Raw genomic sequence first — 57245 nt, forward strand, 5'->3', positions numbered from 1 at the left:
ATTCCGATTGCCGGAAATCATCGAAGGGGTTGAATTTAAGGACGGGATCAAGCAGGAAAAACATGCCGCCTGATTACTGCGTCACCAACTTTTGGGCATAGCTCGAAATCGACCAGCCGCATGTCGTCGATACAGGCCTGATACGGCCCCATGTCCTTGGCCAGCGCCTTGGCCAGCGCGTTGACCGGCCCGCGGTCGTGGCCTTCGGCATCCATGCTTTCGGAAACAGACAGTTTCTTGTCGTCACCGATTTTCACCACCACCACGGCTTCGGACAGGCTAACCATCTTGTCATATTTGTTCTTGCGCCGCTCGACCGTCACCTTGTAGCGTTTGACCTCGAAAAACTCCGGCAGTTGCCCCAGCTCTCGCCGCGCCAGCAGTTCGAAACTGGCCTGCGCCGTGTCATAGGAATAGCCCTCTTCCTCGCGCTGTTTGATCACCTCTAGGATACGGCCAAGCGCGGGGTCACCCTTTTCCACCGCCAGTCCCGCATCGGCCAGACGTTTGCGCAGGTTTGATTGCCCCGCCTGATTGGACATCGGAATAATCCGCGCATTGCCCACTGTTTCGGGGTCGATATGTTCATAGGTGGACGGATCTTTCAGGATGGCGCTGGCGTGCAGCCCCGCCTTGTGCGCGAATGCGCTGGCCCCGACATAGGCGGCCTGATTTTTCGGCACGCGGTTCAGGATGTCGTCCAGTTGACGGCTGATTTTCACCAGCCCGTGCAGCGCGTCTGGCGTGATGCCGGTTTCAAAGCGCTCGGCCAGTTGCGGCTTTAACAGCAATGTGGGGATCAGCGTGGTCAGATTGGCGTTGCCACAGCGTTCACCCAGCCCGTTCAGCGTGCCCTGCACCTGCCGCGCGCCGGCCTCGATCGCGGCCAGCGATCCGGCCACGGCGTTTTCGGTGTCATTGTGGGTGTGGATACCCAGATGCGTGCCCGGCACGCCCGCGTCGATCACCGCCCTGGTGATGTCCGCAATTTCACCCGGTAAAGTGCCGCCGTTGGTGTCGCATAGAACCACCCAGCGGCAACCGGATTCATATGCGGCGAGTGCGCATTGCAGGGCGTAATCGGGGTTGGCCCTGTAGCCGTCAAAGAAATGTTCGGCATCAAACAGCGCTTCGCGGCCCTGCGCGGTGATATGTTTGAAACTGGCGGTCAGGTTTTCGAGGTTTTCCGCAAGAGTGATGCCAAGCGCGGTTTCCACATGGAAGGGGTGCGATTTGCCAACCAGACAAACGGCGCTTGTGCCCGCGTTCATCACGGCCGCCAGCACATCGTCATTTTCCGCCGACCGCCCGCTGCGTTTGGTCATGCCGAAAGCGGCCATGGTGGCGCGGGTTTTCGGGGCGGTGTCGAAAAAGGCACTGTCGGTGGGGTTGGCACCGGGCCAGCCGCCTTCGATGTAATCAACGCCAAGACTATCCAGCATTTCGGCAATCTGGATTTTCTCGGGGGTCGAGAATTGCACCCCCTGGGTTTGTTGCCCGTCCCGCAGGGTGGTGTCGTAAATATAAAGCCGTTCCCTCGTCATAATGCACCACCGGACGGCACCGCCGGACAGCGCCCGACCCTCCCCACGGGAGGGCGCTTTTGCAACGTTGGGGTTGGATAATAGGTTGTGGTTCCTGCGCCGTGGCTCACCCCCGAACCCTCACAATCGCCCACCCAGGGTCGGGCGCTGTCCTCTGTTGCTATGTTGGTCATAAAAGGGTCTCCAGTTTTTTGGGATCCAGCAGCCCATAATCTCGAACTGTTGCTTGCGGTCCTTGCCCAGTTGCTTTCAATTCAACCTGCATTCCTTCAAGCACCTTTTTTATATTGTCCGCTTCTTGATAGTTCTTTTTGTCTCGCATTGATTGCCAACGCCGTAAAATTGGGTTCAACAGTTCTTGCGCGTGCGAAAGGTTTCCCTCGCCTATCATTGCAACACCAACCAAGTCTGATCCTTGAACCCGAAACCAATCTACATCTTCGGCATCGGGAAAACCCAACAACCGCATCGCAGATTTCAACGCCGGGCCACTCATCCTCTGCATCTCGGAAAGTGCCATCGATATGTTCAAGTCATCACACAACGCATCGACAATTCTTGACGGAATGGTTGGAGCGGCTTCTACATCATCAGTTTTGAGAAACCACTTCCGCAAAGTCGCCTCGGCCTCTTGCCGTTTCTTCTCGGTCCAATCCATCGGCTTCCTGTAATGTGTGCTCAAAAACACAAACCGGATCACCTCGCCCGGCACCCCTTGGTCCAGCAGATCGCGCACGGTAAAGAAATTGCCCAAAGACTTGGACATCTTCTTACCCTCGACCTGCAACATCTCGTTATGCATCCAGACCCGCGCGAAATCGCCGTGCGGGTGGGCGCAGCAGCTTTGCGCAATCTCGTTTTCATGGTGCGGGAACATCAAATCATTGCCGCCGCCGTGAATATCGAAGCTTTCGCCCAGCAATTCGTAAGCCATCGCCGAACATTCGATATGCCAGCCCGGACGGCCATAGCCCCAAGGCGACTCCCACCCCGGCTGATCACCGCTTGACGGTTTCCACAGCACAAAATCCATCGGGTTGCGTTTGTAGGGGGCAACCTCGACACGGCTGCCAGCGATCATGTCCTTGATCGTGCGGCCCGACAGCGCGCCGTATTTCTCACAGCTTTCGACCGCAAACAGCACATGCCCCTCGGCCTCATACGCATGACCGCCTGCGATCAGTTCTTCGATCATCGTCACCATCTGCGGAATATATTGCGTGGCCCGTGGCATATGGTCCGGCTCGCGCGCACCCAGTGCCGCCATATCCTCCAGAAACCACTGCGTCGTTTCCGATGTGATATCGCCAATCTTGCGATTATCCTGCTCGGCTCGCGCAATGATCTTGTCATCCACATCGGTGAAGTTGCGCACATAGGTGACGTGATCTTCGCCGTAAACATGGCGCAACAACCGGTTCAGCACGTCGAACACCACCACGGGGCGCGCGTTGCCCAGATGGGCGCGGTCATAAACCGTGGGGCCGCAGACATACATGCGCACATTGCTGGCATCTATCGGTGTAAAGACCTCTTTCTTGCGGGTCTTGGTGTTGTGCAGTTTGATTTCGACCATGATATCCTCGTCAGGCGGCATTCCCCTGCGGGCATATCAACTTCGGTTTGTGATGGAAAACGAAAAGAACAGCCCGCGTGACCTATGTCAGCAGATAATGCAAATACAGCAAATTACGGCGTTCTGTTTCATGGGCCAATTGCTAGCAGAGTATCGTAGCCCTGACAAGAAGCCGATTTGGATGGATCAGATGTGCTCTTATCGCCGGATTTTCCCTAAACTATTGTTTAAAGGGAACCTCTGTAAATTCCCGTTTTCGCCTTCTTCGCGGCGGGGTGGACGGTTTTTCGCCTGTCCCGCCTGATTGCTTCGGATCATAAACCCATTTTCACCGGTTTCAAGCCGGTTTTGGGTATTTCAGGCACACCTCACCCCATGAACCCTTATCCCGGCGCCGCCAGGCCGCATTCGAACTGGACGAAGCGCTTCATGTTGTAGACCAGGTTCATCATCCCGATGCGAAATCGCGCCCGCTTCAGGCCGATGGAGCGGATCAGCTTGCCGCCCATGGAGCGCTCCTGAAAAGCGAATACATGCTCGACCCGGACCCGCACTTTCGAGCGCCTCCGGTTGGCCTTTTGCTGGCGCTCGCCAAGCGGCTTGCCGCGCCTGCCCTTGTGATGGATATGGCTGTGAAGCCCCCGCTCTTCCAGCTCGCTTTCGATCTTTTGCGAGCGATAGGCGCTGTCGGCCCACAGGTCCGATGAGGTGTTGCTCGCATCAATCAGACCGGCAAGCGCCTGGCTGTCATGCACGGCGGCATCGGTGACATCATAAGCGCGGATGAATTTGTGCCGCCGGTCGACATTGATGTGGTTCTTGTAGCCGTAATAGCTCTTGCCGTGCTTCTTCGTCCAGCGCGCATCCACGTCCTTCTGGCGCTTCTTGTGGGGTTTTTCCTCCCACTCTTCAGGCGTTTCGCCCGCCTTGATTTTCTCGTTCTCGTCCCTTTTGTTGTGCTGGCGCGGCGCCGGAACGATGCTCGCATCAACAATCTGCCCGCCCATCGCCAGATAGCCCTTTTCGCGCAGAAAGGCATCGAACTTGTCAAACAGCTCCTTCATCTTCCCGGCCCCGGCCAGCCTTTCACGGTAGGCCCAGATGGTCTTGGCGTCAGGTACGCTGTCTTCAATGCCAAGGCCGAGAAACCGCATGAACGACAGGCGGTCGCGGATCTGATACTCGATCTGATCGTCAGAGAGGTTGTAGAGCTGCTGCAAAACCATCGTCTTGAATATCAGCACCTCATCCCAAGGCGGGCGGCCAGCGTTGGATTTGCGCTGTTCGGGCGGCGTGCGCCATATGGCCTTCAGCTCGTCCCGGTAATCCTCGAACGGCACCATGTCGTTGAGCAACACCAGCGGATCACCAGATTTGTCCAGTCCCGCGTATCGGCTGGAAAGATCAAAAAATCCCATCTGACCCATGACAAAACCCCGTCGGTCGAATCATTTTCATCCTGATGACGATTCTACCCCGTCAGGCCGGATTTTGGGGGATTTTTAGAGGTTCCCTAAACGCTTCTTGCAAAGGATGGATCGGCCGCGAAATTGGCTTGGATAAATAATTTCTTTCTGTCGGGAATAATAATATTTCGTTTTATATCGGCACGTTGAACCTAAACTTTTGTTTGACAACCGGCATAAATGGCCAGTTGTCGCGCAATAAACCTCTGGCCAATACACACAACCGGCAATTGCAGCAATAGTGCCATATCAAAACGGCAAAGCCACTCACGGCCTGCTTCACACGTCCATCACGGACAAATCCAAACGCTCGGTTCTGGGCAAATACAGCTACAGGGAAATGCACGATGAAAAAACGAGCTATGCCCAAAAGTTGGTGACGCAGTAATCAGGCGGCATGTTTTTCCTGCTTGATCCCGTCCTTAAATTCAACCCCTTCGATGATTTCCGGCAATCGGAATGCGCCGTCGAGTTTACGCCATTTCTTCTTTGCCGACATCATCAGGCGGAAGGTCATTGCCAAGGCGGTCTTGCGCCCGAGGCAGCCTTTGGTCTTCTTCGTTCGGTGCCGCACGGTGGCAAATATGCTTTCGATGGGGTTGGATGTGCGGATGTGTTTCCAGTGCTCGGCAGGGAAGTCGTAGAAGGTCAGCAGCACGTCCCGGTCCTTGGTCAGCTTCCCCACGGCACGCTCGTATTTCACGCCATAGGCTTCGATGAAGAAATTGAACGCGGCCTCGGCGTCCCGTTTGTTCTCGGCCATCCAGATGTCCTGTAGATGGCCCTTGGCTTTGGCTTGCAGCGACTTCGGCATGGCATTCAGGACGTTGCCGGTTTTATGCACCCAGCAGCGCTGCTCCCGGGTCTCACCGAACACCTCCCGCAAGGCGTTCCAGAAGCCGAGCGCGCCATCACCAACGGCCAGATCAGGGGCTTTTCTGAGGCCACGACGTTGCAAGTCCAGCAGCAGTTCACGCCAGCTCTGGCTGCTTTCTCGATACCCGTCCACGAGGCCCAGAACATCCTTGTTACCCCACTCGTCCGCGCCGATGATCACCAGCATGCATTGCTTGTCAGCATCCGTGCGCGGCTTGAAATAAACCCCGTCGGCCCAGAAATACACATAGCGTTTGGCCGACAGGTCACGCCGGTTCCAACGCTCGTATTCTGCCCACCACTCCGCCTTCAGGCGCGAAATCGTGCTCGATGTCAAACCACCCGCATCAGGCCCCAGAAGGGCCGCCAGTGCTTCGCCGAAATCACCCGTGGAAATACCTTTGAGATAGAGCCAGGGCAACAACTCCTCGACCGACTTTGCCCGGCGCAGATACGGCGGCAGAAGCGTCGAGGTGAACCTGATCTTCTCCGCCCCCGTGCCACGATCACGCACCCGAGGCACATTCACCGGGACAGGGCCGATCCCCGTCATCACCTCGCGCTCCGGCAGGTATCCGTGGCGAACAAGGCGCTGGCGACCGGCCGAATCCCTCAAATGCGCGTGTTGCGCCATCAGATCACAAACCTCGGCCTCGACCGCCTGTGCCAACAGATCCCGCGCGCCTTTGCGCAAGATATCCGTCAGCGGATCAGGTGAAATTCCGGCTGGATCGGTAAACTCCAAAATAGTATCGTCTTCCATGTGGCATATCCTTTTCTCTCTGAGAATCGCGGCGCGTCAACACCGCCATGATATGCCACCCAATCACCCCATCACCAACTTTCGGGCATTACTCTGAAAAAACTACTTACAAGCACAGCAGCAATTGCGCTTTTGAGCATTACATTTGGAACATCCACAGCCTATGCACAGGCTGCGATCACCGACCCCGATCCGACCATGGCAACATCTACCCCAAAAAAGACAGGCACGGGTGCTACCGACACAGGCACAGGCACAGGCACAGGAACGACTGACACAGGCACCACTGGCACGGGCACCACTGGCAGCGGTTCAGACGACGATGACGAAAGTGATGACGACCATGGTGACGGCGGTGAAGGTGGTGATGGCCACGGTGGTGACGGTGACGGTGGCGAAGGTGACGGCGGCGAAGGTGGTGAAGGTGGAGATGGTGACGATTAATACCCTTCAAACCCGGCAGGCCCTATAACGGGTAACCTGGCCCCTCTGGTGTACTCTCCGCACCAGAGGGGTTTTTTATGTTTCGGCAATAAACCCGCCGCAAGTATAAACCTTGGTGGAAATCATTGTTCAGACTGTTTAAGTAGATCGTAAGTGACAGGATAACGAACAGGCCCCCAAGTATGAAAATCGAAAATCAAGCCGATCAACGCGGTATATCCCCCGTTCTTCTGAGCATAATCGTCGCGGCCTTTATCATGGCCGCATACAACAACACCTTCTGGGGCAAGGCCCAACGGATATTCGAGGGCAACACGCTGCATGTCGCCTTGTTCGGGCTGGCGGTTTTCGGACTGATCCTGTTTGTGATCGCACTGTTTTCCGGCAAATGGTTGCAAAAACCGTTCCTGATCTTTCTGCTGATGGTCGGCGGGGTGTCGTACTATTATATGGACACGCTGGGCGTGATGATTGACCGCGACATGATCCAGAACGTCATGACCACCACGATGCAAGAGGGCAAGCACCTGATCACCTTCGGTTTTATCACCCATGTGGTGATTTACGCGATCATTCCCTCGATTATCGTCTGGATGATCCCTGTAAAACGCCCGCGTTTCCTGCGCGCGCTGGTTAGTCAGGGGTTTTTGGCCATTGCCGGTATCGGGCTGTGTGCCGCATTGCTGTTTGCCAACTACAAGAATTTCTCTGGTGCAATCCACGACAACAAGGATCTGATGGGCAGTTTTCAACCCGGAGCACCAATTACCAGCACCATCCGCTATGCTAATCTGGTGCTGAACACCCGTGATATTGTGTTGCAACCCCGCGGCGAGGATGCCGTGAAAGGCCCGCTGATCACAACCGCGCAAAAGCCGGTTCTGACGGTGATCATGGTGGGCGAAACCGCCCGCGCACAGGATTTCAGCCTGCTGGGATACGAGCGCGACACCAACCCCGAACTGGAAGCAATGCGCGATGACATCACCGTGTTTGAAGACGTGCGCAGTTGTGGCACCGCCACCGCTACCTCTCTGCCCTGCATGTTCTCGCGGTTCGGGCGTGGCGATTACTCCTACGAGGCCGGTTTGGCCAATGAAAACCTGCTGGATATTCTGGCTCATGCCGGCGTCAATGTTGAATGGTTTGACAATAACACCGGCGACAAGGGGATTGCCGAACGGATTGGCGGTTTTCAGGCCCTGACCTATCAAAAAGATCCCGAATTCTGTGCTGTTGGTGAATGCAATGACGGGATCATTTTGAAAACCCTAAAAGAAAAATCCGCCACCATAACCGAGGATACGGTTCTGGTGCTCCACCAGATTGGTAGCCATGGTCCATCCTACTATCTTCGCTACCCCAAAGAATACGAGCGTTTCACCCCCGCTTGCAATGATTCCGAATTGAAAAATTGTTCCAGCGGGGAAATCAAAAATGCCTATGACAACACCATCGCCTATACCGATCATATTCTCGCGGAATCTATCAAATTCCTACAGGCGCAGGACAATGTGATCCCGGCAATGTTCTATATGTCAGATCATGGGGAATCACTGGGAGAAAACGGGATTTATCTGCATGGCACCCCCTATTTCATGGCCCCCGACACCCAGACCCGCGTGCCAATGATCCTGTGGTTTTCGGATGCGTATAAAAAGGCTTTCGGACTTGATCAGGCCTGTATGGACAGCCGCGCCAAACAGCCGGCAACCCATGAAAACATGTTCCACACGATCCTTGGCATGATGGACATCACCACCAGCGAACGGCTCCCTAAGCTGGATGTTACGTCCAACTGCCGGACAGCGGCGGAGTAACCCATGATCCAGCCGCAAAAACCCGAACGCACCACAGGCATCAAACATGTCTTTGCCGCGGCCAGCTATTCCCTTGGCGGGATCAAATGCCTTTGGAAAGAAGCCGCATTCCGGCAAGAGGTATTGTTATATCTTCTGGTCATCGCGGGGTTTGCCCTGATCGGCGCCACACCTGCGGAATATCTGATCGCAACCACCCTTGCCCTGTTGCTGGTTGCCGTCGAGGCCCTGAACACGGCCATCGAGGCCGTGGTGGACCATGTTTCCCCCGACTGGAGCGAATTTGCCCGCGATGCCAAAGACCTCGGATCATTGGCCGTCATGTGTTTGTTGATTGCAAACGGGCTGTTTCTGGCTTACGTGCTGTGGCAACATCTGATCCTTGCCTAGATAACGGAATGTCATGTCGAACCCGCTGAAAATCGTCGCCGTCCCGATGCACCCCGAAGGGGTTAAATTTGTTGCCATCTTTGCCGCGATCTCGATCGGGCTGGGCCTGTTGTGGGAACCGCTGTTCTGGGTCGGCATGGTGATGACCGTCTGGTGTTACTACTTTTTCCGTAACCCTGTGCGCTCGGTGCCACAAAAAGAGGGGCTGATCCTGTCGCCCGCCGACGGTGTGGTCAGCCTGATTTCCACCGTTGTCCCGCCCGAGGATATGGGGCTGGGACCGGACGAACGTGTGCGGGTTTCGGTATTCATGAACGTATTCAACTGCCATGTGAACCGCGCGCCAATGGCCGGTGAATTCACCCATATCAATTACCACAAAGGCAAATTCGTCAATGCCTCACTGGACAAAGCCAGCGAGCATAACGAGCGCAATTCCCTGACCATCACCAATGACGACGGCATCTCTATCGGCGTGATCCAGATTGCGGGCCTTGTGGCACGGCGCATCGTCTGTTTCGTCAAGGTCGGTGACAAGATCGAGGCGGGCCACCGCTTTGGCCTGATCCGCTTTGGCAGCCGTCTGGATGTGTTCCTGCCCGTCGGTGTGCAGCCCAAAATCGTGTTGGGACAAAATGCTGTTGCCGGTGAAACCGTGCTGGCCGATCTGTCCGACCCGCCCCCGAACTACGAGGGTGTGCGGATATGAATGTCCCCGAGGCCAAAAAAGTCCCGTTCAGAAGGTTCATTCCGAACTTTGTAACGATCTTTGGTCTGATTGCCGGACTGACAGCGGTGCGTTCGGGGATATCGGGGCATTTCACCTCGGCGCTGTATCTGTTGCTGCTGGCAATGCTGCTGGATGCGGTGGATGGCAAACTGGCGCGGATGCTGGAATCCACCAGCCAGTTCGGCGCCGAACTGGACACGCTGGCCGATTTTTTCAATTTCGGCGTGGCCCCGACCATTATCCTTTATGCGATGTTCTTTGCCGGCACGCCCTATGCCAATTTCGGCTGGCTGGCGCTGATCATCTATACCATCGCCTGTATGATGCGGCTGGCCCGTTTCAACGTCGCCCTGCTGGAAGATGACGACGAACCTGTTGATCAGCGTTTCTTTGTCGGCGTGCCCGCGCCCGCGCTGGCCTGTCTGGGGTTCCTGCCCGCGTTCCTGCTGTTGATGGGCTGGGACGGGGTCGCCACCCATCCGGTGATCGTTGCCCTCTATATCATCTTTGCAGGCGGTCTGGCCGTCAGCCGGATCCCGACCTATTCAATCAAAAAGCTGACCATCCCGCAGGAAAGACAGTTCATCCTGTTTGCCGGTGTGGTTCTGTTCCTGATCGTGCTGACGGTGTTCCCGTGGCATGTTCTGGCGCTGGTCGATCTGGCCTACCTCGTGTCGCTCCCCCTGTCCTATCGGGCCGCAAAACGCGGGTGAAATATAGAGTGTACAATATGACAACTGCATCGCTACGATTTACCCAAGCTGTGATAACGATCATTCTGGCAGGGGCGCTAGGGTTGTGTCTCGAAAGTGGTGGAAATTGATTTCAGGCACCTCCGAGCGGGTTGAGTTATGCGCCGGTCAGGCGGCTTGGTCAAGGGTTGCGTCGGCGACGGGCTGAGCGAGCGTTTCCCAGCCATCGACCTTTCGCATGACGATCTGCCCCGAGGCCATCAGAGCCCAAAGCAGCATCGGCACGGTCTCGGCGCATGGCAGCACGGTCTGGGTCTTGATGCGGCGGCGGAATTCCTCGTTCAGGCGTTCGATCGCATTTGTCGTTCTGGCCGATTTCCACTGGCCTTGTGGCAGACGCGTGAAGGTGAAAAGCTTATCTCCTGCTTCTTCCAAGCTGTCAGCGACGGCCTTGCATTTCAGCCGCCATTTTCGCAGAAATGCCTTGCGGCGGGTGGCGATTTCCTCGGGTGTTTTGGCGTAGATCATGTCGCGGTAATCTTCTGTCAACTCATCATGCATACGCTTGGGTGCCTTGGCCAGAAGGTTGCGGTGCTTGTGCACCGTGCACCTCTGGATCGGCAGATCTTCACCCCAGAGGGCAATGAGAGCGACCTCAAGTCCCGGTGCCCCGTCCACGATGACAAATTCGGGCCGTTTCAACCCGCGCGCATCCAGATCGTTGATGAACTGACGCCAGGCGGAGGTGCTTTCGCCGCCCATGTTCATCAGTGATAACAAGACCTTCTGCCCATCCCGGCGCACGCCAATCGCGGCCAGAACCGAGATATTGGTGGCCTTCCTGTCAATCCGCGTTTTGATCACGGTGCCGTCCAGGATCAGCCGCACGATGTCTTCATCCGCAAGGCTGCGGGCGCACCACGCCTGCCAGTCCACCTTCACCTTGCGCCAGGCGCGGCTCACCACATCCTTGCTGACCGCCCCCTGAAACAGGCCGAACAGGGCGCGTTTTACCCGCCGTGTGTTGGTGCCCGAAAGGTAGACAGCAGCGATCAGCGCCTCGGCCTTCTTCGTCAGCCGCTGGTAGCGGGGCAATGCCTTCGAGCGCCATTCTCTGGCCTTGCCGGCCTCGCCTGTGATCCGCGCACGCGGCACGCGCACCGTTTCGGTTCCAAATGTTCCGACCAGTTGCCGCTCGCGATGCCCGTGGCGGTATCCGGCCTTTGCCCCGCCGCTGCGGCCATACCGGCAACGGCCCAGAAACTGCTCCAGCTCCTCTTCGAAAACCGCCTCGATCGTCGCGCGGATGTTCTGGCGCAGCCGGTCTTCAATCGGGTCATAGCCTGCTTCATTGGCCAGTAGCGCGGATGTCGATGTTGCTGTATTCTTTGTCATGGCGTGATCTCCTTGGCGGTTCCAGCCGCCGGTTGGGTGGCTTCGATGCACCCGGAGATTACGCCGTCCTCGAATTTCCACCAAACTCGCGACACTACCCAGAAGGTTTTTGGGGGCATTAGGTTTTGTTCCTTATTGTGAGGGCAGATCGTAATTTGCAATCAGAACCTCGCCGCGTTCACCGCGTGCTTCATTCTTCAATCCGATTGTGTAGGTGGTTTTGATCTGCGCGATATTGAACTGCCCAAAGGTTTCACGCACCCCTTCAACATCATTTATAGGGAACCTCTAAAAATCCCCCAAAATCCGGCCTGACGGGGTAGAATCGTCATCAGGATGAAAATGATTCGACCGACGGGGTTTTGTCATGGGTCAGATGGGATTTTTTGATCTTTCCAGCCGATACGCGGGACTGGACAAATCTGGTGATCCGCTGGTGTTGCTCAACGACATGGTGCCGTTCGAGGATTACCGGGACGAGCTGAAGGCCATATGGCGCACGCCGCCCGAACAGCGCAAATCCAACGCTGGCCGCCCGCCTTGGGATGAGGTGCTGATATTCAAGACGATGGTTTTGCAGCAGCTCTACAACCTCTCTGACGATCAGATCGAGTATCAGATCCGCGACCGCCTGTCGTTCATGCGGTTTCTCGGCCTTGGCATTGAAGACAGCGTACCTGACGCCAAGACCATCTGGGCCTACCGTGAAAGGCTGGCCGGGGCCGGGAAGATGAAGGAGCTGTTTGACAAGTTCGATGCCTTTCTGCGCGAAAAGGGCTATCTGGCGATGGGCGGGCAGATTGTTGATGCGAGCATCGTTCCGGCGCCGCGCCAGCACAACAAAAGGGACGAGAACGAGAAAATCAAGGCGGGCGAAACGCCTGAAGAGTGGGAGGAAAAACCCCACAAGAAGCGCCAGAAGGACGTGGATGCGCGCTGGACGAAGAAGCACGGCAAGAGCTATTACGGCTACAAGAACCACATCAATGTCGACCGGCGGCACAAATTCATCCGCGCTTATGATGTCACCGATGCCGCCGTGCATGACAGCCAGGCGCTTGCCGGTCTGATTGATGCGAGCAACACCTCATCGGACCTGTGGGCCGACAGCGCCTATCGCTCGCAAAAGATCGAAAGCGAGCTGGAAGAGCGGGGGCTTCACAGCCATATCCATCACAAGGGCAGGCGCGGCAAGCCGCTTGGCGAGCGCCAGCAAAAGGCCAACCGGAGGCGCTCGAAAGTGCGGGTCCGGGTCGAGCATGTATTCGCTTTTCAGGAGCGCTCCATGGGCGGCAAGCTGATCCGCTCCATCGGCCTGAAGCGGGCGCGATTTCGCATCGGGATGATGAACCTGGTCTACAACATGAAGCGCTTCGTCCAGTTCGAATGCGGCCTGGCGGCGCCGGGATAAGGGTTCATGGGGTGAGGTGTGCCTGAAATACCCAAAACCGGCTTGAAACCGGTGAAAATGGGTTTATGATCCGAAGCAATCAGGCGGGACAGGCGAAAAACCGTCCACCCCGCCGCGAAGAAGGCGAAAACGGGAATTTACAGAGGTTCCCTATATATTGAAAAGAAACAGCGCCCTGACAGCTCAGAAAAGAACCTCAAGCGAGCAACCGTTTTGCGGAAATTCAGTATAGGGAACCTCTAAAAATCCCCCAAAATCCGGCCTGACGGGGTAGAATCGTCATCAGGATGAAAATGATTCGACCGACGGGGTTTTGTCATGGGTCAGATGGGATTTTTTGATCTTTCCAGCCGATACGCGGGACTGGACAAATCTGGTGATCCGCTGGTGTTGCTCAACGACATGGTGCCGTTCGAGGATTACCGGGACGAGCTGAAGGCCATATGGCGCACGCCGCCCGAACAGCGCAAATCCAACGCTGGCCGCCCGCCTTGGGATGAGGTGCTGATATTCAAGACGATGGTTTTGCAGCAGCTCTACAACCTCTCTGACGATCAGATCGAGTATCAGATCCGCGACCGCCTGTCGTTCATGCGGTTTCTCGGCCTTGGCATTGAAGACAGCGTACCTGACGCCAAGACCATCTGGGCCTACCGTGAAAGGCTGGCCGGGGCCGGGAAGATGAAGGAGCTGTTTGACAAGTTCGATGCCTTTCTGCGCGAAAAGGGCTATCTGGCGATGGGCGGGCAGATTGTTGATGCGAGCATCGTTCCGGCGCCGCGCCAGCACAACAAAAGGGACGAGAACGAGAAAATCAAGGCGGGCGAAACGCCTGAAGAGTGGGAGGAAAAACCCCACAAGAAGCGCCAGAAGGACGTGGATGCGCGCTGGACGAAGAAGCACGGCAAGAGCTATTACGGCTACAAGAACCACATCAATGTCGACCGGCGGCACAAATTCATCCGCGCTTATGATGTCACCGATGCCGCCGTGCATGACAGCCAGGCGCTTGCCGGTCTGATTGATGCGAGCAACACCTCATCGGACCTGTGGGCCGACAGCGCCTATCGCTCGCAAAAGATCGAAAGCGAGCTGGAAGAGCGGGGGCTTCACAGCCATATCCATCACAAGGGCAGGCGCGGCAAGCCGCTTGGCGAGCGCCAGCAAAAGGCCAACCGGAGGCGCTCGAAAGTGCGGGTCCGGGTCGAGCATGTATTCGCTTTTCAGGAGCGCTCCATGGGCGGCAAGCTGATCCGCTCCATCGGCCTGAAGCGGGCGCGATTTCGCATCGGGATGATGAACCTGGTCTACAACATGAAGCGCTTCGTCCAGTTCGAATGCGGCCTGGCGGCGCCGGGATAAGGGTTCATGGGGTGAGGTGTGCCTGAAATACCCAAAACCGGCTTGAAACCGGTGAAAATGGGTTTATGATCCGAAGCAATCAGGCGGGACAGGCGAAAAACCGTCCACCCCGCCGCGAAGAAGGCGAAAACGGGAATTTACAGAGGTTCCCTATAGTTCTGTTATTTGCAGCCATAGCTTATTTCATATTCGAATTCTATTCCTAGAACCGTAGGGCGGGGTTCACCCCTCCACACAAATTCCCCGTTTGACAAACACCCCTCTGCCGTGGTCGCGTGGCGCAAAGCAACGCAAGGCCCGAGTCACCATGCAATTATCAAACCGTATCACCACCCTTCTGGATAACGGCCATGACGGCTGGGGCCTCTATCTGAAATCCATCGAAATGATCGAGTCCGGCATCCCTGTCACCGAACTGACCATCGGTGAACACGATATCCGCACCCACCCCGATATCCTGAACGCGATGCATAAATCGGCGCTGGGCGGCCACACCGGATATGCCGCGGTGCCGGGCACGGATGAATTGCGACAGGCCGTGGCCAAACGGGTGCAGGATCGCACCGGCGTGCCCACCACGATCGACAATGTGCTGATCACCCCGGGTGGGCAATCAGCGCTGTTTTCCAGCCATCACGCGGTTTGCGACGAAGGCGACACCGCCCTGTTTATTGATCCCTATTACGCCACCTACCCCGCCACCCTGCGCGCGGTCGGCGCTATTGCCACCCCCGTTGCCGCCCACGCGCAGGACAATTTCGAGCCACAGGCCGAAGCGATTGCGAAGCATGCCAAGGGGGCCAAATCCCTGCTGATCAACACCCCGAACAACCCCACCGGCGTGGTCTATTCCCGCGCCACGCTTAACGGTATCGCCGATGTCTGCCGTGAAAATGACCTATGGCTGATCTCGGACGAGGTATATGACACCCAGATCTGGCAGGGCGAACATCTCAGCCCCCGCGCCTTGCCCGATATGGCAGAACGCACGCTGGTGGTCGGCTCCATGTCCAAAAGCCACGCGATGACCGGCAGCCGGATCGGCTGGATTGTCGCGCCCGAGGACGCGATCAAACACCTGTCCAATCTGGCCACCCACACCACTTATGGCGTACCCGGTTACATTCAGGACGCAGCCCTGTTTGCCCTGGAACAAGGCCCCCCGCTCGAGGCCGAAATCGCCGCCCCCTTTGCCCGCCGCCGCGAAATCGCCATGCGGGTGCTGGACGGGCAAAACGTGGTCAAACACCTGCCTGCAATGGGGGCGATGTATCTGATGCTAGACCTGCGCGCCACTGGGTTGAGCGGCGAGGATTTCGCCCATGCCCTGCTGCAAAGCGAACATATCGCGGTGATGCCGGGCAACAGTTTCGGCCAGTCAGCCGCCGGCCATATCCGCGTGGCAATGACGGTTGAGGACGGGGTTTTCGGGCAGGCGCTGGAACGGCTGGTCGGATTTGCTAAGGGGCTGGTCGGGTAAGCCATTGCTTTGAACCTCGCTCCCCTTGTTCGGGCGCGATTATACGGTAAGCTGGTCAAATTCGCCCTGTCCCAGATCAATGAGGCCTGCCATGACCACCTTCCGCGACTTGCACCAACCCGGTAACCCTTTCATCCTTGCCAACGCATGGGATGCGGGCAGCGCCAAGATGCTGGCCGCTTTGGGGGCACAGGCGATAGCCACCTCTTCCGCTGCGCACGCCTTTACACTGGGTCGGCCCGATCTGGGCCATGTGACGCGGGACGAGGCGCTGGCCCATGCCCAAGATCTGGTCGCCGCCGCGGACGTGCCGGTATCGGGCGATTTTGAAAACGGCTTTGGCGATGATCCTGACACCTGCGCCCAAACCGTGCGACTGGCGGGGGAAATCGGACTGGCAGGGATTTCAATCGAGGATATGACCCTGCCTGCCGCCACTCCCTATGATTTTGATCTGGCGGTGGAGCGCATCCGTGCTGCGGCTGCTGCCGCCCGTGCCTTGCCCAATGATTTCGTGCTGGTGGCCCGCGCCGACGGGGTGATGCACGGGGCCTATGACATTGACGAGGCCCTGCGCCGACTGAAAGCCTATGAAGAGGTCGGGGCTGATTGCCTCTATGTGCCGATGACGGCCAGTTTTGACGATCTGGCGCGAGTTTGCGCGGCAACAAAACTGCCGGTGAACGGCTTGGCCGCCGGCCCCTATGCCAAAGTATCCCGCGCGGAATTCGCCAAAATCGGCGTGGCGCGCATTTCTCAGGGGTCCGCCCTGGCACGGGCCACCCACAGGGTTATCTTTGACGCGGCAAAAGCGATGTTTGACCAAGGGGATTTCACCCCCCTGACCCATTCAATTTCCGGTGATGTGGTAGACGATCTGCTTAAGGCATAGACCTAGTTAACCCGCGGCGCATCATCCTGTTTTTCCATGCGCAGGAAGGTGAACATGCCCAGCGGCGGCAATTTGCTTTTGCTCTGCACGACCAATTCGTCCTCGCCCAGAATACGGTGGATGGAAAAATCCGAATGCCAGCCGATTTTATTGGCAAAAGGCGCCATTACTTTTTCCACCCGTGCCAATGCCCCTTTTTCGCGGGCAAAGTGGTTTACGATCAGCACCTGACCACCGGGTTTGCAGACCCGCGCCATTTCCGCAATCACCAGTTCTGGGTCAGGCACAACCGACACCAGATACATCGCAACGACCGTATCAAAATGGTTGTCCGGCAGCTCCATCGCGCGGGCGTCCATCTCGTGAATACCTTCAACGTGGGTCATGCTGCACTTGGCAACCTTCTTGCGCGCCTTGGCCAGCATATGGCTGGAAACATCAATACCTGTAACCTGCAAATGCGGTTTGTAATGCTTTAGAGATAGGCCGGTACCTACGCCCACTTCCAGCACTTTACCCTGCCGGCTATTGATGTACCGAATTGCCCTTTTACGCCCTACGGTTGTAATTGCGCCAAAGGTTTTGTCGTAAACAGGCGCCCATACCTTGTATGAGCTTTTAACTGCATCAATATCCAATTTCCCACCCTTCACTGATTTACCCGCCTTGTTTTCCAAGGGGAATAACGACGGTTTATGTTTTATTTACGACATATCTGCAAGCAGAAAGCCGGATAAAAAACCATATAATGTGAATGAGGGGCAAAACCGGCGATCTATTGCCAAATTCTGGAAATGCGAATACAAAAGCACATAGTTTTCCGGCTAAATCTGCCAAATAATATAGAAAATCCCCGGCAGCGTTGTTATAGCCTTATGCAATGAAACAGATATTTCAAATATTCCTGCTGGCATACTCGATCCTTTTCACAGGACTCCTGCTCGAATCCCGTAAATTACATGCAGATACCCCGGCCGCCACGGGCCTTGTTGTGCAGGATGATGCAGGCGTATTACCACCGGATACAGTCCAGACCTTGCGTGAAATACTGTCAGAGCGCCCCGCCCCGCCGATCTGGATTGCAACCGCAAATAAAGCACAAGGGGCTGACCCAGATAACTACTTCAAGGGAACCTCTGTAAATTCCCGTTTTCGCCTTCTTCGCGGCGGGGTGGACGGTTTTTCGCCTGTCCCGCCTGATTGCTTCGGATCATAAACCCATTTTCACCGGTTTCAAGCCGGTTTTGGGTATTTCAGGCACACCTCACCCCATGAACCCTTATCCCGGCGCCGCCAGGCCGCATTCGAACTGGACGAAGCGCTTCATGTTGTAGACCAGGTTCATCATCCCGATGCGAAATCGCGCCCGCTTCAGGCCGATGGAGCGGATCAGCTTGCCGCCCATGGAGCGCTCCTGAAAAGCGAATACATGCTCGACCCGGACCCGCACTTTCGAGCGCCTCCGGTTGGCCTTTTGCTGGCGCTCGCCAAGCGGCTTGCCGCGCCTGCCCTTGTGATGGATATGGCTGTGAAGCCCCCGCTCTTCCAGCTCGCTTTCGATCTTTTGCGAGCGATAGGCGCTGTCGGCCCACAGGTCCGATGAGGTGTTGCTCGCATCAATCAGACCGGCAAGCGCCTGGCTGTCATGCACGGCGGCATCGGTGACATCATAAGCGCGGATGAATTTGTGCCGCCGGTCGACATTGATGTGGTTCTTGTAGCCGTAATAGCTCTTGCCGTGCTTCTTCGTCCAGCGCGCATCCACGTCCTTCTGGCGCTTCTTGTGGGGTTTTTCCTCCCACTCTTCAGGCGTTTCGCCCGCCTTGATTTTCTCGTTCTCGTCCCTTTTGTTGTGCTGGCGCGGCGCCGGAACGATGCTCGCATCAACAATCTGCCCGCCCATCGCCAGATAGCCCTTTTCGCGCAGAAAGGCATCGAACTTGTCAAACAGCTCCTTCATCTTCCCGGCCCCGGCCAGCCTTTCACGGTAGGCCCAGATGGTCTTGGCGTCAGGTACGCTGTCTTCAATGCCAAGGCCGAGAAACCGCATGAACGACAGGCGGTCGCGGATCTGATACTCGATCTGATCGTCAGAGAGGTTGTAGAGCTGCTGCAAAACCATCGTCTTGAATATCAGCACCTCATCCCAAGGCGGGCGGCCAGCGTTGGATTTGCGCTGTTCGGGCGGCGTGCGCCATATGGCCTTCAGCTCGTCCCGGTAATCCTCGAACGGCACCATGTCGTTGAGCAACACCAGCGGATCACCAGATTTGTCCAGTCCCGCGTATCGGCTGGAAAGATCAAAAAATCCCATCTGACCCATGACAAAACCCCGTCGGTCGAATCATTTTCATCCTGATGACGATTCTACCCCGTCAGGCCGGATTTTGGGGGATTTTTAGAGGTTCCCTCAAGTGGGTAGTGTCGCGAGTTTGGTGGAAATTCGAGGACGGCGTAATCTCCGGGTGCATCGAAGCCACCCAACCGGCGGCTGGAACCGCCAAGGAGATCACGCCATGACAAAGAATACAGCAACATCGACATCCGCGCTACTGGCCAATGAAGCAGGCTATGACCCGATTGAAGACCGGCTGCGCCAGAACATCCGCGCGACGATCGAGGCGGTTTTCGAAGAGGAGCTGGAGCAGTTTCTGGGCCGTTGCCGGTATGGCCGCAGCGGCGGGGCAAAGGCCGGATACCGCCACGGGCATCGCGAGCGGCAACTGGTCGGAACATTTGGAACCGAAACGGTGCGCGTGCCGCGTGCGCGGATCACAGGCGAGGCCGGCAAGGCCAGAGAATGGCGCTCGAAGGCATTGCCCCGCTACCAGCGGCTGACGAAGAAGGCCGAGGCGCTGATCGCTGCTGTCTACCTTTCGGGCACCAACACACGGCGGGTAAAACGCGCCCTGTTCGGCCTGTTTCAGGGGGCGGTCAGCAAGGATGTGGTGAGCCGCGCCTGGCGCAAGGTGAAGGTGGACTGGCAGGCGTGGTGCGCCCGCAGCCTTGCGGATGAAGACATCGTGCGGCTGATCCTGGACGGCACCGTGATCAAAACGCGGATTGACAGGAAGGCCACCAATATCTCGGTTCTGGCCGCGATTGGCGTGCGCCGGGATGGGCAGAAGGTCTTGTTATCACTGATGAACATGGGCGGCGAAAGCACCTCCGCCTGGCGTCAGTTCATCAACGATCTGGATGCGCGCGGGTTGAAACGGCCCGAATTTGTCATCGTGGACGGGGCACCGGGACTTGAGGTCGCTCTCATTGCCCTCTGGGGTGAAGATCTGCCGATCCAGAGGTGCACGGTGCACAAGCACCGCAACCTTCTGGCCAAGGCACCCAAGCGTATGCATGATGAGTTGACAGAAGATTACCGCGACATGATCTACGCCAAAACACCCGAGGAAATCGCCACCCGCCGCAAGGCATTTCTGCGAAAATGGCGGCTGAAATGCAAGGCCGTCGCTGACAGCTTGGAAGAAGCAGGAGATAAGCTTTTCACCTTCACGCGTCTGCCACAAGGCCAGTGGAAATCGGCCAGAACGACAAATGCGATCGAACGCCTGAACGAGGAATTCCGCCGCCGCATCAAGACCCAGACCGTGCTGCCATGCGCCGAGACCGTGCCGATGCTGCTTTGGGCTCTGATGGCCTCGGGGCAGATCGTCATGCGAAAGGTCGATGGCTGGGAAACGCTCGCTCAGCCCGTCGCCGACGCAACCCTTGACCAAGCCGCCTGACCGGCGCATAACTCAACCCGCTCGGAGGTGCCTGAAATCAATTTCCACCACTTTCGAGACACAACCATTTTTTAACCAATTCATACGACCTGGCAATACTGGCCTAGAGTAACCCGTAGGGTGGGTTATTAACTCACAACCTTATCCTTGCCCCAATGGCGGGTTGAAACCCGCCCTACAGATAATTGCAGCCGTGGCGTGTCCATGCCCTGCCTTCGCCGGTCAGCAAATAAAATCCTTAAAACCACCCTTGCCACTCCCCCCTGCTTTCTGCCTATATCACTGCAACGATAAATCAGGGGGAGGATGCACATGGCGGGGAGTTCCGCAGTGCTGGAAGATGGCTCGTTTCTCAGCCGTCTGGACAGGCAGTTATTCAAACTCGAAAGTCTGATGGCGCTTATCAGCGGTCTGGCAATTTTCTCGCTGATGGTCCTGGCTGTGGTATCGGTCGGCGGGCGTAATACGATGAACATGCCGCTGCCCGGCTATGTCGACTGGATCGAACAGGTGATGCCGCTGATTGCCTTTATGGGGGTGGCTTACACCCAGCGCGATGGCGGGCATATCCGCATGGACATTCTGGTCGGCAAACTGCGGGGCCGCGCCCTGTGGGGGGCCGAGTTTATCACCACGCTGGCCATGCTGGTGCTGGTCCTGTTGCTGATCTGGGGATCCTATTCGCATTTCCTGCGCTCGTTCGATTTCAACGCGCCCTACTGGAGCCGCGATTCCTCCATCGACATATCCATCCCGCTGTGGCCCGCAAAACTGATCGTGCCTGTCGCCTTTACTGTGCTGGCGATGCGGTTGGTGGTGCAGCTTTGGGGCTATGGCCGCGCTGTGGTTCTGGGGCTAAGCGAACCCGTGGCGGTGCCCTTGGTGATGAGTGCCGCGGCACAGGCCGCAGAAGAGGCTGAACTGATGCTGGACACAAACGACGAGGATACCGCGTAATGGAACCGATTGATATTGGCATTGCCGTGACCGGCGGTATGTTCCTGCTGGTGGTGCTGGGGATGCGGGTGGCCTTTGCTGCCGGTATGGCGGGCCTTACCGGACTGGTCTGGATTTTCTGGGCCAAATTCGGCTATGAGCCGGACAAATTTATCAAGGCGCTGACGGTTTCGGTGAAAATCGCAGGTCAGGTGCCCCATTCCAAGATTTCACATCAGGCGTTATCACTGATCCCCACCTTTATCCTGATCGGATACCTTGCTTATTACGCCGGCCTGACCAAGGCGCTGTTCGAGGCCGCCAAACGCTGGGTCGGCTGGCTGCCCGGCGGTATGGCTGTGGCAACCATCTTTGCAACGGCAGGCTTTGCCGCTGTGTCGGGGGCGTCAGTGGCCACCGCTGCCGTATTCGCCCGCATCGCCATCCCCGAAATGCTTCAGGTCGGCTATGACAAACGGTTTGCAGCCGGTGTGGTGGCTGCAGGCGGCACGCTGGCTTCGATGATCCCGCCCTCGGCCATTCTGGTGATCTATGCGATTATCGTTGAGCAGGACGTGGGCAAACTGTTGCTGGCCGGATTTATCCCCGGCGCGGTATCGGCCCTGACCTATGGCGTGCTAATCGTCATCCTCGCCCTGCTGATCCCGAATTTCGGCCCGCCAGTCCGGGGGTTTACATGGGGCGAGCGGTTCAAATCCCTGCCTGCCGCGGCCCCGATTGCCTTTGTGGTTCTGATCATCATCCTGTTCATCTATAACCCCTTTGGCGGCGATGCCTGGGGCACCCCGACCGAAGGCGGCGCATTGGGGGCTTTTGTAATCTTCCTGATGGCCATTTTCAAAGGGATGCGCTGGGGCCAGCTAAGGGATTCCCTGTTGGAAAGTGCCAAGCTGGCGGTGATGATATTCACCATCATCTGGGGCGTGCTGATCTATGTGCGCTTCCTGGGCTTTGCCCATTTGCCTGACGCATTTGCCCAATGGATCGCGGGGCTGGACCAGTCACCAATGCTGACCCTGATCTATATCCTGCTGGCCTATGCTGTGTTGGGCATGTTCATGGATGCCATCGGCATGCTGCTGCTGACCCTGCCGGTGGTTTACCCCGCCGTCATGGCCCTGAACGGCGGTGATATGGTTTCCGCAGCCGACAGTGCCTTTGGCATGAGCGGTCCAATGTGCGCCATCTGGTTCGGTATTCTGGTGGTGAAAATGGCCGAATTCTGCCTGATCACCCCGCCGATCGGGTTGAACTGCTTTGTGGTGGCGGGGGTGCGCGATGATCTAAGCGTGCAGGACGTGTTCATCGGCGTAACCCCGTTCTTTATTGCGGATGCGGTGGCCATTGCCACGTTCCTCAGCTTCCCGTCAATCGTGCTTTGGTTGCCAGGTCTGGCCTCTTAGCACCGATAAATGCACATCAAAGGCCCTGCAAATGCGGGGCCTTTTTCATTTTCTGGGGCAAACTTAAAAAATTCCGCAAACCGTAAGCCTATCTTAACCCCCCGAACGCTAAATCATTCCATCGAATAACAAAGAGGGGATTCCCTGGTGTTGATGTTGAATACCAAAGGAACAGGATGCGGCCGATGACAGCGGTTATTACGTTACAGGAGCGGCTCGATTTTAGTGCGGTCACCCCGCTGAAAACCACCATTCTGGGCTATGCGGGCCAGAATCTGGAAATCAACGCCAGCCAGGTTGTTCATATGGGCACCCTGTGCCTGCAAGTGCTGATCGCGGCCGCCAATGACTGGAAGCAGGCAGGTAAAGTATTTCGCATCACCTCACCCAGCGACATTTGCGAATCCCAACTCGCCCTGCACGGATTTTCCCCCGATACATTAACCGGAGTATCCCCGACATGAGCCTGCAAATCCTTGCTGTCGATGACAGCCGCACAATCCGCGACATGCTGAACCTGACGCTGAATCAGGCGGGTTTCACCCCGCATCTGGCCGATGACGGCGTGCACGGGATCGAGGTGCTAGAAGAAATGTCGCCACCACCGGACGCGATTATCACCGACATCAATATGCCGCGAATGGACGGTTTCGGCTTTATCGAAGCGGTGCGCAAAATCGAAAAATTCCGCGCCGTTCCGTGCTGACCACCGAAAGCGCGGCCGAGTTGAAACAACGGGCGCGCACTGCCGGCGCAACGGGCTGGATCGTCAAACCGTTCGAGCCGAAAAAACTGGTCCGCGCCCTGCAAATGGTAACAGGATAGGACGCTGCCATGATGGATGAAGATGACCCAATGGCCGAAATCCGGGCGTCGTTTTTTGTCGAATGCGAAGAACTGCTCGAAGCCTTGCAGGATGGCCTGCAAATCATGGATGATGGCGAAGCGGATGATGAAACCATCAACGTCGTATTTCGCGCCGTGCATTCGATCAAGGGGGGCGCCGGGGCCTTCGGGCTGGAAGAGCTTGTGCGCTTTGCCCATCAGTTTGAATCGGTACTGGATGGTGTGCGTTCAGGCACAATCGAGGCTGATCGCAACGCGATTTCTGTCTTTTTCCAGTCCGGTGACATATTGGGCGATCTGGTTCGCGCAGCCCGTGATGACGATGTTGCAGACGAGAGCCGCATTCAGGGGGTAATGAGCAGCCTGACGTCCATGCTGGGCGCAGACGCACAGAAAAACGAGACCGAAGAAGATGTCAGTGACTTTCAGCCAATGGGTCTTTCACTGGATCTGGGTCTGGATATAGGGGGCAATGGTGCCCCTGCCCTGCCCGATTTACCTGATTTGCCTGATTTGCCTGATTTTGGCACCACACCGCCACCCGCTTCCACGGCTGTCTTTGAAGACGGCTATACCATCCATTTCCTACCCGACAGCTCGCTCTATGCGTCTGGCAATGAGCCGCTGCATCTATTGCGTTTGCTGCGTGAAATGGGTGATCTTGATGTCACTTGCGATACCACTGCGCTCCCGTCGCTTTCGGGTCTGGATGAAGAAAAATCATACCTGTCCTGGACAATCCACCTAACCACCGACGAAGACGAAGACGCCGTGCGTGACGTATTCGACTTTGTTGCGGATCTTTGCACGCTGAGCATCACCGGCCCGGGAAAACCTGGCCCTGGGTCGCCACCAACCGATACCCCCACCTCACCATTAACAATAAATGACACAACACCTGATACCTCGGTTAAGCCACCACAGAATTCGGACTCATCCCCCGAAGCCACGGCCGCTCCCAAGTCAGGCGACGTATCGGATCCCAAAACGGCTTCCTCCCCTGTGGCGCCCTCTGCCCCCGCAAAAAAATCGGCACCATCTACTTCCAAATCGAACAAACCCCGCCACACTGTGCGCGTTGATCTGGAACGGATCGACCGGTTGGTGAACCTTGTTGGCGAATTGGTTATCAATCAGGCAATGATTTCGCAAAGTGTGACAGAAGCAGGCCTGCAGACCAACTCGGCCGTATCCGAAGGTCTGGATGAATTCATGCAACTGACCCGCGATATTCAGGACAGTGTGATGATGATCCGCGCCCAACCGGTGAAATCCCTTTTCCAGCGGATGAGCCGGATTGTGCGCGAAGCATCCTCGATGGTCGGAAAATCCGTGCGCCTGAAAACCGAGGGCGACGCCACTGAAATTGATAAAACCGTGATCGAACGTCTGGCCGATCCGTTAACCCATATGATCCGAAATGCGGTAGATCACGGCATTGAATCACCACAAGACCGCCTGGCCGCAGGGAAACCGGAAGAAGGCATTGTAACCCTTTCTGCCGGCCATCGCTCCGGTCGCGTTATCGTTGAGGTCGTAGATGACGGTGCCGGAATCAATCGGGAACGCGTCCTGCAAATCGCCATGGAAAAAGGGCTGGTCCCGCAAAATGCGGAACTCACAGATAGCGAAATCGATAATCTGTTGTTTATGCCTGGGTTTTCCACCGCTAGTGAAGTGTCGGATTTATCCGGGCGTGGTGTCGGTATGGATGTTGTCAAAAGTGCCATCTTGTCACTTGGCGGGCGCGTAACGATTCAATCCAATCCGGGCTCGGGTACCATTTTCACAATCAGCCTGCCTCTGACCCTTGCAGTGCTGGACGGGATGGTGATCAATGTAGCAAACCAAACTCTCGTTGTGCCGTTAAGCACAATCACCGAAACCCTGACTTTGATGGGGCCCGATATTCGTGCATTGGGCCCTCAGACCAATGTCATTAAAGTTCGTGACAGTTTCGTCCCTCTGCTTGATCTGGGTTTCGAACTCGGCTTCAGGGCACCACTGGATAGTTACGTCGGATCGATTGCTCTGCTGATTGCCCAGGAGGACGGGGATCATGCAGCCTTGATAGTTGATTCAATTCAGGATCAGCGGCAGGTCGTAATCAAAGGTCTTCAAGACACATTTGGTCAAGTGCCGGGTGTTGCGGCTGCAACGATCTTGGGGGACGGGAAAATCGCCTTAATCCTGGATCCGGTTGACGTTGTTGCCAATGCCGATGGGCGAACACAGCCCATTCAATCCAACCTTCAACTCGCTGGATAGACAGATGTCAGAGACACAAAATCAAATTGACTCCACAGAAATTGAACTCAGAGGTGGTCGCGGAAATTCGGACCAGTTGTTAAGGTGGATCGACTTATGAGAAAGACGATTCAAAATGACGAAACGAAAGAACCATTCTCCCGAATTCAAAGCCCGCGTTGCGCTTGAAGCAATCCGCGAGGAAATGACGATGGCGGAGCTGTCGAAGAAGTATGGTGTGCATCCAACCCAGATTGGCACATGGAAACGAGCAGCGATTGAAAACATGGCCACGGCATTTTCCAGACGGGGCCGTGATCCTGATCGGGTTGATGAAGCCCAGATTGAGAAGCTGCACTCCAAGATTGGTCAGCTGGTCGTGGAACGGGATTTTTTAGCCAACGCCTCGCAACAGTTGCTCGGGAAGCGAGGCAAAAAATGGTGAGCCGTGAGCATGATCTGAGTGTGCGACGACAATGCGGGCTACTTTCTCTGGCGCGCTCGAACCTGTATTACCAGCCAAAAGGCGAAAGTGCTGAAAATTTGCGGTTCATGACAATAATCGACAAGCAATTCTTGCAGACGCCGTGGTATGGATCACGGCAAATGGCCCGGCACATGCAGCGCCAAGGTTACAAGTGTGGTCGCCACAGGGTCCGCCGTTTGATGCGGCTGATGCGGTTGGTTCCGATCTACCAGACGCCCAACACGAGCAAGAAACATCCGCAGCATAAGATCTACCCGTATCTGCTGCGAGACCTGACGATTGATCGTCCAAACCATGTGTGGTGCGTAGATATCACCTACATTCCGATGCAGCGCGGGTTCCTCTATTTGGTCGCGATCATGGACTGGCACAGCCGCAAGGTTTTGAGCTGGAGATTGTCAAACAGCATGGAGGCAGATTTTTGCGTTGAAGCCCTGAAAGAGGCTATGGCCAAATACGGCAAGCCCGATATCATGAACAGCGACCAGGGCAGCCAGTTCACCGGGTTTGAATGGACGCAGGCGCTGAAAGAAGCCGACGTGAAAATCTCGATGGATGGCAAAGGTCGCTGGGTCGATAACCGGATGATCGAGCGGCTTTGGCGATCCTTGAAATACGAATGCATTTACCTCAACGCATTTGAAACGGGTTCGCAGACCCGCGCCGGGATCGGGAAATGGTTGGCTTACTACAACACCGAGCGCCCGCATTCCACCCACGGAATATTGACCCCGGATGAAGCCTATGACAGAAAAACAAAACCAATGAGTTTGGCAGCCTAAATGAAACCCTGATCCATCTTAAACTGGCTGCTGACTGGTCAAAAAAGTGGGACCACCTCTTCATTTTTGCGCCACCAAAAAGCTTTGCACGAAGTCGCGATTTTTCTCCGCCGATTTTTAGGATTGCGTTAATCAGTAGTTCCATTTCATTAATGCTTTTCCCCCTAACACTTTCCTCTTCCCAGACACGGCCCGGGAGCAGAATGTGGTTCATGCCCCCAACACAGGCAACAGGAACCCACATACACGCTGAAACACAGGAGCCAAGAATAGTTGTTATCATTTCTCCATTCATAGCAGATGTTGCATATTCCCCTTGGATGATAGGTAGTGTCGCGAGTTTGGTGGAAATTCGAGGACGGCGTAATCTCCGGGTGCATCGAAGCCACCCAACCGGCGGCTGGAACCGCCAAGGAGATCACGCCATGACAAAGAATACAGCAACATCGACATCCGCGCTACTGGCCAATGAAGCAGGCTATGACCCGATTGAAGACCGGCTGCGCCAGAACATCCGCGCGACGATCGAGGCGGTTTTCGAAGAGGAGCTGGAGCAGTTTCTGGGCCGTTGCCGGTATGGCCGCAGCGGCGGGGCAAAGGCCGGATACCGCCACGGGCATCGCGAGCGGCAACTGGTCGGAACATTTGGAACCGAAACGGTGCGCGTGCCGCGTGCGCGGATCACAGGCGAGGCCGGCAAGGCCAGAGAATGGCGCTCGAAGGCATTGCCCCGCTACCAGCGGCTGACGAAGAAGGCCGAGGCGCTGATCGCTGCTGTCTACCTTTCGGGCACCAACACACGGCGGGTAAAACGCGCCCTGTTCGGCCTGTTTCAGGGGGCGGTCAGCAAGGATGTGGTGAGCCGCGCCTGGCGCAAGGTGAAGGTGGACTGGCAGGCGTGGTGCGCCCGCAGCCTTGCGGATGAAGACATCGTGCGGCTGATCCTGGACGGCACCGTGATCAAAACGCGGATTGACAGGAAGGCCACCAATATCTCGGTTCTGGCCGCGATTGGCGTGCGCCGGGATGGGCAGAAGGTCTTGTTATCACTGATGAACATGGGCGGCGAAAGCACCTCCGCCTGGCGTCAGTTCATCAACGATCTGGATGCGCGCGGGTTGAAACGGCCCGAATTTGTCATCGTGGACGGGGCACCGGGACTTGAGGTCGCTCTCATTGCCCTCTGGGGTGAAGATCTGCCGATCCAGAGGTGCACGGTGCACAAGCACCGCAACCTTCTGGCCAAGGCACCCAAGCGTATGCATGATGAGTTGACAGAAGATTACCGCGACATGATCTACGCCAAAACACCCGAGGAAATCGCCACCCGCCGCAAGGCATTTCTGCGAAAATGGCGGCTGAAATGCAAGGCCGTCGCTGACAGCTTGGAAGAAGCAGGAGATAAGCTTTTCACCTTCACGCGTCTGCCACAAGGCCAGTGGAAATCGGCCAGAACGACAAATGCGATCGAACGCCTGAACGAGGAATTCCGCCGCCGCATCAAGACCCAGACCGTGCTGCCATGCGCCGAGACCGTGCCGATGCTGCTTTGGGCTCTGATGGCCTCGGGGCAGATCGTCATGCGAAAGGTCGATGGCTGGGAAACGCTCGCTCAGCCCGTCGCCGACGCAACCCTTGACCAAGCCGCCTGACCGGCGCATAACTCAACCCGCTCGGAGGTGCCTGAAATCAATTTCCACCACTTTCGAGACACAACCAACGGTTGTTTCCTCAAACATTGCAGCATTCTGTTGCGTTACCTGATCCAGCTGGTTTACTGCCGTGTTTATTTCGGCCAGTCCTGATGATTGCTCATTTGCAGACACAGCAATTTCCGAAACATGTACTGCAATATTCGAAACAGATTCAACAATCTGCTGCAATGCAGAACCTGCTTGCCCGACAAGATCAACCCCGCGGCCAACATGCTGGCTGCTTGTGGAGATAAGATCATTTATTTCACGCGCCGCATCTGATGTTCTCTGGGCAAGGGCCCTTACTTCTGATGCCACAACGGCAAAACCACGGCCGGCTTCACCAGCGCGGGCGGCCTCTACCCCCGCGTTCAACGCAAGCAGATTTGTCTGGAACGCGATATCGTCAATCACATTGATAATGCGTGAAATCTTGCTTGATGATGTCTGGATCTCTTCCATCGCATCGACAGCTTCCTGAACCACAACTCCACTTGCTTGGGCACTGGATTTGGCGTCGGAAACAACCTGGTTTGCCAGGCCTGCCCCTTCGGCGGCGGAGCGCACACTTGCGGTTAATTCATCCAACGCAGCGGCTGTTTCTTCAAGTGTTGCTGCCTGCCGTTCGGTACGGCGGGACAAATCATCTGCCGCATTGCTGATTTCCGTAGCCTCGCCACGGATTGAACCGGCATTGTCGATGACGCGCAGCATCGCTTTACGCAATGTTGCCACCGCACTATTAAAATCTGCACGCAAGGTTTCATAATCCGGTTTGAATTTCTTGGTAATTTCGGCTGTAAGGTCCCCCTCGGAAAGCTGGCGCATTCCAATACTCAAAGCCTCTACGACTTCCGACTGCGCTTGCTCCAGTTCGATGCGAATGGCTTCGGCTTCTTCCATCTGCAACTGGGCCTGCGTGACATCATTCCCCACGAGAAGGACGCGGATCACATCGCCAGATTTGCCCAACACCGGAGTGAATGCACCTTCCAGAGTTCCCTCGGTACCACCACCTGCATTCATAATAAACTTGCCGACAATCGTTTTACCTGCCGCGAGCCTACCCCAAACGTCACCATATTTCTCGGCCATGTCGGGATCAAATTTTACCAGATCATGAACAGCTTTTTCAAACTGATCATTTTCCGGCCCGCCGGTAAGATTAAGAAAATTTTCATTCGCAACCAGCAAGGCGTCGTCCGGTGCAAATTCTGCTTTGGCCTGATTTTCCTCGATTGCATTCAGAACGGCCTCGTTCATGCGGGTGGTTGTGACATCATTCCATTCAACTACGCATCCAAGCTGCACCCATTCAGAATCTGTAACCGCGTTGATATCCAGCGAGAACCGTGCGTTTCCAACAGGGATCTCCGCGTGGAAAGGCAGGTTTTCCGGATCACTAAGAAGTTCGCGGATCCGGCCCGGCATGTTATGGAAAATATCCATATTATAGCCGATGACATCCTCCGCCGAGAAAGCATCATTCACCTTCTGGAATTGCGACTCGTATTTTTGGAACAGGCCCATGACCGAAGAATTAACAAACCGTATGGTGAAATCCTGATCAACAATCATCAATCCCGCCGACGTTCCCTCAAAGGCCGTCCCTTTGAACAGGGTTTCCCTGGTTTTTTCTTTTGCTTGCCGCAATGCCTTGCGGAAATCATCAAGAATCGCCGCGATGTGCCCAATTTCGTCCCCGCGGTTTGTTGCCGGAATATCCACATCATATTCTTCGCGTGCAACCCGCTGCATGGCCCCGCCCACACCGGTCAGTGGTCGGGAAATATTTCGTGCCAGAAATATCGAAATAAGGGCTGAAATGGCAGCCAGTATCCCGCCCTGCACAAACATCCGGTTGCGCACATCAACAACCGGTGAAAACAGCTCATCAGTGTCTTGTTCGGCAATTAATGCCCATGTTAGGTTACCAATATGAAGTGGAGAATAGGCCGCCAGAACGGGATCGCCATCTATTCCAACACTCTGTGCCAAACCGGATTCACCCTCCAACGCACGGTCCACTAGAGCCGGATCAACCTTGACCCGCATCAACCCTTCACCATCACCGGCAAGAGAGCTGATCCGCGGGTGATAATCCGCCCCGACTGTCATTGTTACGCCGGTTTTCCCCAACCCGTCATTCGAACGAAACGCCGAACTGATTGAATCTGTGGTGATCTGCACAATATAGACCCCCATCAAAGCCCCGTTTACAGATAGAATAGGAGCAGAGACAAAGCCCGAGTATTTTCCGTTGCCGGGTTCATAAGGTGCAAGATCCACAAAAGCTGTTTTGTCCACCCCCAAAGGCAGGGCTGCGCGGAACGCATTGCCCAATCCCGTGCTTTTCCAGGGACCATTCAGGATGTTGGTGGCATAATCCGGATTTTTCAAAACCGAGTAAAGAACATTCCCTTCCGGATCGACAATATATATATCGGAAAACCCGTCGCGTTTTAATATTGCCTCAAAATACGGATGATGCCGACGGTGTTTGCGGGAATAGTCTGTCTGAACACCCGCGAAATCAATCGCCTGACCTGTAGATTCGGCGCTTTCATCCTGCGATGCATAATGCTGTTGCAAAAAGGTGCCCTTGTCCCCCGGCAGCGCTGTCCATGCGCCGATGAAATCGGTGATTGCGCGGCGGGTGGCCGGGCTGCTGGAATGGGTCACCACGTCATTGGATATGCCCTCATACCATTTTTCAATATCCGAAGCCCGCGTATCCAGAACCATTTGCAAGCGAGATCTTGCGGTTTGATCCAGCGATTCTTTCGCGCTGAAATAGGCCAGAACGCCCATCCCGAGCAGGGCAATGGTACTAAGGGCCAACATTATCAAAGGCAATTTCACCGATAGCTTCAGGTTATTCCACAGCGACATATCTCAGATCTCCACAAAAAGGCGGGTGGAACAGGCGATTTGGCCATCAACAACCAAACAGCCGTATCCACAACCATTCCACGCACTATCGAACGCAGGAGTGAAGATTCTTTAAACAGTATCCGCTTTTAGGATTTCACGGTTAATTCCAACGGAGAAGAGCCGCCAACATAAAGTGATGTCGGTAACCTATTGATTGAACCATGTTATTAGAACCGGGGATCAGTCCCGCCGCCGATAAGGCGACCCGGTGTCAGGTTGCCAATGTTGCCCAGCAGTTGCCGCAAGAAGCCGATTCCCTTGACATTGCTTTCTGTCACACGGCGCGACAAGGCGATGACTCGGCCATCCTCGAGTGTGAATCGTTCGATATTTTCGACCACGCCGTCTTTGTCAAAGGTGATGGCAACAACCTGCCGGTCAATGACCTGCGGGGCTTTATACGCAAAATAGCGCCAGCGGCTTTGGGCGTAATACCACCCGCCCTCTTGCAACACACCAAAGGATGTCGGGCGACCAATGCTGTCGGCAACTGTATCGCGGGTATCTACTCCGACTGTGATCAGGTCCAGATCTTCTTGCGGAGGAATATAACCATGATTTTCAAATGTTGCAGAGCAAGCCGCAAGCGTAAGGAGCAATACGGCAATAATGCCGGATTTTATTGTTTGAAATAGAATTGACATAATAGCCTTTGTGCTCCGCCCTTGCCTTCATGCCGATCACCTCGTAATCGGATTGTATATCCGACTTACAGAAGGATTGGCTGCTGTTCAAGAATGGAAAGCCCTACCGATGGCGAACAAGGCACAAAACAAACACCGTTTGCGGGTTTCTACGCTGGATACCCGGAAACCGACGGCATTCGAACTGACCCCGGCCGCAACGGCCCGCAAGGCGATTGCGGAGCAACTGGGGTTGCTGGACCTGCGTAAATTGCGGTTTGCAGGAGATATCCGGGCAACCGGCGAATCCGACTGGACTCTGGAAGGTTTATTGGGCGCAACAGTTGTTCAGCCCTGCGTGGTAACGCTGGAGCCCGTGATCACACGGCTGGATGTGCCGGTCCTTCGCGAATTTATCGACGGGTTGGAACAGCCCGCAGAAGATGAAGAAGAAATCGAGATTTTGCCGGATGACAACAGCGAACCATTGGCCAGCCATATTGATCTGGAAACAGTGATGATCGAGGCTCTATCGCTTGCCTTGCCGCTATATCCGCGTGCAGAGGGGGCCGAATTGGCCAAAAGCAACTATGCCCCCGAAGGAATCCAGCCAATGAGTGATGAAGACACCAAACCTTTTGCCGGGCTTGCTTCCCTGCGTGACAAGCTGGAAAAAGACAAGTAAACAAAGGGGAATCGGCGCATATCCCCCCCCTAAAGAAAAGGCTTGCGCCGCGCTAAAATCCAAGTATGTTCCCGGCCTCGCGTAAAGATGCGTTGGACACTGCGCCAAACATCGCGTAAGAGACCCGAGAACTGATGAATAACAGGGGCATTGCCCCCCAAAACCCGAGGTTGTGACATGGCTGTCCCCAAGAGTAAAATTACGCGGTCACGCCGCGGTCAACGTCGTTCGCATGATGCGCTGGTTGCTGGCAACCCCGCTGAATGCCCGAACTGCGGCGAACTGAAGCGTCCCCACCACGTCTGTTCCGACTGTGGCCATTATGACGAACGCGAAGTTGTCGCGATGGTGGACGAAGCCTAGCGGCACGCGGCTTTGGCACCCAGAGTATGACATCGGACACAAATACCCCGAACGCTCAGGGTGCAGGTCGCACCATCATATCTGTTGACGCCATGGGTGGCGATCTGGGGCCGGCAGCTGTTGTTGCCGGCATTTCCCTGTCTGCGCGCAAAAACCCGGATATCGGGTTTATTGTCAGCGGTGACGAAGCCGCTCTGAAATCCCTGTTTGCCAAAAATCCCGATCTGGCCAAGCGTTGCGAGATTCGCCACGCCGAAGAAGTCGTTACAATGAACGACAAGCCCAGTCAGGTGATGCGCTATGGCAAGAAAACCTCGATGTGGGCCGCTGTGGATGCGGTGCGCTCGGGCGATGCTTCGGTCTGTGTATCTTGCGGCAACACCGGTGCCTTGATGGCGGTTTCGATGATCCGCCTGCGCAAACTGCCCAGCGTGAACCGCCCTGCCATCGCCTGTTTGTGGCCCTCGCGAAACAAGGGCGGCTTCAACATCATGCTGGACGTGGGCGCCGATATCCGCGCCGATCAGGAAGATTTGCTGCAATATGCGTTGATGGGCGCGTCCTATGCCCGAAATGGTTTGGGGGTGTCACGCCCGCGCGTTGGCTTGTTGAACGTCGGAACAGAAGAGCACAAAGGCCGCGCGGAACTGAAAGTGGCACATGAGCTGATCGCAGAAGCTGCAGATGCTGCCAATTTCGATTTTGTTGGCTTTGTCGAAGGGGGCGATATCCCCTCGAATCGTGTTGATGTGATCGTCACCGACGGGTTTACCGGCAATGTTGCGCTGAAAACCGGCGAAGGCACTGCCAGCCTGATCAGCGAATTTCTGCGCCAGGCCTTCAAGGCAACACCATTTGCCCGCATTGCATCGCTTTTGGCGTTAACCTCGCTAAAACGCCTGAAACGCCGGATTGATCCGCGCCGTGTGAATGGCGGCGTGTTTCTGGGACTGAACGGCACGGTGATCAAATCACACGGCTCTGCCGATGAAACCGGCATCGCAGCGGCAATCCAGCTGGCCATCACCCTGTCGCAATCCGATTTCAATCACAAACTGGCCGCACGGGTTGCATCCGGTGCCGCCGCCAGACAAGATGCCCGGACAGATCAGGGTGAATAAGGGATAAGAATGACAACTCGCGCCGTAGCCATTGGTGTTGGGCACTATCTGCCCGAACGTATCGTCCCGAACAGCGAATTTGAAAAAACGCTGGATACATCCGACGAATGGATTCGCACCCGATCCGGCATTGAACGGCGTCATTTCGCTGCCGAAGGGGAAACCACATCGCAAATGGCCATTGCCGCCGCCCGCGCCGCCCTTGAGGATGCAGGGATAAAGGCCGATGATCTGGATGCTGTTATTTTGGCCACTTCGACCCCTGATCACACTTTCCCGTCTGTTGCCACCATGGTTCAGGCCGGTCTGGGTATGACACGCGGCTTTGCCTTTGACGTGCAGGCTGTTTGCGCCGGTTTTGTTTTTGCCCTGTCCAACGCCAACGCGCTGATCATTTCTGGCCAGGCCAAGCGTGTGTTGGTGATCGGCGCGGAAACCTTCAGCCGGATCATGGACTGGACCGACCGGTCCACCTGCGTTTTGTTCGGGGATGGTGCCGGTGCGCTGGTTCTCGAGGCACAGGAGGGGCAAGGCACCCCAAAGGATCGCGGCATCCTTGCCACCGACCTGAATTCGGACGGGCGCTATAAGGACATGCTCTATGTCGACGGCGGGGTTTCCACCACGCAAACATCCGGATATTTGCGGATGCAAGGCAATGCGCTGTTTCGCCAAGCCGTTGAAAAACTGACAGAAACCGCCGAATCCGCCTTGCACAAAGCAGGGCTGGAAGACAGCGATGTCGACTGGATCGTGCCGCATCAGGCCAATATCCGCATCATTGCCGGCACCGCCAAAAAGATGGGCATCCCGATGGATCGCGTGATTCTGACGGTGCAGGACCATGGCAACACCTCTGCCGCATCGATTCCCCTTGCTTTGTCGATAGGCAAGGCCCGTGGACAGATAAAACAGGGCGATTTGCTGGTCACCGAGGCCATTGGCGGCGGTTTGGCATGGGGATCGGTGGTTATTCGCTGGTAAATGCGCGTTTAACGCCTGATTGCAAGCCATTGATATTGACTCGGAAATTCCCCGACCGCTATGGTTGCCTAAATCGCAATTAAGCGACCTATGTCTGCCACAGGGGGATGACAATGAGCGAAAAGACTTTGACACGAATGGATTTGAGCGAAGCCGTATTTAGGGAAGTCGGCCTGAGCCGCAACGAATCCGCACAACTGGTTGAAAGCGTATTGAACCACATGTCCGACGCATTGGTGCGTGGTGAATCCGTCAAGATTTCGTCCTTCGGCACCTTTGGTGTGCGCGACAAGGCCGCCCGTATCGGCCGTAACCCGAAAACCGGCCAAGAGGTTCCAATCCACCCACGCCGTGTTCTGACCTTCCGCCCCTCGCATCTGATGAAAGATCGGGTCGCGGCAGGCAACAAGCGCTAAGGGGACACAGGCGTGGCCAAATCACCCGACGCCTTTCGCACCATCAGTGAAGTCGCCGAATGGCTGGACACGCCGGCCCATGTGCTGCGCTTTTGGGAAAGCCGGTTCACACAGGTAAAGCCTGTGAAACGCGCCGGTGGCCGACGCTATTACCGCCCGAATGATATGTTACTGCTGGGCGGCATCAAAAAGCTGCTGCATGACGACGGGATGACCATCAAGGGTGTGCAGAAAATGCTGCGCACAGACGGGGTGAAAGCCATTGCCGCCCTGTCACGCCCGATTGATGCCGAGGATCAGGGGGAAACGATAGACCTGAAGCCGGTCCCCGAACAAAAGCCCGAACCACAGAATGATCCGGTAGAACAGGTTGTGCAGGCTGCCAAGCCACCAGCGGCTCCCCCGCCCCCCGAATCCAAGCCCAGCCCCGCGCCATCATCCCCCGCCCCTGTGACAGATGATCTATTCGCAGCCACAGAGAGCAGCGCAACCACTCGCCAGCAACCCGCCGATCTGCTGCCCGACATCGCTGCCAAACTGCGCAAAGTGGACGGGAAACAGATAGATTCGGCCAAACAGGCACAGTTAAGCGCAATTTACAGCCGCCTGTCCGCCCTGCACGAGCGGATGAAAGATGCGGCAGCCCCTGCATAACAAAGCTAAGTCCCGATTATGTTTTTTCACCCTTGCCCTTGGCTGCAAAAACAGTATGTAGGGTGCCAGTTCGGGCTATGGCGCAGTCTGGTAGCGCGTCCGTCTGGGGGACGGAAGGTCGCAGGTTCAAGTCCTGCTAGCCCGACCAACATCACAACCGCCCGCACCCCAGTGGTGCCGGGCGGTTTGATTTATCAAGGGGGGGCATGATGAAAGACACAGCCACAGGATTCGGCGTTCTGCCCGACCACACCTTGCGCGATATGATTGCAGCGGGCAGCATCACCGCCAGCCCCGCCATCACCCCCGAACAAATCCAGCCCGCCTCGCTTGACCTGCGGCTGGGTAATGTGGCCTACCGCGTGCGTGCCTCGTTCCTGACAGGCGCCGGTGCAACGGTGATTGACCGCTTGCAGGAATTTGAAATGCACCGCATCGATTTGACTGAAGGGGCGGTGCTGGAAAAAGGCGCGGTCTATCTGGTCCCGTTGATGGAATCGCTTAACCTGCCCGATGATGTGCAGGCCGTGGCCAACGCCAAATCCTCGACCGGGCGTCTGGATCTGCTGACCCGCACCATCACCGATGGCGGCACCGAATTTGACCGCATCCCGCAAGGATACACCGGCCCGCTCTACGCCGAAATCTGTCCGCGTTCCTTTTCCGTATTGGTGCGCCCCGGAATGCGCCTGAACCAGATCCGGTTTCGCGCAGGGCAAGCGGTGCTCAGCGATGAAGAACTGCTGGCCCGCCACAATGATCACGCACTGGTCGATGGTGACGCGCATATCGATCAGGGCCTTGGCTTTTCTGTTGATCTAAAGCCAAAGACCGGCAACCTTGTCGGTTATCGTGCCAAACCGCATACCGGTGTGATCGACCTTGACAATATCGGCTTTTACGATCCCGCAGAATACTGGGAACCAATCCACACCGACAAGGGCCGCATCATTCTTGATCCCGGTGCCTTTTACATCCTTGTCAGCCGCGAGGCCGTCCACATCCCGCCCGATTGCGCCGCCGAAATGGCCCCCTATCTGGCAATGGTCGGTGAATTCCGCGTGCATTACGCCGGTTTCTTTGACCCCGGTTTCGGCCATGACGCCGCCGGCGGCAAAGGATCGCGCGGCGTGCTGGAAGTGCGCTGCCACGAAGCGCCGTTCGTTCTGGAACACGCGCAGATCGTCGGGCGGCTGGTATATGAACGCATGGCCAGCGTGCCGCAAAAACTATATGGCGCCGATCTGGCCTCGAATTATCAGGGGCAAGGGTTAAAGCTGTCCAAGCATTTCAAGACAAAGTAACCCACGGCCCAAGGCAATTTCGAAGCCTTCCAGCAACATCATCAAATGCAATATGCATACCATATGTATCCGTATTGACATACGCGGCACCATCATATGTGGTGTATCCGCAGTATCTAGTATTCTTTGTGCATAAATTTATAGACAACATTTTTTAAAAGGAGGGTATTATGACATACCTCAAAAAGTCCGCCATCGCGGCAACTCTCGCTATTACTACAATTGCATCCCCGGCCCTTGCGCAGAATTTTTCTGCCGGCATTGATCTAAACTATCTGAATCTAAGCCATTCAGAAGGCCAAACAGTCGGTTTCGGCTTTACCGCCGCTCCCGAAGTCTGGAGTAATGCCCGAAAGTTGGTGATGGGGTGATTGGGTGGCATATCATGGCGGTGTTGACGCGCCGCGATTCTCAGAGAGAAAAGGATATGCCACATGGAAGACGATACTATTTTGGAGTTTACCGATCCAGCCGGAATTTCACCTGATCCGCTGACGGATATCTTGCGCAAAGGCGCGCGGGATCTGTTGGCACAGGCGGTCGAGGCCGAGGTTTGTGATCTGATGGCGCAACACGCGCATTTGAGGGATTCGGCCGGTCGCCAGCGCCTTGTTCGCCACGGATACCTGCCGGAGCGCGAGGTGATGACGGGGATCGGCCCTGTCCCGGTGAATGTGCCTCGGGTGCGTGATCGTGGCACGGGGGCGGAGAAGATCAGGTTCACCTCGACGCTTCTGCCGCCGTATCTGCGCCGGGCAAAGTCGGTCGAGGAGTTGTTGCCCTGGCTCTATCTCAAAGGTATTTCCACGGGTGATTTCGGCGAAGCACTGGCGGCCCTTCTGGGGCCTGATGCGGGTGGTTTGACATCGAGCACGATTTCGCGCCTGAAGGCGGAGTGGTGGGCAGAATACGAGCGTTGGAACCGGCGTGACCTGTCGGCCAAACGCTATGTGTATTTCTGGGCCGACGGGGTTTATTTCAAGCCGCGCACGGATGCTGACAAGCAATGCATGCTGGTGATCATCGGCGCGGACGAGTGGGGTAACAAGGATGTTCTGGGCCTCGTGGACGGGTATCGAGAAAGCAGCCAGAGCTGGCGTGAACTGCTGCTGGACTTGCAACGTCGTGGCCTCAGAAAAGCCCCTGATCTGGCCGTTGGTGATGGCGCGCTCGGCTTCTGGAACGCCTTGCGGGAGGTGTTCGGTGAGACCCGGGAGCAGCGCTGCTGGGTGCATAAAACCGGCAACGTCCTGAATGCCATGCCGAAGTCGCTGCAAGCCAAAGCCAAGGGCCATCTACAGGACATCTGGATGGCCGAGAACAAACGGGACGCCGAGGCCGCGTTCAATTTCTTCATCGAAGCCTATGGCGTGAAATACGAGCGTGCCGTGGGGAAGCTGACCAAGGACCGGGACGTGCTGCTGACCTTCTACGACTTCCCTGCCGAGCACTGGAAACACATCCGCACATCCAACCCCATCGAAAGCATATTTGCCACCGTGCGGCACCGAACGAAGAAGACCAAAGGCTGCCTCGGGCGCAAGACCGCCTTGGCAATGACCTTCCGCCTGATGATGTCGGCAAAGAAGAAATGGCGTAAACTCGACGGCGCATTCCGATTGCCGGAAATCATCGAAGGGGTTGAATTTAAGGACGGGATCAAGCAGGAAAAACATGCCGCCTGATTACTGCGTCACCAACTTTTGGGCATAGCTCCGAAGTCTGGATGGATATCCAGTCGCAGGGGGGGCTGACATACGGTCTGCGAGCATTTCGTCTGGATGCTGACAGTTCGGACCCCACAACAAGATATGACAACATCGTCATGCAAACCATCGACCTGAGCGTAGGCAAGTCTTTCAGCATGGGAAGCAACACCGAAGGTAAAGTATTTGGCGGCATGCGGTTTGCCAAATATTCCGAAAGAAATCGTAGCGGGGGGGGGATTCTGGATGTGCCCAAGGCCTATGGTATTCTGGGCGGAATTACAGTTGCACAAAAATTGTCGAACAACCTGTCACTCTATGGCGGCAGCACCGCGGCGATCATGTTCGCACCCGACTTTACAGATGGCGTAACTGCGGAAACTGATCTTACGTTCAACACAATCGATCTGAATCTGGGTCTAAAATACAAACGCCAACTTACGAATGGCGGTAACTGGCACGCCGGTCTTGGGCTTACCTCGAAATTGTGGAACGGTGTAAGTGACAATGATTCAGAAAACATATCTGCCTATGGTTTCAAACTATCATTCGGCATGGATTTCTGATCTGAATTTCCGAATGCGGGTAACCTACCGCTGAAATAACGCGGTTGATCTTATACGAAAGGTCAACCGCAAACGACTGCCCCTAAAACCGTCCCATGCGCCGTGCCAGCCTCGCCAGCTTTTGCGCTTTGCCAGCTGTCTGTTTGGCTTTTTGCGCCTGCTCACGTTCCTCGACTGTCATATCGGCAGAGGATTTGCCACGGTTCGCGGCCATATCAATCCCTTTATTCACCGCTTTGCGCATGAACATCCGCAACAGCATATTGATAATCCGGTTGGCGTTCATACCCTTTGATCCTAGAAGATTTCACATTAGCCAATGTATGCCGCATCCCCCCAATTGGCAAACGGATGTAATCCCAAATGGGGCAATCTGCACAAACAAACCATTTCCGGGCCTCGGCATAGAGACCCGGAAATGAAACTGATTACCCGTGTCGGCAGATAGGTTTTAACCGACAATCACAAACCATCCGACAATCATGAGCCCCCCCAGAATGGTTGATCCGACAATCCAGTTTACCAGACTAGAGCCTGACATTTCCTTGCCCGACTTGCTGAAATACATTCCAAGGCCGACAAAAACGATCAGCACAAAGGCCCCGTGGGTTATCCAGTGATGGCCCAAGGCCTTCATGAAATCCTGCACCCCCGGAACACTTTCCTTCAGCATCAGCAAAAGGGCATTGAAAATTACGGCGATGGAATAGGCCTTGCCGTAACCGGTGATTTTGGCATTGACCATTTCGCCGTCATGGACAGCAGTATTTGTTGTTGTTGTAGTATTTGTCATTGTTCAATCCTCCATCAGCCCATTTGCGCCAGTAGCGCAACTTTTACGCCCATGCCAATAATGGCACCCGCGCCTTCCATGGCCAGTCCGATCAGCACCACAAAGGCAGCGCTCCACATCACAACCTTGCGCACGCCGCGGTTACTATCTACCGGCCCCGAGGTTGCAATCGGCAGGAAGGTGGCCAGAACCAGCACCATGAAAAACATGTGTTCCTTGTTTTCCATGAAAAAGCTATGCGCCCATGGCCAAGGGCCGGCTTTGATGATGGCCTTGTCACCACCGTAATAGACCACATAGAAATAACCGGCCACGATGAAGGCCAGCCAGATCATCACGGCAGATGTCTTGGCAGCCAGACGTATCCGGCCGACATTTTCATGCGTAACGTTGAAGGTGGCAACAAAAACCCAGACAGCGGCGATAATTCCAAGCACACCGAAAGTCGGGTGAAGTAAAAGATAGATCTGTTCAGACATGACAGTCCCCTTTTCCAAAAAGGGTCGCTTCTCAGCTAGATGCGGTTGTTGGCTGCATTTTCGCTGCCATTCAAGATCAACTTGGCCGGCAGTTAAAGAAGCGGCCACTGGATCAACTGCCTTAACCGGATTTTCCGGCCCCAAGCATCTGTTTGCGCACTTTTCATACTTACCGATGTTTCGACTTGATTCAGGTCATTGCAACGCAAAACCACATTCGCTAACGCTAAATATGCAACAAGTTTGCGATGTATGGTGAGATGTGGAAAACCACCTGTGGTGAACAGTCATTTTCGGACCTTGCATCAATCCTCGAACAATTCGCTTTGACCGATTGCTTCTTCATCTTCATCCTCGGAGTCTGGCATGCCCGGCATCGCCCCCGGTGGTGGGCGGTTTTCCAGCAACCCGGCCGAGCGCAATTCCTTCAGCCCCGGCAGATCACGGGCGTTTTCAAGGCCGAAGTGGTCCAGGAATTCGGGTGTCACCACAAATGTTACCGGCCGCCCCGGCGTCATCCGGCGGCGTCCAAAACGGATCCATTCCATTTCCAACAACTGGTCCACAGTGCCACGGCTGACGGAAACCCCGCGGATTTCCTCGATCTCGCTTCGTGTCACCGGCTGATGATAGGCAATGATCGCCAATGTCTCGATCGCCGCGCGTGACAGTTTGCGCGTCTCGACCGTTTCCTTTTGCATCAGGAACCCCAGATCGGGCGCGGTACGAATTGCCCAGGCATCCCCCACCTTCACCACCCGCACCCCGCGTCCCTCGTAACGCTTGCGCAGGTGCACCAGGGCTTCGGCAGTGTCACAGCCATGCGGCATCCGGTCGGCCATGTCCTTGACCGTTACAGGTTCTGCCGTGGCAAACAAAATCGCCTCGACCATGCGTTCCTGCTCGCCCATTGGCGGGGCTTCGAACAGGCTTTCCTCAACGTCGGGTTTTTCCGTATCTTCAGTGGTCATTCCGAACCTTTTTTGCGTATCTGTATCGGGGCAAAGGCTTCGCCCTGACGGATTTCAATATGCCCCTGTTTGGTCAGTTCCAGCGAGGCGGCAAAATTGGCCGCCGTGGCGCTGCGCCTGCGCGCCGGATCGGCCTCCCACCCTTCGGGAAGATAGCTTTCCAATCCGGTCCAGTCCCCCGCATAACCAATCAATCCGCGCATCCGTTCCAGCGCCTGTTCCAGCGTCATAATGGCGTCGCGGTCCATCACAAAGGGGCGGAATTCATCCTTGGTGCGGGTGCGGGCATAGGCCTGCATCAGGTCCAGCAGAGTGGCGGTATAGGTGACACGGCGCACGCGAGTGACGTCCTCGGGCAAGCCGCGAGCGAAAAAATCACGCCCCATCTGGTCACGCGCCATCAGTTTGGCGGCACTGTCGCGCATCGCTTGCAAACGCTCCAGTTGAAAGGCCAGATGCGCGGCCAGTTCTTCGCCGGATGGCCCCTCTTCGGATGGGTCGGGCGGCAACAATAGGCGGGATTTCAGGAACGCCAACCACGCCGCCATCACCAGATAATCCGCCGCCAGTTCCAGCCGCAGCGATTTGGCTTCGTCAATGAATTTCAAATACTGTTCAGCCAGTGCCAACACCGAGATTTTGCGCAAATCCACCTTTTGCGTGCGCGACAGGGTCAGCAGCAGGTCAAGCGGGCCTTCATAGCCATCGACATCGACAATCAGGGCCTCGGCCACCAGCCGGTCCTCTACCGCAAGCGGCGTGTCTTCCTCGAATTCAACTTCAGCCATTAGCTACGCCCGTTTTAACAGACCCGCAAGTTCGTCCTCCAGTGCAGGAATGTCAACATTATCAGGCGATTTGCGCGCATTTATTGCCAGATCGGCGCGTTTTTGAGCGTCAGCTGTGAATTTACCAACCGCATCCACCACCATCTGCATTTCCGGCATTTTACCGTTGCAATGCAAGATCAGGTCCATGCCCGCGTCCCGCGAGTTGCGGGCGCGGGTTAAAACATCACCTTGCAGTGCCTGCATCGACAAATCGTCGGTCATCAGCAGGCCGGAGAACCCGATATCATTGCGGATCAGATCGACCATTACAGGCGATGTTGTGGCCGGTCCTGTCGGGTCGATATCCTCGTAAACAATATGTGCGGACATCCCCATCGGCAGATCGGCCAGCGCCTGCATGGCCGCGAAATCCACGGCCTCCAGACCGGCGCGATTGGCCGATACGCGCGGCAATTCCTTGTGACTGTCCATTGTAGCGCGGCCATGGCCGGGTATGTGTTTCAGAACCGGCAGAACCCCGCCATCCAGCAAACCATCCGCCACAGCACGGCCAATACCGGCCACTTTTGCGGGGTCTTCGGAATAGCAACGGTTGCGCAGAACGCCGTGGGTTTGTGGCGTGGCCACATCACCGACAGGGGCGCAATTGCTGTCAACACCCGCAGCGCGCAATTCATCGGCAATAATCCGGTAGCGGATATACATGCCGCGTTCGGCCTGATCGGGGTTCAGGGCCACCTGATCCAGTGCAGGCAACCAGTGGCGCCAATGGGGCCGCGTCATGCGTTCCACCCGCCCGCCTTCTTGATCTATCGTCACCACGGCATCCCGCCCCACCGCATCGCGCAAATCCCCCGTCAGCCGCTTTAGCTGCTCGGGGGTATCGATATTGCGGGCAAACAGGATAAAACCCCAAGGGTTCACATCACGAAAAAATGCAGCCTCTTCGGCGCTCAGGCGTTCACCGGCGCAACCAAAAATGTAGGCGCCCTGCCCCGCCACCTAGCGAACCTTGACGGGGATACAGGCGGCGTTTTCCGCCAACAGCGCCGAACAGAACCGCCGTGCGTCAGACAGATCGTCAAACCCCATCGCCCGCAAACGATAGAAGGTGCGTCCGCCACTTTCGGCCTTTTGGATCACCCGCGATTTGCCTTGCAGGTAATCGGTAAAACGGCTGTACAGCCGATCCCATTCCTGTTTGGCGATCTCGGGGGATTCAAAGGCGCCCAACTGCGCCAACCGCGTGCCCGCCGGAATGCTGCTCGGGTCAACTTCGCTGGCCGAGGCCAAAGCAACCTGTTGCGGCGCCGTGGTTTGAGGGGCTGTCGTGTCCAGACTTGCCGGCCGCGATAGCGGGCGGGGCGAGCGCACCACACCCGGAACATCCGCCGATATGACAGGAATGCGCGTGGTGACGGGGGCGACTTCGCCCAAAGGCTCGACGCCTTCTGACAGTTTGTCCGCCAGCGCCAGTGCTTCGGCAACCGCTGCATCCGTGGCAGAAGGTTGATCGGTTGTTGGTTCAACAGCCGCCACGACAACGCCGGTTCCGTCACTCACTGTTGCGGGCAAATCCGGTGCAGGCAAGGTTTCGGTCAACAATGCGGGGGCGGTGATTTCACTGCTGGTTTGCGGGATCGCTTCGGCATCGGCAGCTTCGGCCATTGGCGTGGCTTCAATACCAAAAGCAGACGCGCGGGGCGCTGGCACGGGGCGGCGCAGTCCGGTTGGGTCATCTTCGCCAATTCCAGCTGCGGCGGGGGCCAGCACCAGACGATCGGCCACAGGTTGGGCCACACCATCGGACTGCACACGGTTCACGGCCAGGCCCTGGTTCACAGCCAGTTCGCCACCCGGATTTTCCGGCGCAATCCGCATCGGCCCTTCCAGCGCGCGCACCACCGGCACGCCGGTTACATCACGCACCAGCAACCGGTAGCCCCAGACGCCGATCCCGACGACCAATGCCACCGACATCAGGGCGCCTGCCCCGTTGACCAGCCTGGTAAATTTCCCTGAATCACTTGCCCGCTGCGGTGCGTCCATAGCACCGCCAAACTCGATATCCGCCATTTTTGCCTCACTGCCGCCCCTGATTTTGCCGGGGTCGGTCATAAGTTACTGCTCTACTCACACAGCCGAGGCACTTGTTATCAGCGCATTTCTTCGGCCGGTGTTACACCCAGAATACCAAGACCGGCGGAAATAACAATAGAAACGGAACGAATCAGGGCAATTTTCGCCTGTGTGGCGGCTGAGTCACCTTCTTGCAGGAACCGAAGTTCGGGCAAATCATTGCCGCGATTCCACAGCGCATGGAATTCACCGGCCAGTTCATACAGGTAAAACGCCACCCTGTGCGGCTCGTTCGTGCGGGCGGCGATTTCGACCAGACGTGGCCATTCCGCCAGCTTTTTCACCACGGCCATCTCGGCCTCATGCGCCAAAAGCGACAGATCGGCATCTGTCAGAGTGGCATCATCCACCGCAATCCCTGCATCACGCGCCTTGCGTAGCACCGAATGGATCCGCGCGCTGGCGTATTGCACATAGAACACCGGATTGTCCTTGGATTGCTCCAGCACCTTGGAAAAATCGAAATCCAGCGGCGCATCGTTCTTGCGGGTCAGCATCACGAAACGGGTCACATCGGGACTGACCAGATCGACCACCTCGCGAAGCGTGACAAAATTCCCGGCCCGTTTGGACATTTTGAACGGCTGGTCGTCCTTGAACAGCCGCACCAACTGGCACAGTTTGATATCCAGCGGCACCTTACCGTCCGATAGCGCCGAAACGGCGGCCTTCATCCGTTTGACGTACCCACCGTGATCGGCGCCGAACACGTCGATCAATTCATCGAACCCGCGCTGCACCTTGTCATAGTGATAGGCGATGTCGGGGGCGAAATAGGTCCAGCCGCCATCCGATTTTTTCACCGGCCGGTCCACGTCATCGCCATGGTCTGTCGATTTGAACAGGGTTTGCTCGCGCGGCTCCCAGTCATCGTCAGGCTTACCTTTGGGCGGGGGCAATGTTCCCTCGTAAATCAACCCCTTAGCATCCAGCTCTTCAAGCGCGGCCTCGATCCGGCCAGAGCCGTAAAGCGACTTTTCGGAAAAGAAAACATCCATTTCCACACCCAAAGACGCCAGATCCTCGCGGATCATCTGCATCATCTTTTCGGTGGCAAATTCGCGCACTTCTTCCAGCCAGAACTGTTCGCCCTTGTCCAGCAGGCTGTCGCCCACCTTGTCCTTTAGCGCTTGTCCAACCGGCACCAGATAATCGCCCGGATACAGCCCTTCGGCTATATCCGGCGTCAGGCCACAAGCCTCGCGATACCGCTCGTAAACAGAGCGCGCCAGCACATCGACCTGCGCACCACCGTCGTTGATATAATATTCCCGCGTCACATCATGGCCCGCGAAATCCAGCAGTGCGGCCAGCGCGTCGCCGAACACGGCCCCGCGCGTGTGGCCCACATGCAAGGGGCCGGTCGGGTTGGCGGACACGAATTCCACATTCACCTTGCGCCCCTGCCCCATGCCTGAGCGGCCAAAATCGCTACCCTGCGCCAGCGCAGCCCCGATCACACCGCGCCACAGATCGGGGGAAAGGCGCATGTTCAAAAATCCGGGGCCAGCCACCTCGGCCACCTCAACCCGCGTATCCTGCAACAGCTTTGCGGCCAGTGCCTCGGCAATATCGCGCGGCTTCATCTTGGCCGGTTTTGCCAGCACCATCGCCGCGTTGGTTGCCATGTCGCCATGGGCCGCATCGCGCGGCGGCTCGACCGTCACATTGGCAAAGTCCAGCCCCTTAGGCAGCGCGCCTTCGGATTGCAGTGCGGTCAGGCTGTCGATCACCAGCGCACGAATATCGGTAAACAGGTTCATTTTCTTGTCCTTGAAAGGTTGGACGCGGGTTTAGCATGGCAGACGCCAAGGTCAACATTCAAGCGCCCCTTCCCTCTTTGTTTCAGGGGCTTCGCCCGTTTTCGCCTGAAACGATCCCCCAGATCGTTTCTTATCCGGCTCAAACTCCCCGCCGGAGGCATAAAAGTTTTAGGGGCTGACCCAGATAACTACTTCAAGTAACGCTTAACCCATTGTCTTAGCTGCAATAACTGAGCTGAAGGGTCACTGTTGTTGAAACGCCACTCGCATTCCTTCAAATATAGCCCAAATTGGGCCTTGGGGACACCGTTAAATCGGCGCATGTGGCGCTTGGCTTGGTTCCAGAAATTCTCGATGCCATTGATGTGGTTGTGACGGTCTGCAAAGAGCTTGGAATGGTTGATGCGAAAGTGGTGGAAGTCTGACACATCCAGCACATTATAACCGCGCCAACAATCGGAATAGACGATGGAATCCGGCACGACTTTGCGCTCTATGATCGGGATCAGAGTGGCGGATTTGGCGTCCGGGATGATCTTGGTGTAAACCTTCCCACCCCTTTTTAATATACCAAAAACGGGAATTTTACCTGCCGCACCACGCCCGCGTTTACCTTTGCGTTTGCCGCCAAAGTAGCTTTCGTCCACTTCTATTTCTCCGCCGAACATAGCTTGGCTTTCCGCCTCCAGCTCATAGGCGATTATCTCGCGCAGGCGTAGAAAATAAAACGCTGCGGTCTTGCGGTTTACACCACACAAACTGGCTGCTGTTCGTGCTGTCGATCCCGAAACAAAATGCTCCGTAAGACGGTCTTGCTTGTAGTGGCTCAGGCGACTCTTTCTCATGCTTCCCATCATAACCTCTTTTTAGGTTATCTGGGTCAGCCCCAAGTTTTATCTCCTATCCGATCAGGCGCTCATGTTCCTGCAAGGCAAAACGGTCGGTCATGCCGGCAATATAATCCGCCACCACACGGGCCAGCGCGGTCTGATCCCTGGCCGCTGCAATATCGCCCTTCCAGTGGCGCGGCAAATGTTCGGGCTGCGACAGGTAAAGCGGGAACAAATCCATCACCACTCCTGTGACCCGTTTACGCATTTCAACCACGCTGGGCGCCCGATACATGCGGGCAAACAGAAAGGCGCGGATTTCCTTCAGGTCCGCCCAAAGCGGTGCGGAAAACTGCACCACCGGCGCACCCGCCGCCCGCACATCTTCAACCCGCTGCGGATCAAGCGCGGCAATCAGGCGCCGGCTTTCGGCAATCACATCCGAAACCATCACCCCGAACACCCGCCGCAGGGCCTCGTGACGGCGCCGGTAACTGCCCAGATCGGGATAAAGCGCATCCACCTCGGCATAACAACCACCGATGATCGGCAGGGCGCAGATGTCGTCATCGGTGAATAATTCCGCGCGAAGTCCGTCCTGTAAGTCATGGTTATTATAGGAAATATCGTCAGACAAGGCCGCCACCTGCGCCTCGGCACTGGCGTAGGTTCCCAGCTCCAGATCGTGGCACGCGTTGTATTCGGCCAGCGCATAGGGCAACGCGCCCGTCACGGGTCCGTTGTGTTTGGCCAATGCCTCCAGCGTTTCCCACGTAAGGTTCAGCCCGTCCCATTCGGCGTAATGGCGCTCCAGCGATGTGACGATGCGGATGGCCTGTGCGTTGTGGTCAAAACCGCCATAAGGTGCCATGCAGTCGGCCAGCGCGTCCTCGCCAGTATGACCGAACGGCGTGTGCCCCAGATCATGCGCCAGCGCCACCGCTTCGGTCAGCTCGCCATTCAGCCCCAGCGCGCCCGCAATCGTGCGGGCCACTTGCGCCACCTCGATCGAATGGGTCAGGCGGGTGCGGAAATAATCGCCCTCGTGTTCGACAAAAACCTGTGTCTTGTGTTTTAGCCGCCGGAATGCCGAAGCATGGATGATCCGGTCGCGATCACGTTGAAAACACGACCGAAACGCGCTTTCTTCTTCTGGATATAGCCGTCCGCGCGCATGGGCCGGAATGGATGCGTATTTCTCAAGCATGTCCCCTGCCTGTTGTCGCCCTTGGTTGGAATGCTTATATGTCAGTTCAAACAGGAATGAAACGGGACGATTTCACCATGATGGACCTAACCCTACCCCCCAAAGTCACCGACCGCGCCTTTGCACGGCTGGCCGAGATCAATGATGGGAATGATGCCAAAGTGCTGCGCGTTGCGGTCGAGGGTGGCGGCTGTTCCGGTTTCCAATATGAAATCACGCTGGACGAGGTGGCCGAGGGCGACCTAGTGATCGAAGGTGCCGGACAAAAGGTGGTGGTGGACGAGGTATCCTTGCCGTTTTTATCCAACGCCGTAATCGATTTTTCCGATGAATTGATCGGTGCGCGGTTTGTCATCGACAACCCGAACGCAACCAGCAGCTGCGGCTGCGGCACGTCCTTTTCCATGTAAGGGGGAGCGCAGGCGCGTTTTTCCCACTTGACGCGAAAAAGGCAAGCCTTAGCTGGCCAGCGCCAACGCCTCGAACCCGCGGGCAATGCGTCTGGCGGGTGTTTTTTGTGCCGTGCTCTTGCTGATCCCTGGAAATAGTTCTTCCAACTCGTTCAACAACGCAGTGTTGTCACCACACAGGTATTCACCAACCAGAAAACTCTCGCTTGCGGCACCTTCGGCAAAGATCACCTCGTGGGCGTCAAACATCAGGTGGAAATACTGCACCTCGTTGCAAGGATCGCGCAGAATTGTGCTGTCGTTCAGCAGGTTAACGGCGGCGCACAGCACCTCGTCCTCGCCAAAGAAGAGTAATGCCCGAAAGTTGGTGATGGGGTGATTGGGTGGCATATCATGGCGGTGTTGACGCGCCGCGATTCTCAGAGAGAAAAGGATATGCCACATGGAAGACGATACTATTTTGGAGTTTACCGATCCAGCCGGAATTTCACCTGATCCGCTGACGGATATCTTGCGCAAAGGCGCGCGGGATCTGTTGGCACAGGCGGTCGAGGCCGAGGTTTGTGATCTGATGGCGCAACACGCGCATTTGAGGGATTCGGCCGGTCGCCAGCGCCTTGTTCGCCACGGATACCTGCCGGAGCGCGAGGTGATGACGGGGATCGGCCCTGTCCCGGTGAATGTGCCTCGGGTGCGTGATCGTGGCACGGGGGCGGAGAAGATCAGGTTCACCTCGACGCTTCTGCCGCCGTATCTGCGCCGGGCAAAGTCGGTCGAGGAGTTGTTGCCCTGGCTCTATCTCAAAGGTATTTCCACGGGTGATTTCGGCGAAGCACTGGCGGCCCTTCTGGGGCCTGATGCGGGTGGTTTGACATCGAGCACGATTTCGCGCCTGAAGGCGGAGTGGTGGGCAGAATACGAGCGTTGGAACCGGCGTGACCTGTCGGCCAAACGCTATGTGTATTTCTGGGCCGACGGGGTTTATTTCAAGCCGCGCACGGATGCTGACAAGCAATGCATGCTGGTGATCATCGGCGCGGACGAGTGGGGTAACAAGGATGTTCTGGGCCTCGTGGACGGGTATCGAGAAAGCAGCCAGAGCTGGCGTGAACTGCTGCTGGACTTGCAACGTCGTGGCCTCAGAAAAGCCCCTGATCTGGCCGTTGGTGATGGCGCGCTCGGCTTCTGGAACGCCTTGCGGGAGGTGTTCGGTGAGACCCGGGAGCAGCGCTGCTGGGTGCATAAAACCGGCAACGTCCTGAATGCCATGCCGAAGTCGCTGCAAGCCAAAGCCAAGGGCCATCTACAGGACATCTGGATGGCCGAGAACAAACGGGACGCCGAGGCCGCGTTCAATTTCTTCATCGAAGCCTATGGCGTGAAATACGAGCGTGCCGTGGGGAAGCTGACCAAGGACCGGGACGTGCTGCTGACCTTCTACGACTTCCCTGCCGAGCACTGGAAACACATCCGCACATCCAACCCCATCGAAAGCATATTTGCCACCGTGCGGCACCGAACGAAGAAGACCAAAGGCTGCCTCGGGCGCAAGACCGCCTTGGCAATGACCTTCCGCCTGATGATGTCGGCAAAGAAGAAATGGCGTAAACTCGACGGCGCATTCCGATTGCCGGAAATCATCGAAGGGGTTGAATTTAAGGACGGGATCAAGCAGGAAAAACATGCCGCCTGATTACTGCGTCACCAACTTTTGGGCATAGCTCAAGCGAACCGGGATCCCATGTAATTGCATGGCTAGACGGTTTGCCCGGGAAACCGGATGTTGGTCAGGGGAAGAATAATCTCTTTGCTCTGGCCAACAACTAACATTGCGGTCTGTCCTCATCCCCATTAGGTGGCCGCATTCTAAAACGGTGTGATCCTTGCCCGGATCGCACCGTTTTTCATTTGGCAACCACATAACATAGAATAAAGGCCCCTCCCGATCATGTCGGAAAGGGCCATTCTGTTTCTCGCTATTCGGGTAATACCCTAGCTGTTCATCTTTGCAACTTCTGCGGCAAAGTCTTCTTCTTTCTTCTCGATTCCCTCGCCCACTTCCAGACGGGCAAAACCGGTGATTTCAACGCCGGCTTCTTTGGCGGCGGCGGCAACGGTCAGGTCAGGGTTCACGACAAAAGACTGACCAAGCAGCGTCACTTCCGACAGGAATTTTTTCATCCGGCCAATGATCATCTTTTCGATCACTTGCTCGGGCTTGCCGGATTCGCGGGCTTGTTGGGTCAGAATTTCTTTTTCATGTTCGACAACGGCCGCGTCCAGATCATCCTCGGACAAGGATGCAGGGTTTACAGCTGCGATGTGCATCGCAACCTGACGGCCGAACGCCTCGTTGTCGCCCTTCAGCGCAACCAGCACGCCGATTTTACCCATATCTTCAACCACTGCATTGTGCACGTAGGACACAACCTGTTCGCCTTCCAAAACGGCCATACGGCGCACCGACATATTTTCACCAATCACGGCAATTTTGTCGGTGACAACTTCTGCAACAGTCTTACCACCCATATCGGCGGCAAGCAGTGCATCAATATCATCAACTGTTAATGCAACTTTGGCGATACCACCTACCATTGTTTGAAATTCAGCGTTTTTACCAACAAAGTCAGTTTCCGAGTTCACCTCGACAGCCACACCTTTGCCGCCTTCTACACAAACTGCAACCAGACCTTCAGCAGCCGTACGGCCCGATTTCTTGGCCGCTTTGGCCAGACCTTTGGTGCGCAGCCAATCAACCGCAGCTTCCATGTCACCGCCGTTTTCGACCAGTGCTTTCTTTGCGTCCATCATGCCAGCGCCAGTGCTGTCACGAAGTTCTTTTACCATTGCAGCTGTAATCGCCATCATGGATCTCCTGAAATAAATATCAAATGCGGGGTGCGGCCAAAACCGCACCCTATCTGTTTGGTTTAGCCTTCGGCAGCGGCTTTTTCGTCTTTGGCCGGCTCTTTAGCTTTTTCTTCGACAGCAGGTTTTGCTTCTTCTGCAGTTTCTACAACCACTTCTGCTACGACTTCTTCAACCGGTGCTTCTTCCATTTCGCCCAGATCGATACCGGCAGCGCCCATTTGCGCGGTCATACCGTCCAGCGCAGCGCGGGCCATCAGATCGCAATAAAGCGAAATGGCGCGTGATGCGTCGTCGTTGCCCGGTATAATATAGTCGATACCATCCGGGTTGCAGTTGGAGTCAACCACAGCCACAACCGGAATGCCCAGCTTGTTGGCTTCGGCAATAGCCAGATCTTCTTTGCGAACGTCGATTACAAAGATCAGGTCAGGCGTGGTACCCATTTCCCGGATGCCGCCCAGGCTGGCTTGCAGTTTGGCCTGCTCGCGCTCGATGCCCAGACGTTCTTTCTTGGTCAGACCCTCGGCGCCGCCTTCCAGCAGTTCGTCGTGATCTTTCAAGCGTTTGATCGATTTCGAAATGGTCTGCCAGTTGGTCAGCGTGCCGCCCAGCCAGCGGTGGTTCATGTAATACTGTGCGCATTTTTCAGCAGCGTCAGCAATCGGGCCAGCGGCCTGACGTTTGGTGCCGACGAACAGAATCCGGCCGCCCTTTGCAGCAACATCGCGAACAGCCTGCAGGGCCTGGTCCAGCATCGGAACAGTTTGCGTCAGGTCGAGGATGTGGATGCCGTTGCGTGATCCATAGATGAACGGTGCCATCTTGGGATTCCAGCGTTGTGTCTGGTGGCCAAAGTGTACGCCAGCTTCAAGCAGCTGCCGCATGGTAAATTCAGGAAGCGCCATGCTTATAGTCCTTTTTTTCCGGTTTCGTTGCCTAGGGCGGGGTAATCAGGGCAAATGCCCAACCGGCGGACCTAACGGGATTTCTCCCCGTGTCGGCCCAGCCCCGCCTGCGGAGTTGATTTCGCGCGTATACAAAGGGGGTAAGTGATACGCAAGCCCTATTTTGCAGGATGATCCGGCAAATTTACAGAAACACCCGTTCAAAGAACCAGTAGGCGCCGATCGCGGCAATAATCAGCGATGCGGGGATGGATATGCGGCTGCGATACCACGGTTTGTCGCGAAACCACATGCCAACGGCCAGAAACGCCAGCGAGATAACCGTCAACTGGCCAAATTCCACCCCGATATTAAACCCTATCAAGGCCGGAAAAAACTGATCGTCAGGTATGCCCAATTCCCCCAGAACCGAGGCAAACCCCAATCCGTGCAGCAATCCAAACCCGAAAATCACCAAGGGCCGCCAACGGCTCATTCCGGTGGTGAATACATTTTCAACCGCCACATAGGTGATCGAGGCCGCGATCAATGGCTCGACGATGGATGCGGGCACCAAAACCCAGCCCATCGCGCCAAAGGCCAGAGATACCGTATGGGCCAGCGTGAAGGCCGAAACCTGCCACAACAAGGGACGCAGGTGGGTCGACAGGAAAAACAGCCCCAATACGAACAGGATATGGTCCAGACCTTTTGGCAGAATGTGGTCAAACCCGATTGGAATATAATGCAGAAACGTTTGCCACCCTGCCTGCTGAAACACGGCACTTGTCACCAAAGCGGCCAGCAAAACAGCCGCAAAAAGCGCAGCAATCGCCTGCTTTCCCGACATGCTTTGTATATTCTGCATCAAAACCCCGATCATGGTTGCGCTATTTGATATACTGAAAAGGCCCCCCCAGACAAGCCGGAACCATATCTTGCCTTTGTCCTGCGCGCGCGTCACATATAGGCCCATGAACAACACACCAGACATCCTGTGCATCGGCAGCGTTCTATGGGACGTGATCGGCCGTTCTGCCAGTCATATGCGTATCGGCTCGGACGTGCCCGGCCGTATCACCCGCCTGCCCGGTGGCGTGGCAATGAACATCGCCATGACCCTGCGCCGGTTTGGTCTAACCCCTGCCCTGCTGACCACCATCGGCAAGGATGAAGAGGGGCGCGAACTGTTGGCGGCCTGTCAAAGCATGGGCATGAATTGCGATTACGTTTACCTGTCCGAAGACCTGCCGACAGACCGTTACATGGCGATTGAAGGCGCAAACGGGCTGATCGCCGCCATCGCGGACGCCCATTCGCTCGAGGCCGCAGGCGACAAAATCCTGCGCCCGCTGGAAAATGGCCGTCTTGGCAGTGCGAAATCCCCCTATACCGGTTTGATCGCACTGGACGGAAACCTGACACTGGCCTTGCTGGAAACCATCAGCAAAAGCCCGCTTTTTGCCGCCGCCGACCTGCGCGTTGCACCTGCATCCCCCGGCAAGGCCGAGCGACTGGCGCCATTACTTTCCCATCTGCATGCCACGCTTTACGTCAATCTGGAAGAGGCAGGCCTTCTGTGCCAGACCACCTTTGAAAGCTCGGAACAGGCCGCGCGCGCCCTGCTGGAGCGTGGCGCACATGGTATTCTTGTGACCGACGGGGGCAACCTAGCCTCGGTCGGGCGCAAGGGCCGCGTAATAGCTCAAACACCGCCCGAAGTTCTGGTGACCCGCGTCACTGGGGCGGGCGATACCTTTATGGCCGCCCATATCGCCGCCGAAATCCGTGGTGAAATACCTAAACAGGCGTTAAACAGCGCCCTTCAGGCCGCCGCCACCTATGTATCCGGAGAAACACCCCTATGACCATCCCCATGCAGTTTTCCCCCGAAGTCGCCACCGCATTGGCCGACGGCACCCCCGTTGTGGCGCTGGAAAGCACGATCATAACCCACGGTATGCCCTACCCGCAAAACGTGGAAACCGCCCGCAAGGTGGAAACCGTGGTGCGGGATGGTGGGGCAACTCCGGCGACCATCGCCGTTTTGAACGGGATGTTGCATATCGGGCTGACGGATAAGGAACTGGAAACCCTTGCGCAGACCAAAGACGTTGCCAAACTGTCGCGCGCGGATATTGCCGCCTGTCTGGCAACGGGCGGCACTGGCGCAACCACGGTTGCCGCCACCATGATCGCCGCCGATCAGGCCGGTATCCGCGTGTTTGCCACTGGCGGCATTGGCGGCGTGCATCGCGGTGCGGAAACCACCTTCGATATTTCCGCCGACCTGTACGAACTGGCCCAGACGCCTGTTACCGTGGTGGCCGCCGGACCAAAGGCCATTCTGGATGTGCCCAAAACGCTGGAAGTTCTGGAAACATTAGGTGTGCCGGTTATCACCTTTAATCAAAACGATATTCCGGCATTCTGGTCGCGCTCATCCGGCTTGCCCAGCCCCCTGCGGATGGACAATGCCTCGGACATTGCCAAAGCGCAGATTATGCGCGGGAAACTGGGCCTGCCCGGTGGCCAACTTGTTAACAATCCGATCCCCGCAGCGGATGAGATCCCGCAGGCCGATTTTGCCCCGATCATTCAGCGGGCACTGGACGAGGCCGAAGCGCAGAAAATTTCCGCCAAATCCGTCACCCCGTTCCTGTTGCAACGAATATTCGAGCTGACCGACGGGGCATCCTTAACCGCAAATATCGCGCTGGTAATGAATAATGCGGCATTAGCGGCTGAAATTGCAGTTGAATTTGCCCGAAACGCTGCTTAGGTCATTGTGTACCGCTTATCCAGTACCTAATGGCGCTTTGAAACCAATGAACTGCATATTCCCATGCCCAAACTGAAAAACCTGACACCGCCCCCACCCGAGCGCCGCAAACGCCGGTGGCTGACAGCACTGCGCAACAACTTCTTTACCGGTCTGGTGGTTGTTGCCCCGATCGGCATGACATTGTGGCTGGTCTGGGCAGTAACTGGCAAAATCGACGGGATGGTACTGCCCTTCATACCAGAAACCTTTAATCCCAAAAGTTACATCGGCATTGATCTGCGCGGCATCGGGGTGATTATTTTCCTTGTCTTCACCGTGATCATCGGCTGGATGACAAAGGGTATCATGGGCAAATCCCTGTTGAACTGGGGCGAAGACCTGGTTGACCGGATGCCGGTGGTGCGCTCGGTCTATAACGGATTGAAACAATTGGCAGAAACGGTTTTTGCCCAATCCGAAACGTCATTTGATAAGGTCTGCCTGGTGGAATACCCGCGCAAAGGCATCTGGGCGGTGGCGTTTATTTCCACCACCACCAAGGGGGAAGTGAACCAGAAAATTCCGGTTAATGAGCAAATGATATCAGTGTTTCTGCCGACCACGCCCAACCCGACATCCGGTTTTTTGCTGTTCGTGCCGCAGTCCGATTTGATTGAACTGGATATGAGCGTGGGCGATGCGATGAAGTTGGTAATTTCGGCCGGCCTGGTTTATCCGACCACCAAAGACGAGGATCAGCCGCTTTTGCCATTGGATGAGCCAAGCAAATAGTGTTGCCTGACTTCACCACAAAAAGCCGTTACATGGAGTAATGCCCGAAAGTTGGTGATGGGGTGATTGGGTGGCATATCATGGCGGTGTTGACGCGCCGCGATTCTCAGAGAGAAAAGGATATGCCACATGGAAGACGATACTATTTTGGAGTTTACCGATCCAGCCGGAATTTCACCTGATCCGCTGACGGAT

Annotated in this window: 55 protein-coding genes, 1 tRNA gene and 3 pseudogenes (1 of these 59 running past the window's edge); 35 read left to right on the forward strand and 24 right to left on the reverse strand. The window is 56.2% G+C overall.

Annotated elements, in window-relative coordinates; all coding sequences use genetic code 11:
- Positions 1-47: 47 nt before the first annotated feature.
- The 4 genes from cimA to ACQY4M_RS01460 form a co-directional block, all read right to left on the reverse strand.
- The gene (cimA, locus tag ACQY4M_RS01445; RefSeq protein WP_428539910.1) at positions 48-1544 is read right to left on the reverse strand and encodes a citramalate synthase; all 1497 of its coding nucleotides are present in this window, start codon (positions 1542-1544) and stop codon (positions 48-50) included.
- Positions 1545-1713: 169 nt separating this feature from the next.
- The gene (cysS, locus tag ACQY4M_RS01450) at positions 1714-3120 is read right to left on the reverse strand and encodes a cysteine--tRNA ligase (RefSeq protein ID WP_428540146.1); all 1407 of its coding nucleotides are present in this window, start codon (positions 3118-3120) and stop codon (positions 1714-1716) included.
- A gap of 383 nt (positions 3121-3503) precedes the next feature.
- Entirely contained in the window at positions 3504-4547 is a 1044-nt protein-coding gene (locus ACQY4M_RS01455) for an IS5 family transposase (protein WP_428539227.1), read from the reverse strand.
- Positions 4548-4974: 427 nt separating this feature from the next.
- Positions 4975-6225: an IS256 family transposase gene (locus ACQY4M_RS01460; RefSeq protein ID WP_428539230.1), complete on the reverse strand. Its 1251-nt coding sequence runs from the start codon at positions 6223-6225 to the stop codon at positions 4975-4977.
- A 322-nt stretch (positions 6226-6547) separates the two neighbouring features.
- Here ACQY4M_RS01460 and ACQY4M_RS01465 point away from each other — a divergent pair, with 322 nt between their 5' ends.
- From ACQY4M_RS01465 to ACQY4M_RS01485, 5 genes are all read left to right on the forward strand, one after another.
- Entirely contained in the window at positions 6548-6697 is a 150-nt protein-coding gene (locus ACQY4M_RS01465; protein ID WP_428539913.1) for a hypothetical protein, read from the forward strand.
- Positions 6698-6851: 154 nt separating this feature from the next.
- Positions 6852-8489, forward strand: coding sequence for a phosphoethanolamine transferase (locus ACQY4M_RS01470; protein ID WP_428539916.1), 1638 nt, complete (start codon positions 6852-6854; stop codon positions 8487-8489).
- Positions 8490-8492: 3 nt separating this feature from the next.
- Positions 8493-8879: a diacylglycerol kinase gene (locus tag ACQY4M_RS01475; RefSeq protein WP_428539919.1), complete on the forward strand. Its 387-nt coding sequence runs from the start codon at positions 8493-8495 to the stop codon at positions 8877-8879.
- Positions 8880-8892: 13 nt separating this feature from the next.
- Positions 8893-9588, forward strand: a complete 696-nt coding sequence (locus ACQY4M_RS01480) for a phosphatidylserine decarboxylase (protein WP_428539922.1) — start codon at positions 8893-8895, stop codon at positions 9586-9588.
- On the forward strand, positions 9585-10322 hold the full coding sequence (locus ACQY4M_RS01485) for a CDP-alcohol phosphatidyltransferase family protein (RefSeq protein ID WP_428539925.1): 738 nt from the start codon (positions 9585-9587) through the stop codon (positions 10320-10322). Before ACQY4M_RS01480 ends, ACQY4M_RS01485 begins: the two co-directional genes overlap by 4 nt.
- A 147-nt stretch (positions 10323-10469) precedes the next feature.
- Here ACQY4M_RS01485 and ACQY4M_RS01490 read toward each other — a convergent pair whose 3' ends face one another.
- Positions 10470-11696 carry an IS256 family transposase gene (locus ACQY4M_RS01490; protein ID WP_428539582.1) on the reverse strand — a complete coding sequence of 409 codons (1227 nt, stop codon included), beginning with the start codon at positions 11694-11696 and terminating at the stop codon, positions 10470-10472.
- Between the two features lie 367 nt (positions 11697-12063).
- On the opposite strand from ACQY4M_RS01490, the gene ACQY4M_RS01495 reads away from it, so the two are divergent.
- The 5 genes from ACQY4M_RS01495 (at position 12064) to ACQY4M_RS01515 (ending at position 16841) form a co-directional block, all read left to right on the forward strand.
- On the forward strand, positions 12064-13107 hold the full coding sequence (locus ACQY4M_RS01495; RefSeq protein ID WP_428539227.1) for an IS5 family transposase: 1044 nt from the start codon (positions 12064-12066) through the stop codon (positions 13105-13107).
- Positions 13108-13425: 318 nt separating this feature from the next.
- A complete protein-coding gene (locus ACQY4M_RS01500; RefSeq protein ID WP_428539227.1) occupies positions 13426-14469 on the forward strand; it encodes an IS5 family transposase in 1044 nt (347 codons plus the stop codon).
- Positions 14470-14534: 65 nt separating this feature from the next.
- Complete coding sequence (locus ACQY4M_RS01505) at positions 14535-14675, forward strand: hypothetical protein (RefSeq protein ID WP_428539928.1); 141 nt, start codon at positions 14535-14537, stop codon at positions 14673-14675.
- A gap of 101 nt (positions 14676-14776) precedes the next feature.
- The gene (locus ACQY4M_RS01510; protein WP_428539931.1) at positions 14777-15949 is read left to right on the forward strand and encodes a pyridoxal phosphate-dependent aminotransferase; all 1173 of its coding nucleotides are present in this window, start codon (positions 14777-14779) and stop codon (positions 15947-15949) included.
- Positions 15950-16040: 91 nt separating this feature from the next.
- On the forward strand, positions 16041-16841 hold the full coding sequence (locus ACQY4M_RS01515; protein ID WP_428539934.1) for an isocitrate lyase/PEP mutase family protein: 801 nt from the start codon (positions 16041-16043) through the stop codon (positions 16839-16841).
- 2 nt (positions 16842-16843) lie between these two features.
- On the opposite strand, the gene ACQY4M_RS01520 is transcribed toward ACQY4M_RS01515, so the two are convergent.
- A complete protein-coding gene (locus tag ACQY4M_RS01520; protein WP_428539937.1) occupies positions 16844-17479 on the reverse strand; it encodes a class I SAM-dependent methyltransferase in 636 nt (211 codons plus the stop codon).
- A 641-nt stretch (positions 17480-18120) separates the two neighbouring features.
- Positions 18121-19164 (reverse strand): IS5 family transposase, encoded by a 1044-nt coding sequence (locus ACQY4M_RS01525; RefSeq protein ID WP_428539227.1) that lies wholly within the window; start codon positions 19162-19164, stop codon positions 18121-18123.
- 193 nt (positions 19165-19357) lie between these two features.
- Between ACQY4M_RS01525 and ACQY4M_RS01530 the strand changes: the two genes are divergently transcribed.
- From ACQY4M_RS01530 to ACQY4M_RS01560, 7 genes and pseudogenes are all read left to right on the forward strand, one after another.
- The gene (locus ACQY4M_RS01530; RefSeq protein ID WP_428539582.1) at positions 19358-20584 is read left to right on the forward strand and encodes an IS256 family transposase; all 1227 of its coding nucleotides are present in this window, start codon (positions 19358-19360) and stop codon (positions 20582-20584) included.
- Between the two features lie 312 nt (positions 20585-20896).
- The gene (locus ACQY4M_RS01535; protein WP_428539940.1) at positions 20897-21541 is read left to right on the forward strand and encodes a TRAP transporter small permease subunit; all 645 of its coding nucleotides are present in this window, start codon (positions 20897-20899) and stop codon (positions 21539-21541) included.
- Positions 21541-22944, forward strand: coding sequence for a TRAP transporter large permease (locus ACQY4M_RS01540; protein WP_428539943.1), 1404 nt, complete (start codon positions 21541-21543; stop codon positions 22942-22944). Before ACQY4M_RS01535 ends, ACQY4M_RS01540 begins: the two co-directional genes overlap by 1 nt.
- 185 nt (positions 22945-23129) lie before the next feature.
- Positions 23130-23408 carry an STAS domain-containing protein gene (locus ACQY4M_RS01545; RefSeq protein WP_428539946.1) on the forward strand — a complete coding sequence of 93 codons (279 nt, stop codon included), beginning with the start codon at positions 23130-23132 and terminating at the stop codon, positions 23406-23408.
- A pseudogene (locus tag ACQY4M_RS01550) lies at positions 23405-23769 on the forward strand (response regulator). The gene ACQY4M_RS01545 and the pseudogene ACQY4M_RS01550 overlap by 4 nt, the downstream one beginning before the upstream one ends.
- 9 nt (positions 23770-23778) lie before the next feature.
- Positions 23779-26058, forward strand: coding sequence for a chemotaxis protein CheA (locus tag ACQY4M_RS01555; protein ID WP_428539949.1), 2280 nt, complete (start codon positions 23779-23781; stop codon positions 26056-26058).
- A gap of 115 nt (positions 26059-26173) precedes the next feature.
- Positions 26174-27306, forward strand: a protein-coding gene (locus ACQY4M_RS01560; RefSeq protein ID WP_428539245.1) for an IS3 family transposase whose coding sequence is annotated in 2 segments (ribosomal slippage) — positions 26174-26426 and positions 26426-27306 — 1134 coding nt in all. Because the reading frame shifts where the segments join, the coding sequence is not laid out codon by codon here.
- A 67-nt stretch (positions 27307-27373) separates the two neighbouring features.
- Here the strand turns inward: ACQY4M_RS01560 and ACQY4M_RS01565 are convergent.
- Positions 27374-27601, reverse strand: a pseudogene (locus ACQY4M_RS01565) (chemotaxis protein CheD); the annotation flags it as partial.
- 130 nt (positions 27602-27731) lie between these two features.
- Here ACQY4M_RS01565 and ACQY4M_RS01570 point away from each other — a divergent pair.
- Positions 27732-28958, forward strand: coding sequence for an IS256 family transposase (locus ACQY4M_RS01570; RefSeq protein ID WP_428539582.1), 1227 nt, complete (start codon positions 27732-27734; stop codon positions 28956-28958).
- Positions 28959-28970: 12 nt separating this feature from the next.
- Here the strand turns inward: ACQY4M_RS01570 and ACQY4M_RS01575 are convergent, their stop codons facing one another.
- Both ACQY4M_RS01575 and ACQY4M_RS01580 read right to left on the reverse strand, forming a co-directional pair.
- A complete protein-coding gene (locus tag ACQY4M_RS01575) occupies positions 28971-31892 on the reverse strand; it encodes a methyl-accepting chemotaxis protein (protein ID WP_428539952.1) in 2922 nt (973 codons plus the stop codon).
- 209 nt (positions 31893-32101) lie between these two features.
- Positions 32102-32578, reverse strand: a complete 477-nt coding sequence (locus ACQY4M_RS01580) for an outer membrane protein assembly factor BamE (RefSeq protein WP_428539955.1) — start codon at positions 32576-32578, stop codon at positions 32102-32104.
- A gap of 76 nt (positions 32579-32654) precedes the next feature.
- Here ACQY4M_RS01580 and ACQY4M_RS01585 point away from each other — a divergent pair, with 76 nt between their 5' ends.
- From ACQY4M_RS01585 to ACQY4M_RS01635, 11 genes are all read left to right on the forward strand, one after another.
- A complete protein-coding gene (locus tag ACQY4M_RS01585; protein ID WP_428539958.1) occupies positions 32655-33242 on the forward strand; it encodes a YceD family protein in 588 nt (195 codons plus the stop codon).
- Between the two features lie 177 nt (positions 33243-33419).
- Positions 33420-33605: a 50S ribosomal protein L32 gene (gene rpmF / locus ACQY4M_RS01590; protein WP_428539961.1), complete on the forward strand. Its 186-nt coding sequence runs from the start codon at positions 33420-33422 to the stop codon at positions 33603-33605.
- Positions 33606-33631: 26 nt separating this feature from the next.
- Entirely contained in the window at positions 33632-34726 is a 1095-nt protein-coding gene (gene plsX / locus ACQY4M_RS01595) for a phosphate acyltransferase PlsX (protein ID WP_428539964.1), read from the forward strand.
- Between the two features lie 9 nt (positions 34727-34735).
- Positions 34736-35710: a beta-ketoacyl-ACP synthase III gene (locus ACQY4M_RS01600; RefSeq protein ID WP_428539967.1), complete on the forward strand. Its 975-nt coding sequence runs from the start codon at positions 34736-34738 to the stop codon at positions 35708-35710.
- A 113-nt stretch (positions 35711-35823) separates the two neighbouring features.
- Positions 35824-36126: an integration host factor subunit alpha gene (ihfA, locus tag ACQY4M_RS01605; RefSeq protein ID WP_118942811.1), complete on the forward strand. Its 303-nt coding sequence runs from the start codon at positions 35824-35826 to the stop codon at positions 36124-36126.
- A gap of 12 nt (positions 36127-36138) precedes the next feature.
- Entirely contained in the window at positions 36139-36780 is a 642-nt protein-coding gene (locus ACQY4M_RS01610) for a MerR family transcriptional regulator (RefSeq protein WP_428539971.1), read from the forward strand.
- Positions 36781-36851: 71 nt separating this feature from the next.
- Positions 36852-36928, forward strand: a tRNA-Pro gene (locus ACQY4M_RS01615).
- 61 nt (positions 36929-36989) lie between these two features.
- A complete protein-coding gene (locus ACQY4M_RS01620; RefSeq protein ID WP_428539974.1) occupies positions 36990-38084 on the forward strand; it encodes a 2'-deoxycytidine 5'-triphosphate deaminase in 1095 nt (364 codons plus the stop codon).
- 170 nt (positions 38085-38254) lie between these two features.
- On the forward strand, positions 38255-38455 hold the full coding sequence (locus ACQY4M_RS01625) for a hypothetical protein (protein WP_428539977.1): 201 nt from the start codon (positions 38255-38257) through the stop codon (positions 38453-38455).
- A 63-nt stretch (positions 38456-38518) separates the two neighbouring features.
- Positions 38519-39769: an IS256 family transposase gene (locus ACQY4M_RS01630; protein ID WP_428539230.1), complete on the forward strand. Its 1251-nt coding sequence runs from the start codon at positions 38519-38521 to the stop codon at positions 39767-39769.
- 41 nt (positions 39770-39810) lie between these two features.
- A complete protein-coding gene (locus tag ACQY4M_RS01635; RefSeq protein WP_428539980.1) occupies positions 39811-40356 on the forward strand; it encodes a hypothetical protein in 546 nt (181 codons plus the stop codon).
- Between the two features lie 82 nt (positions 40357-40438).
- Here ACQY4M_RS01635 and ACQY4M_RS01640 read toward each other — a convergent pair whose 3' ends face one another.
- The 10 genes from ACQY4M_RS01640 to ACQY4M_RS01685 all read right to left on the reverse strand — a co-directional run bounded on the left by ACQY4M_RS01640 (position 40439) and on the right by ACQY4M_RS01685 (position 49329).
- Positions 40439-40642 carry a hypothetical protein gene (locus ACQY4M_RS01640; RefSeq protein WP_428539983.1) on the reverse strand — a complete coding sequence of 68 codons (204 nt, stop codon included), beginning with the start codon at positions 40640-40642 and terminating at the stop codon, positions 40439-40441.
- A 165-nt stretch (positions 40643-40807) separates the two neighbouring features.
- Entirely contained in the window at positions 40808-41149 is a 342-nt protein-coding gene (locus tag ACQY4M_RS01645; protein WP_428539986.1) for a hypothetical protein, read from the reverse strand.
- Between the two features lie 14 nt (positions 41150-41163).
- Positions 41164-41628, reverse strand: coding sequence for a hypothetical protein (locus ACQY4M_RS01650; protein WP_428539989.1), 465 nt, complete (start codon positions 41626-41628; stop codon positions 41164-41166).
- A gap of 305 nt (positions 41629-41933) precedes the next feature.
- Entirely contained in the window at positions 41934-42599 is a 666-nt protein-coding gene (gene scpB / locus ACQY4M_RS01655; protein ID WP_428539992.1) for an SMC-Scp complex subunit ScpB, read from the reverse strand.
- Positions 42596-43387, reverse strand: a complete 792-nt coding sequence (locus ACQY4M_RS01660) for a segregation and condensation protein A (protein WP_428539995.1) — start codon at positions 43385-43387, stop codon at positions 42596-42598. Before ACQY4M_RS01660 ends, scpB begins: the two co-directional genes overlap by 4 nt.
- Before the next feature lie 3 nt (positions 43388-43390).
- Positions 43391-44392: a glycoside hydrolase family 3 N-terminal domain-containing protein gene (locus ACQY4M_RS01665; protein ID WP_428539998.1), complete on the reverse strand. Its 1002-nt coding sequence runs from the start codon at positions 44390-44392 to the stop codon at positions 43391-43393.
- Positions 44393-45466 (reverse strand): SPOR domain-containing protein, encoded by a 1074-nt coding sequence (locus ACQY4M_RS01670; protein ID WP_428540001.1) that lies wholly within the window; start codon positions 45464-45466, stop codon positions 44393-44395.
- A gap of 80 nt (positions 45467-45546) precedes the next feature.
- A complete protein-coding gene (gene argS / locus ACQY4M_RS01675) occupies positions 45547-47292 on the reverse strand; it encodes an arginine--tRNA ligase (protein ID WP_428540004.1) in 1746 nt (581 codons plus the stop codon).
- A 188-nt stretch (positions 47293-47480) separates the two neighbouring features.
- Complete coding sequence (locus tag ACQY4M_RS01680) at positions 47481-48137, reverse strand: IS1595 family transposase (protein ID WP_428539609.1); 657 nt, start codon at positions 48135-48137, stop codon at positions 47481-47483.
- A gap of 55 nt (positions 48138-48192) precedes the next feature.
- Entirely contained in the window at positions 48193-49329 is a 1137-nt protein-coding gene (locus ACQY4M_RS01685; RefSeq protein WP_428540007.1) for a deoxyguanosinetriphosphate triphosphohydrolase, read from the reverse strand.
- 80 nt (positions 49330-49409) lie between these two features.
- Between ACQY4M_RS01685 and ACQY4M_RS01690 the strand changes: the two genes are divergently transcribed.
- On the forward strand, positions 49410-49739 hold the full coding sequence (locus ACQY4M_RS01690; protein ID WP_428540149.1) for a HesB/IscA family protein: 330 nt from the start codon (positions 49410-49412) through the stop codon (positions 49737-49739).
- Between the two features lie 48 nt (positions 49740-49787).
- On the opposite strand, the gene ACQY4M_RS01695 is transcribed toward ACQY4M_RS01690, so the two are convergent.
- Positions 49788-50129: a Hint domain-containing protein gene (locus ACQY4M_RS01695; protein WP_428540010.1), complete on the reverse strand. Its 342-nt coding sequence runs from the start codon at positions 50127-50129 to the stop codon at positions 49788-49790.
- 52 nt (positions 50130-50181) lie between these two features.
- On the opposite strand from ACQY4M_RS01695, the gene ACQY4M_RS01700 reads away from it, so the two are divergent.
- Positions 50182-51432, forward strand: a complete 1251-nt coding sequence (locus ACQY4M_RS01700; protein ID WP_428539230.1) for an IS256 family transposase — start codon at positions 50182-50184, stop codon at positions 51430-51432.
- Positions 51433-51731: 299 nt separating this feature from the next.
- Here ACQY4M_RS01700 and tsf read toward each other — a convergent pair whose 3' ends face one another.
- The 3 genes and pseudogenes from tsf to ACQY4M_RS01715 all read right to left on the reverse strand — a co-directional run.
- Positions 51732-52604, reverse strand: a complete 873-nt coding sequence (gene tsf, locus ACQY4M_RS01705) for a translation elongation factor Ts (protein ID WP_428540013.1) — start codon at positions 52602-52604, stop codon at positions 51732-51734.
- A gap of 65 nt (positions 52605-52669) precedes the next feature.
- The gene (gene rpsB, locus ACQY4M_RS01710) at positions 52670-53515 is read right to left on the reverse strand and encodes a 30S ribosomal protein S2 (RefSeq protein WP_428540016.1); all 846 of its coding nucleotides are present in this window, start codon (positions 53513-53515) and stop codon (positions 52670-52672) included.
- 184 nt (positions 53516-53699) lie between these two features.
- Positions 53700-54254: pseudogene (locus ACQY4M_RS01715) on the reverse strand (HupE/UreJ family protein); the annotation flags it as partial.
- A gap of 214 nt (positions 54255-54468) precedes the next feature.
- On the opposite strand from ACQY4M_RS01715, the gene ACQY4M_RS01720 reads away from it, so the two are divergent.
- The 4 genes from ACQY4M_RS01720 to ACQY4M_RS01735 form a co-directional block, all read left to right on the forward strand.
- Entirely contained in the window at positions 54469-55362 is an 894-nt protein-coding gene (locus ACQY4M_RS01720; RefSeq protein WP_428540019.1) for a PfkB family carbohydrate kinase, read from the forward strand.
- Positions 55359-56276 (forward strand): pseudouridine-5'-phosphate glycosidase, encoded by a 918-nt coding sequence (locus tag ACQY4M_RS01725; RefSeq protein WP_428540022.1) that lies wholly within the window; start codon positions 55359-55361, stop codon positions 56274-56276. Before ACQY4M_RS01720 ends, ACQY4M_RS01725 begins: the two co-directional genes overlap by 4 nt.
- A 63-nt stretch (positions 56277-56339) precedes the next feature.
- Positions 56340-57050: a DUF502 domain-containing protein gene (locus ACQY4M_RS01730; RefSeq protein ID WP_428540025.1), complete on the forward strand. Its 711-nt coding sequence runs from the start codon at positions 56340-56342 to the stop codon at positions 57048-57050.
- Between the two features lie 129 nt (positions 57051-57179).
- Positions 57180-57245, forward strand: partial view of an IS256 family transposase gene (locus ACQY4M_RS01735; protein ID WP_428539230.1) — the 5' end (the start) only. The gene runs 1185 nt beyond the window's last position; only the first 66 of its 1251 coding nucleotides appear in the window; it begins with the start codon at positions 57180-57182; its stop codon lies beyond the right edge, outside the window.

This window comes from Profundibacter sp. (assembly GCF_965277155.1).
Classification (GTDB): domain Bacteria; phylum Pseudomonadota; class Alphaproteobacteria; order Rhodobacterales; family Rhodobacteraceae; genus Profundibacter.

Bases quoted from the DNA above. Each gene is read 5' to 3' on its own strand.
- cimA (WP_428539910.1), bottom strand. From the start codon at position 1,544: ATGACGAGGGAACGGCTTTATATTTACGACACCACCCTGCGGGACGGG.
- cysS (WP_428540146.1), bottom strand. From the start codon at position 3,120: ATGGTCGAAATCAAACTGCACAACACCAAGACCCGCAAGAAAGAGGTC.
- ACQY4M_RS01455 (WP_428539227.1), bottom strand. From the start codon at position 4,547: ATGGGTCAGATGGGATTTTTTGATCTTTCCAGCCGATACGCGGGACTG.
- ACQY4M_RS01460 (WP_428539230.1), bottom strand. From the start codon at position 6,225: ATGGAAGACGATACTATTTTGGAGTTTACCGATCCAGCCGGAATTTCA.
- ACQY4M_RS01465 (WP_428539913.1), top strand. From the start codon at position 6,548: ATGACGAAAGTGATGACGACCATGGTGACGGCGGTGAAGGTGGTGATG.
- ACQY4M_RS01470 (WP_428539916.1), top strand. From the start codon at position 6,852: ATGAAAATCGAAAATCAAGCCGATCAACGCGGTATATCCCCCGTTCTT.
- ACQY4M_RS01475 (WP_428539919.1), top strand. From the start codon at position 8,493: ATGATCCAGCCGCAAAAACCCGAACGCACCACAGGCATCAAACATGTC.
- ACQY4M_RS01480 (WP_428539922.1), top strand. From the start codon at position 8,893: ATGTCGAACCCGCTGAAAATCGTCGCCGTCCCGATGCACCCCGAAGGG.
- ACQY4M_RS01485 (WP_428539925.1), top strand. From the start codon at position 9,585: ATGAATGTCCCCGAGGCCAAAAAAGTCCCGTTCAGAAGGTTCATTCCG.
- ACQY4M_RS01490 (WP_428539582.1), bottom strand. From the start codon at position 11,696: ATGACAAAGAATACAGCAACATCGACATCCGCGCTACTGGCCAATGAA.
- ACQY4M_RS01495 (WP_428539227.1), top strand. From the start codon at position 12,064: ATGGGTCAGATGGGATTTTTTGATCTTTCCAGCCGATACGCGGGACTG.
- ACQY4M_RS01500 (WP_428539227.1), top strand. From the start codon at position 13,426: ATGGGTCAGATGGGATTTTTTGATCTTTCCAGCCGATACGCGGGACTG.
- ACQY4M_RS01505 (WP_428539928.1), top strand. From the start codon at position 14,535: ATGATCCGAAGCAATCAGGCGGGACAGGCGAAAAACCGTCCACCCCGC.
- ACQY4M_RS01510 (WP_428539931.1), top strand. From the start codon at position 14,777: ATGCAATTATCAAACCGTATCACCACCCTTCTGGATAACGGCCATGAC.
- ACQY4M_RS01515 (WP_428539934.1), top strand. From the start codon at position 16,041: ATGACCACCTTCCGCGACTTGCACCAACCCGGTAACCCTTTCATCCTT.
- ACQY4M_RS01525 (WP_428539227.1), bottom strand. From the start codon at position 19,164: ATGGGTCAGATGGGATTTTTTGATCTTTCCAGCCGATACGCGGGACTG.
- ACQY4M_RS01530 (WP_428539582.1), top strand. From the start codon at position 19,358: ATGACAAAGAATACAGCAACATCGACATCCGCGCTACTGGCCAATGAA.
- ACQY4M_RS01535 (WP_428539940.1), top strand. From the start codon at position 20,897: ATGGCGGGGAGTTCCGCAGTGCTGGAAGATGGCTCGTTTCTCAGCCGT.
- ACQY4M_RS01540 (WP_428539943.1), top strand. From the start codon at position 21,541: ATGGAACCGATTGATATTGGCATTGCCGTGACCGGCGGTATGTTCCTG.
- ACQY4M_RS01545 (WP_428539946.1), top strand. From the start codon at position 23,130: ATGACAGCGGTTATTACGTTACAGGAGCGGCTCGATTTTAGTGCGGTC.
- ACQY4M_RS01555 (WP_428539949.1), top strand. From the start codon at position 23,779: ATGATGGATGAAGATGACCCAATGGCCGAAATCCGGGCGTCGTTTTTT.
- ACQY4M_RS01570 (WP_428539582.1), top strand. From the start codon at position 27,732: ATGACAAAGAATACAGCAACATCGACATCCGCGCTACTGGCCAATGAA.
- ACQY4M_RS01575 (WP_428539952.1), bottom strand. From the start codon at position 31,892: ATGTCGCTGTGGAATAACCTGAAGCTATCGGTGAAATTGCCTTTGATA.
- ACQY4M_RS01580 (WP_428539955.1), bottom strand. From the start codon at position 32,578: ATGTCAATTCTATTTCAAACAATAAAATCCGGCATTATTGCCGTATTG.
- rpmF (WP_428539961.1), top strand. From the start codon at position 33,420: ATGGCTGTCCCCAAGAGTAAAATTACGCGGTCACGCCGCGGTCAACGT.
- plsX (WP_428539964.1), top strand. From the start codon at position 33,632: ATGACATCGGACACAAATACCCCGAACGCTCAGGGTGCAGGTCGCACC.
- ACQY4M_RS01600 (WP_428539967.1), top strand. From the start codon at position 34,736: ATGACAACTCGCGCCGTAGCCATTGGTGTTGGGCACTATCTGCCCGAA.
- ihfA (WP_118942811.1), top strand. From the start codon at position 35,824: ATGAGCGAAAAGACTTTGACACGAATGGATTTGAGCGAAGCCGTATTT.
- ACQY4M_RS01620 (WP_428539974.1), top strand. From the start codon at position 36,990: ATGAAAGACACAGCCACAGGATTCGGCGTTCTGCCCGACCACACCTTG.
- ACQY4M_RS01625 (WP_428539977.1), top strand. From the start codon at position 38,255: ATGACATACCTCAAAAAGTCCGCCATCGCGGCAACTCTCGCTATTACT.
- ACQY4M_RS01630 (WP_428539230.1), top strand. From the start codon at position 38,519: ATGGAAGACGATACTATTTTGGAGTTTACCGATCCAGCCGGAATTTCA.
- ACQY4M_RS01635 (WP_428539980.1), top strand. From the start codon at position 39,811: ATGGATATCCAGTCGCAGGGGGGGCTGACATACGGTCTGCGAGCATTT.
- ACQY4M_RS01640 (WP_428539983.1), bottom strand. From the start codon at position 40,642: ATGAACGCCAACCGGATTATCAATATGCTGTTGCGGATGTTCATGCGC.
- ACQY4M_RS01645 (WP_428539986.1), bottom strand. From the start codon at position 41,149: ATGACAAATACTACAACAACAACAAATACTGCTGTCCATGACGGCGAA.
- ACQY4M_RS01650 (WP_428539989.1), bottom strand. From the start codon at position 41,628: ATGTCTGAACAGATCTATCTTTTACTTCACCCGACTTTCGGTGTGCTT.
- scpB (WP_428539992.1), bottom strand. From the start codon at position 42,599: ATGACCACTGAAGATACGGAAAAACCCGACGTTGAGGAAAGCCTGTTC.
- ACQY4M_RS01660 (WP_428539995.1), bottom strand. From the start codon at position 43,387: ATGGCTGAAGTTGAATTCGAGGAAGACACGCCGCTTGCGGTAGAGGAC.
- ACQY4M_RS01670 (WP_428540001.1), bottom strand. From the start codon at position 45,466: ATGGCGGATATCGAGTTTGGCGGTGCTATGGACGCACCGCAGCGGGCA.
- argS (WP_428540004.1), bottom strand. From the start codon at position 47,292: ATGAACCTGTTTACCGATATTCGTGCGCTGGTGATCGACAGCCTGACC.
- ACQY4M_RS01680 (WP_428539609.1), bottom strand. From the start codon at position 48,137: ATGAGAAAGAGTCGCCTGAGCCACTACAAGCAAGACCGTCTTACGGAG.
- ACQY4M_RS01685 (WP_428540007.1), bottom strand. From the start codon at position 49,329: ATGCTTGAGAAATACGCATCCATTCCGGCCCATGCGCGCGGACGGCTA.
- ACQY4M_RS01690 (WP_428540149.1), top strand. From the start codon at position 49,410: ATGGACCTAACCCTACCCCCCAAAGTCACCGACCGCGCCTTTGCACGG.
- ACQY4M_RS01695 (WP_428540010.1), bottom strand. From the start codon at position 50,129: ATGCCACCCAATCACCCCATCACCAACTTTCGGGCATTACTCTTCTTT.
- ACQY4M_RS01700 (WP_428539230.1), top strand. From the start codon at position 50,182: ATGGAAGACGATACTATTTTGGAGTTTACCGATCCAGCCGGAATTTCA.
- tsf (WP_428540013.1), bottom strand. From the start codon at position 52,604: ATGGCGATTACAGCTGCAATGGTAAAAGAACTTCGTGACAGCACTGGC.
- rpsB (WP_428540016.1), bottom strand. From the start codon at position 53,515: ATGGCGCTTCCTGAATTTACCATGCGGCAGCTGCTTGAAGCTGGCGTA.
- ACQY4M_RS01720 (WP_428540019.1), top strand. From the start codon at position 54,469: ATGAACAACACACCAGACATCCTGTGCATCGGCAGCGTTCTATGGGAC.
- ACQY4M_RS01725 (WP_428540022.1), top strand. From the start codon at position 55,359: ATGACCATCCCCATGCAGTTTTCCCCCGAAGTCGCCACCGCATTGGCC.
- ACQY4M_RS01730 (WP_428540025.1), top strand. From the start codon at position 56,340: ATGCCCAAACTGAAAAACCTGACACCGCCCCCACCCGAGCGCCGCAAA.